Annotated in this window: 55 protein-coding genes and 3 pseudogenes (2 of these 58 only partly in view); 34 read left to right on the top strand and 24 right to left on the bottom strand. The window is 71.5% G+C overall.

What is annotated here, in order from left to right; genetic code table 11:
- A protein-coding gene (locus AB0N27_RS10525; protein WP_364366532.1) for an aminotransferase class I/II-fold pyridoxal phosphate-dependent enzyme crosses the window boundary here: on the top strand, positions 1-676 show its 3' portion. The gene continues 665 nt to the left of window position 1, outside the view; the window shows 676 of its 1,341 coding nt (coding positions 666-1,341); its start codon lies off the left edge, out of view; its stop codon occupies positions 674-676.
- Between the two features lie 238 nt (positions 677-914).
- Complete coding sequence (locus AB0N27_RS10520; RefSeq protein ID WP_364366529.1) at positions 915-1,613, top strand: UdgX family uracil-DNA binding protein; 699 nt, start codon at positions 915-917, stop codon at positions 1,611-1,613.
- Positions 1,614-1,721: 108 nt separating this feature from the next.
- On the opposite strand, the gene AB0N27_RS10515 is transcribed toward AB0N27_RS10520, so the two are convergent.
- From AB0N27_RS10515 to AB0N27_RS10505, 3 genes are all read right to left on the bottom strand, one after another.
- A complete protein-coding gene (locus tag AB0N27_RS10515; RefSeq protein ID WP_364366526.1) occupies positions 1,722-3,134 on the bottom strand; it encodes a VCBS repeat-containing protein in 1,413 nt (470 codons plus the stop codon).
- A gap of 104 nt (positions 3,135-3,238) precedes the next feature.
- Positions 3,239-3,499, bottom strand: a complete 261-nt coding sequence (locus AB0N27_RS10510) for a hypothetical protein (RefSeq protein ID WP_364366523.1) — start codon at positions 3,497-3,499, stop codon at positions 3,239-3,241.
- Complete coding sequence (locus AB0N27_RS10505) at positions 3,499-3,678, bottom strand: hypothetical protein (protein WP_364366520.1); 180 nt, start codon at positions 3,676-3,678, stop codon at positions 3,499-3,501. The genes AB0N27_RS10510 and AB0N27_RS10505 overlap by 1 nt, the downstream gene beginning before the upstream one ends.
- 264 nt (positions 3,679-3,942) lie before the next feature.
- Here AB0N27_RS10505 and AB0N27_RS10500 point away from each other — a divergent pair, with 264 nt between their 5' ends.
- The 7 genes from AB0N27_RS10500 to rny all read left to right on the top strand — a co-directional run bounded on the left by AB0N27_RS10500 (position 3,943) and on the right by rny (position 11,617).
- Positions 3,943-4,914: a helix-turn-helix transcriptional regulator gene (locus AB0N27_RS10500; protein WP_364366517.1), complete on the top strand. Its 972-nt coding sequence runs from the start codon at positions 3,943-3,945 to the stop codon at positions 4,912-4,914.
- A gap of 119 nt (positions 4,915-5,033) precedes the next feature.
- Positions 5,034-6,350: an MFS transporter gene (locus AB0N27_RS10495; RefSeq protein WP_364366514.1), complete on the top strand. Its 1,317-nt coding sequence runs from the start codon at positions 5,034-5,036 to the stop codon at positions 6,348-6,350.
- Positions 6,351-6,354: 4 nt separating this feature from the next.
- A complete protein-coding gene (locus AB0N27_RS10490; RefSeq protein WP_139583060.1) occupies positions 6,355-6,555 on the top strand; it encodes a DUF3046 domain-containing protein in 201 nt (66 codons plus the stop codon).
- Between the two features lie 184 nt (positions 6,556-6,739).
- Positions 6,740-7,786 carry a recombinase RecA gene (gene recA, locus AB0N27_RS10485; protein ID WP_139583061.1) on the top strand — a complete coding sequence of 349 codons (1,047 nt, stop codon included), beginning with the start codon at positions 6,740-6,742 and terminating at the stop codon, positions 7,784-7,786.
- Positions 7,787-7,800: 14 nt separating this feature from the next.
- Entirely contained in the window at positions 7,801-8,499 is a 699-nt protein-coding gene (locus AB0N27_RS10480) for a regulatory protein RecX (RefSeq protein WP_364366509.1), read from the top strand.
- Between the two features lie 34 nt (positions 8,500-8,533).
- Positions 8,534-9,238, top strand: a complete 705-nt coding sequence (locus AB0N27_RS10475; RefSeq protein WP_364366506.1) for a 3-keto-5-aminohexanoate cleavage protein — start codon at positions 8,534-8,536, stop codon at positions 9,236-9,238.
- A gap of 612 nt (positions 9,239-9,850) precedes the next feature.
- Complete coding sequence (rny, locus tag AB0N27_RS10470) at positions 9,851-11,617, top strand: ribonuclease Y (RefSeq protein WP_364366503.1); 1,767 nt, start codon at positions 9,851-9,853, stop codon at positions 11,615-11,617.
- A gap of 55 nt (positions 11,618-11,672) precedes the next feature.
- Here the strand turns inward: rny and AB0N27_RS10465 are convergent, their stop codons facing one another.
- The 4 genes from AB0N27_RS10465 to AB0N27_RS10450 all read right to left on the bottom strand — a co-directional run bounded on the left by AB0N27_RS10465 (position 11,673) and on the right by AB0N27_RS10450 (position 15,073).
- Entirely contained in the window at positions 11,673-12,554 is an 882-nt protein-coding gene (locus AB0N27_RS10465; RefSeq protein ID WP_364366500.1) for an amino acid ABC transporter permease, read from the bottom strand.
- 34 nt (positions 12,555-12,588) lie between these two features.
- On the bottom strand, positions 12,589-13,245 hold the full coding sequence (locus AB0N27_RS10460) for an amino acid ABC transporter permease (protein ID WP_354823526.1): 657 nt from the start codon (positions 13,243-13,245) through the stop codon (positions 12,589-12,591).
- Positions 13,246-13,325: 80 nt separating this feature from the next.
- Positions 13,326-14,261 (bottom strand): glutamate ABC transporter substrate-binding protein, encoded by a 936-nt coding sequence (locus tag AB0N27_RS10455; protein WP_364366496.1) that lies wholly within the window; start codon positions 14,259-14,261, stop codon positions 13,326-13,328.
- Between the two features lie 56 nt (positions 14,262-14,317).
- Positions 14,318-15,073 (bottom strand): amino acid ABC transporter ATP-binding protein, encoded by a 756-nt coding sequence (locus AB0N27_RS10450; RefSeq protein ID WP_364366493.1) that lies wholly within the window; start codon positions 15,071-15,073, stop codon positions 14,318-14,320.
- 194 nt (positions 15,074-15,267) lie between these two features.
- On the opposite strand from AB0N27_RS10450, the gene selD reads away from it, so the two are divergent.
- Both selD and AB0N27_RS10440 read left to right on the top strand, forming a co-directional pair.
- Complete coding sequence (gene selD, locus AB0N27_RS10445; protein ID WP_364366490.1) at positions 15,268-16,257, top strand: selenide, water dikinase SelD; 990 nt, start codon at positions 15,268-15,270, stop codon at positions 16,255-16,257.
- Positions 16,258-16,483: 226 nt separating this feature from the next.
- On the top strand, positions 16,484-16,963 hold the full coding sequence (locus AB0N27_RS10440) for a hypothetical protein (protein WP_139583071.1): 480 nt from the start codon (positions 16,484-16,486) through the stop codon (positions 16,961-16,963).
- A 39-nt stretch (positions 16,964-17,002) separates the two neighbouring features.
- On the opposite strand, the gene AB0N27_RS10435 is transcribed toward AB0N27_RS10440, so the two are convergent.
- Entirely contained in the window at positions 17,003-17,257 is a 255-nt protein-coding gene (locus AB0N27_RS10435) for a DUF2277 family protein (RefSeq protein WP_364366486.1), read from the bottom strand.
- Between the two features lie 139 nt (positions 17,258-17,396).
- Between AB0N27_RS10435 and AB0N27_RS10430 the strand changes: the two genes are divergently transcribed.
- The 3 genes from AB0N27_RS10430 to miaB all read left to right on the top strand — a co-directional run bounded on the left by AB0N27_RS10430 (position 17,397) and on the right by miaB (position 19,478).
- A complete protein-coding gene (locus AB0N27_RS10430; RefSeq protein ID WP_364366484.1) occupies positions 17,397-17,588 on the top strand; it encodes a hypothetical protein in 192 nt (63 codons plus the stop codon).
- 78 nt (positions 17,589-17,666) lie between these two features.
- Positions 17,667-17,897, top strand: a complete 231-nt coding sequence (locus tag AB0N27_RS10425) for a hypothetical protein (protein ID WP_364366481.1) — start codon at positions 17,667-17,669, stop codon at positions 17,895-17,897.
- 102 nt (positions 17,898-17,999) lie between these two features.
- Entirely contained in the window at positions 18,000-19,478 is a 1,479-nt protein-coding gene (gene miaB / locus AB0N27_RS10420; protein WP_364366478.1) for a tRNA (N6-isopentenyl adenosine(37)-C2)-methylthiotransferase MiaB, read from the top strand.
- Between the two features lie 45 nt (positions 19,479-19,523).
- Here miaB and AB0N27_RS10415 read toward each other — a convergent pair whose 3' ends face one another.
- Complete coding sequence (locus AB0N27_RS10415) at positions 19,524-20,885, bottom strand: cellulose binding domain-containing protein (protein ID WP_364366474.1); 1,362 nt, start codon at positions 20,883-20,885, stop codon at positions 19,524-19,526.
- Positions 20,886-21,122: 237 nt separating this feature from the next.
- Positions 21,123-21,410, bottom strand: a pseudogene (locus AB0N27_RS10410) (cellulose binding domain-containing protein); the annotation flags it as partial.
- A gap of 56 nt (positions 21,411-21,466) precedes the next feature.
- Between AB0N27_RS10410 and AB0N27_RS10405 the strand changes: the two are divergent.
- Positions 21,467-21,571, top strand: a pseudogene (locus AB0N27_RS10405) (hypothetical protein); the annotation flags it as partial.
- Between the two features lie 52 nt (positions 21,572-21,623).
- On the opposite strand, the pseudogene AB0N27_RS10400 reads toward AB0N27_RS10405, so the two are convergent.
- A pseudogene (locus tag AB0N27_RS10400) lies at positions 21,624-22,748 on the bottom strand (glycoside hydrolase family 5 protein); the annotation flags it as partial.
- Positions 22,749-23,382: 634 nt separating this feature from the next.
- Complete coding sequence (locus AB0N27_RS10395; RefSeq protein ID WP_364366471.1) at positions 23,383-24,591, bottom strand: DUF349 domain-containing protein; 1,209 nt, start codon at positions 24,589-24,591, stop codon at positions 23,383-23,385.
- A 151-nt stretch (positions 24,592-24,742) separates the two neighbouring features.
- On the opposite strand from AB0N27_RS10395, the gene AB0N27_RS10390 reads away from it, so the two are divergent.
- The 3 genes from AB0N27_RS10390 to dapF are packed head-to-tail and all read left to right on the top strand — an operon-like array spanning position 24,743 to position 27,277.
- Positions 24,743-25,510 carry a class III extradiol dioxygenase subunit B-like domain-containing protein gene (locus AB0N27_RS10390; protein ID WP_364366469.1) on the top strand — a complete coding sequence of 256 codons (768 nt, stop codon included), beginning with the start codon at positions 24,743-24,745 and terminating at the stop codon, positions 25,508-25,510.
- On the top strand, positions 25,507-26,418 hold the full coding sequence (gene miaA / locus AB0N27_RS10385; protein WP_364366466.1) for a tRNA (adenosine(37)-N6)-dimethylallyltransferase MiaA: 912 nt from the start codon (positions 25,507-25,509) through the stop codon (positions 26,416-26,418). Before AB0N27_RS10390 ends, miaA begins: the two co-directional genes overlap by 4 nt.
- Positions 26,419-26,425: 7 nt before the next feature.
- Positions 26,426-27,277, top strand: coding sequence for a diaminopimelate epimerase (dapF, locus tag AB0N27_RS10380; RefSeq protein WP_364366463.1), 852 nt, complete (start codon positions 26,426-26,428; stop codon positions 27,275-27,277).
- A gap of 189 nt (positions 27,278-27,466) precedes the next feature.
- Here dapF and AB0N27_RS10375 read toward each other — a convergent pair whose 3' ends face one another.
- Positions 27,467-28,933: an NAD-dependent malic enzyme gene (locus AB0N27_RS10375; RefSeq protein WP_357987281.1), complete on the bottom strand. Its 1,467-nt coding sequence runs from the start codon at positions 28,931-28,933 to the stop codon at positions 27,467-27,469.
- A 183-nt stretch (positions 28,934-29,116) separates the two neighbouring features.
- Between AB0N27_RS10375 and hflX the strand changes: the two genes are divergently transcribed.
- Positions 29,117-30,571, top strand: coding sequence for a GTPase HflX (gene hflX / locus AB0N27_RS10370; RefSeq protein WP_364366459.1), 1,455 nt, complete (start codon positions 29,117-29,119; stop codon positions 30,569-30,571).
- Positions 30,572-30,621: 50 nt separating this feature from the next.
- The gene (locus tag AB0N27_RS10365) at positions 30,622-32,310 is read left to right on the top strand and encodes a hypothetical protein (protein ID WP_364366456.1); all 1,689 of its coding nucleotides are present in this window, start codon (positions 30,622-30,624) and stop codon (positions 32,308-32,310) included.
- Between the two features lie 64 nt (positions 32,311-32,374).
- Here AB0N27_RS10365 and lexA read toward each other — a convergent pair whose 3' ends face one another.
- Positions 32,375-33,160: a transcriptional repressor LexA gene (gene lexA, locus AB0N27_RS10360; protein WP_357987272.1), complete on the bottom strand. Its 786-nt coding sequence runs from the start codon at positions 33,158-33,160 to the stop codon at positions 32,375-32,377.
- Between the two features lie 539 nt (positions 33,161-33,699).
- Here lexA and nrdR point away from each other — a divergent pair.
- Together nrdR and AB0N27_RS10350 are read left to right on the top strand one after the other, a co-directional pair.
- Positions 33,700-34,200 (top strand): transcriptional regulator NrdR, encoded by a 501-nt coding sequence (gene nrdR / locus AB0N27_RS10355; RefSeq protein WP_139586161.1) that lies wholly within the window; start codon positions 33,700-33,702, stop codon positions 34,198-34,200.
- Between the two features lie 34 nt (positions 34,201-34,234).
- Complete coding sequence (locus tag AB0N27_RS10350) at positions 34,235-37,141, top strand: vitamin B12-dependent ribonucleotide reductase (protein WP_364366451.1); 2,907 nt, start codon at positions 34,235-34,237, stop codon at positions 37,139-37,141.
- A gap of 100 nt (positions 37,142-37,241) precedes the next feature.
- Here AB0N27_RS10350 and AB0N27_RS10345 read toward each other — a convergent pair whose 3' ends face one another.
- Positions 37,242-37,469, bottom strand: coding sequence for a hypothetical protein (locus tag AB0N27_RS10345; RefSeq protein WP_364366448.1), 228 nt, complete (start codon positions 37,467-37,469; stop codon positions 37,242-37,244).
- A 10-nt stretch (positions 37,470-37,479) separates the two neighbouring features.
- Positions 37,480-37,689, bottom strand: coding sequence for a DNA-binding protein (locus AB0N27_RS10340; protein ID WP_357987253.1), 210 nt, complete (start codon positions 37,687-37,689; stop codon positions 37,480-37,482).
- A 299-nt stretch (positions 37,690-37,988) separates the two neighbouring features.
- Here AB0N27_RS10340 and AB0N27_RS10335 point away from each other — a divergent pair, with 299 nt between their 5' ends.
- From AB0N27_RS10335 to AB0N27_RS10315, 5 genes are all read left to right on the top strand, one after another.
- The gene (locus AB0N27_RS10335; RefSeq protein ID WP_364366445.1) at positions 37,989-38,168 is read left to right on the top strand and encodes a hypothetical protein; all 180 of its coding nucleotides are present in this window, start codon (positions 37,989-37,991) and stop codon (positions 38,166-38,168) included.
- Positions 38,165-38,383: a hypothetical protein gene (locus AB0N27_RS10330; RefSeq protein WP_364366442.1), complete on the top strand. Its 219-nt coding sequence runs from the start codon at positions 38,165-38,167 to the stop codon at positions 38,381-38,383. The genes AB0N27_RS10335 and AB0N27_RS10330 overlap by 4 nt, the downstream gene beginning before the upstream one ends.
- Positions 38,380-38,559 (top strand): hypothetical protein, encoded by a 180-nt coding sequence (locus AB0N27_RS10325; RefSeq protein WP_364366439.1) that lies wholly within the window; start codon positions 38,380-38,382, stop codon positions 38,557-38,559. Before AB0N27_RS10330 ends, AB0N27_RS10325 begins: the two co-directional genes overlap by 4 nt.
- A 187-nt stretch (positions 38,560-38,746) precedes the next feature.
- On the top strand, positions 38,747-39,316 hold the full coding sequence (locus AB0N27_RS10320) for a sigma-70 family RNA polymerase sigma factor (RefSeq protein WP_364366436.1): 570 nt from the start codon (positions 38,747-38,749) through the stop codon (positions 39,314-39,316).
- Positions 39,317-39,333: 17 nt separating this feature from the next.
- Positions 39,334-40,299, top strand: coding sequence for a CU044_5270 family protein (locus AB0N27_RS10315; protein ID WP_364366433.1), 966 nt, complete (start codon positions 39,334-39,336; stop codon positions 40,297-40,299).
- Between the two features lie 115 nt (positions 40,300-40,414).
- Here AB0N27_RS10315 and AB0N27_RS10310 read toward each other — a convergent pair whose 3' ends face one another.
- The 3 genes from AB0N27_RS10310 to AB0N27_RS10300 all read right to left on the bottom strand — a co-directional run bounded on the left by AB0N27_RS10310 (position 40,415) and on the right by AB0N27_RS10300 (position 42,974).
- On the bottom strand, positions 40,415-40,822 hold the full coding sequence (locus tag AB0N27_RS10310; RefSeq protein WP_364366430.1) for a nitroreductase family deazaflavin-dependent oxidoreductase: 408 nt from the start codon (positions 40,820-40,822) through the stop codon (positions 40,415-40,417).
- Between the two features lie 80 nt (positions 40,823-40,902).
- A complete protein-coding gene (locus AB0N27_RS10305; protein ID WP_364366427.1) occupies positions 40,903-41,991 on the bottom strand; it encodes a winged helix DNA-binding domain-containing protein in 1,089 nt (362 codons plus the stop codon).
- Entirely contained in the window at positions 41,988-42,974 is a 987-nt protein-coding gene (locus tag AB0N27_RS10300) for an NADP-dependent oxidoreductase (RefSeq protein WP_364366424.1), read from the bottom strand. Before AB0N27_RS10300 ends, AB0N27_RS10305 begins: the two co-directional genes overlap by 4 nt.
- A gap of 62 nt (positions 42,975-43,036) precedes the next feature.
- Between AB0N27_RS10300 and AB0N27_RS10295 the strand changes: the two genes are divergently transcribed.
- Together AB0N27_RS10295 and AB0N27_RS10290 are read left to right on the top strand one after the other, a co-directional pair.
- On the top strand, positions 43,037-44,050 hold the full coding sequence (locus tag AB0N27_RS10295) for a YafY family protein (RefSeq protein WP_364366421.1): 1,014 nt from the start codon (positions 43,037-43,039) through the stop codon (positions 44,048-44,050).
- A gap of 52 nt (positions 44,051-44,102) precedes the next feature.
- On the top strand, positions 44,103-45,038 hold the full coding sequence (locus AB0N27_RS10290; protein ID WP_364366418.1) for a DUF2332 domain-containing protein: 936 nt from the start codon (positions 44,103-44,105) through the stop codon (positions 45,036-45,038).
- Between the two features lie 26 nt (positions 45,039-45,064).
- Here the strand turns inward: AB0N27_RS10290 and AB0N27_RS10285 are convergent, their stop codons facing one another.
- On the bottom strand, positions 45,065-46,006 hold the full coding sequence (locus AB0N27_RS10285; RefSeq protein WP_364366415.1) for a MerR family transcriptional regulator: 942 nt from the start codon (positions 46,004-46,006) through the stop codon (positions 45,065-45,067).
- 129 nt (positions 46,007-46,135) lie between these two features.
- Here AB0N27_RS10285 and AB0N27_RS10280 point away from each other — a divergent pair, with 129 nt between their 5' ends.
- Together AB0N27_RS10280 and AB0N27_RS10275 are read left to right on the top strand one after the other, a co-directional pair.
- The gene (locus AB0N27_RS10280; protein WP_364366412.1) at positions 46,136-46,390 is read left to right on the top strand and encodes a DUF5522 domain-containing protein; all 255 of its coding nucleotides are present in this window, start codon (positions 46,136-46,138) and stop codon (positions 46,388-46,390) included.
- Between the two features lie 101 nt (positions 46,391-46,491).
- Positions 46,492-47,040: a hypothetical protein gene (locus tag AB0N27_RS10275; RefSeq protein WP_364366409.1), complete on the top strand. Its 549-nt coding sequence runs from the start codon at positions 46,492-46,494 to the stop codon at positions 47,038-47,040.
- 11 nt (positions 47,041-47,051) lie between these two features.
- On the opposite strand, the gene AB0N27_RS10270 is transcribed toward AB0N27_RS10275, so the two are convergent.
- The gene (locus AB0N27_RS10270; protein ID WP_364366406.1) at positions 47,052-47,741 is read right to left on the bottom strand and encodes a metal-dependent transcriptional regulator; all 690 of its coding nucleotides are present in this window, start codon (positions 47,739-47,741) and stop codon (positions 47,052-47,054) included.
- 100 nt (positions 47,742-47,841) lie between these two features.
- On the opposite strand from AB0N27_RS10270, the gene AB0N27_RS10265 reads away from it, so the two are divergent.
- The 3 genes from AB0N27_RS10265 to AB0N27_RS10255 are packed head-to-tail and all read left to right on the top strand — an operon-like array spanning position 47,842 to position 52,503.
- Positions 47,842-48,702 (top strand): sulfurtransferase, encoded by an 861-nt coding sequence (locus tag AB0N27_RS10265; protein ID WP_364366403.1) that lies wholly within the window; start codon positions 47,842-47,844, stop codon positions 48,700-48,702.
- Between the two features lie 38 nt (positions 48,703-48,740).
- Positions 48,741-49,922 (top strand): acetoin utilization protein AcuC, encoded by a 1,182-nt coding sequence (locus tag AB0N27_RS10260; RefSeq protein ID WP_364366400.1) that lies wholly within the window; start codon positions 48,741-48,743, stop codon positions 49,920-49,922.
- Positions 49,923-49,947: 25 nt separating this feature from the next.
- Entirely contained in the window at positions 49,948-52,503 is a 2,556-nt protein-coding gene (locus AB0N27_RS10255; RefSeq protein WP_364366397.1) for a GNAT family N-acetyltransferase, read from the top strand.
- Positions 52,504-52,555: 52 nt separating this feature from the next.
- On the opposite strand, the gene sigB is transcribed toward AB0N27_RS10255, so the two are convergent.
- The 3 genes from sigB to AB0N27_RS10240 all read right to left on the bottom strand — a co-directional run.
- Entirely contained in the window at positions 52,556-53,560 is a 1,005-nt protein-coding gene (gene sigB, locus AB0N27_RS10250; protein ID WP_364370602.1) for an RNA polymerase sigma factor SigB, read from the bottom strand.
- A 168-nt stretch (positions 53,561-53,728) separates the two neighbouring features.
- Positions 53,729-54,151, bottom strand: coding sequence for a D-aminoacyl-tRNA deacylase (gene dtd / locus AB0N27_RS10245; protein WP_364366394.1), 423 nt, complete (start codon positions 54,149-54,151; stop codon positions 53,729-53,731).
- Positions 54,151-55,621, bottom strand: the 3' portion of a protein-coding gene (locus AB0N27_RS10240; RefSeq protein ID WP_364366391.1) for a methyltransferase. Its footprint extends 14 nt past the window's final position; only the last 1,471 of its 1,485 coding nucleotides appear in the window; the start codon falls outside the window, past its right edge; the stop codon is at positions 54,151-54,153. The genes dtd and AB0N27_RS10240 overlap by 1 nt, the downstream gene beginning before the upstream one ends.

The following is a 55,621-nucleotide window of genomic DNA, read 5'->3' as shown; positions in this document are numbered from 1 at the left end:
GGCGCGGGCGCTTGTGGTCACCAGTCGCGCCCAGAATCCGACCGGCGCGGCCGTCTCCGCGCAGCGTGCCGATGCGCTGCGGGCGCTGCTCGGCGGTCGCCGGGACCTTCTGTTGATCGAGGACGACCACGCCGCCGAACTGGCCCGCGTGCCACTGCACCCACTGGCCGGGGCGACCGTCAGCTGGGCCTTCCTGCGCTCGGTGAGCAAACCCTTCGGCCCGGACCTGCGGCTCGCGGTGCTGGTCGGCGACGACACCACTGTGGCCCGGGTGGCCGGGCGGACACGGGTCGGCGCGGGCTGGGTCTCCACGGTGCTGCAACGGCTGGTCCTCGCCCTCTGGCGGGATCCGGCGGTCGACGAGCTGGTGCGACGGGCGGGGGAGAGCTACGACCGGCGACGCGAGGGCCTGCTGGCGGCGCTGGCGGAGCACGGCCTGACCGCACACGGCCGCAGTGGCATCAACGTCTGGCTGCCGGTGGCGGACGAGACCAGCGCCGTGACCGCGCTGCGCGACGCCGGCTGGGCGGTGGCCCCCGGCGCGCTCTACCGGATCGCCGCCGCGCCGGCCCTGCGCGTCACCATCAGCTCCCTGACCAGCGCAGACCTGCCCGACCTGGCCGCCGCGCTGGCCGGCGCGACCCGCCCGACGCCGCCGCCCGGCTTCGCCGCCTGACCCACCCCTACCAGCGATTTCGTGCGATTCGGACCGGCCGGGACGGGTATGCCGGCGCCCGGAGGTGTGGGGACATGGCCAATGGTGGAAGTCGCAAGGGGATCTGGATCGCGGTGGCGGCCGTGATCGTCATCATCGTCATCGTGTTGATCGCGGTGGCGTCCGGTGGGGACGGAGGCGGCAACGGGTACTGACCCGTATCCGGCAGCGGACCCGAAACGGGTATATAACAGTCGGCATGGCCGAGCAGACCGCCCCGGGCGCCCAGCGGTTCATCCCGCCGGACGCGGACACCATCGACGAGCTACGCGCCGCGGCCGGTGGCTGCCGGGGGTGTGAGCTGTACCGGGACGCCTCGCAGACGGTCTTCGGCCGGGGCGACGAGAGCGCCCGGGTGGTGCTCGTCGGTGAGCAGCCCGGCGACATGGAGGACCAGAAGGGCCTGCCCTTCGTCGGCCCCGCCGGACGGTTGCTGCGCCGCGCCGTCGACGACGCGAAGCTGGACCCCAAGCAGCTCTACCTGACCAACGCCGTCAAGCACTTCCGCTTCGAGCTGCGCGGCAAGCGGCGGATCCACCAGACCCCGGACCAGGTGCACATCACGGCATGCCGGCCCTGGCTGGTGGCCGAGTTCGCCCGGCTGCGCCCGGACGTCGTGGTGGTGCTCGGCGCCACCGCCGCCAAGGCTCTGCTCGGCCCGTCGTTCCGGGTCAGCAGGCAGCGGGGCGAGCTGCTGCCCTGGCCCGCGTCGGCCCAGCATCCCGAGGACTTCCAGCGGGTGCCGGTGGACAACGCCGGAGAGGTGGCCGACGCGCCCCCGACCCGGCTGCTGGCCACCATCCACCCGTCGGCAGTGCTCCGCGCCGACGACCAGGACAAGGCGTACGACGGTCTGGTCGCCGACCTCACCGTCGCCGCCCGCGCGCTCGCCGGCTGAACCCGGAGGCTCCGCGCGTCTCCCTGCCCGACGGCTGGTGACCCGACAGCGCGGACAGCAACGGCGACGCGCCCGGCCAGCAGGGGCCGGGCGCGTCACCTGACGATGTCAGACGATGCTGTCGAAGCCGTTCCAGTTGGTGCCGATCTGCTTGCTGGTCGAGTAGGGGACGCCGTTGTCGCGGACGATGTTGTTGGCGTAGAGCAGCAGGGTGCCGTCGGTGGTGCGGGCGACCAGGTCGGTGAAGCCGTCCCCGGTCACGTCGGCGCCGACGAGCGTGTCGAAGCCGTTCCAGCCACTACCGATCTGCTTGCTGGCCGAGTAGGGGACGCCGTTGTCGCGGACGATGTTGTTGGCGTACAGCCAGAGGGTGCCGTCGGTCTTGCGGGCGACCAGGTCGGTGAAGCCGTCTCCGGTCACGTCAGCGCCGACGAGCGTGTCGAAGCCGTTCCAGTTGGTGCCGATCTGCCGGGCCGAGGCGCTGCTGTACGGCACGCCGTTGTCGCGGACGATGTTGTTCGGGTACAGCCAGAGGGTGCCGTCGGTCCTGCGGGCGACCAGGTCGGTGAAGCCGTCTCCGGTCACGTCGGCGCCGACGATGCGGTCGACGTTGCCCCAGCCGCTGCCGATCTGCCGGGCCGAGGCGCTGCTGTACGGGACGCCGTTGTCGCGGACGATGTTGTTCGGGTAGAGGAACATGGTGCCGTCCGACTTGACCAGGATCAGGTCGGTGAAGCCGTCACCGGTGGCGTCGGCGTTGACGATCCGGTCGGAGGTACCCCAGCCGCTGCCGATCTGCCGAGCCGAGGCACTGCCGTACGGCACGCCGTTGTCGCGCTCGATGTTGTTCGCGTACAGCCAGAGGGTGCCGTCGGTCTTGCGGGCCACCAGATCGTGGTAACTGTCGCCGGTCACGTCGGCCACTCCGGGGTCCTTCTCGGGAGCCTGGCCGCTGGTGGTGATGTTCTTGTAGCGCCGCGCGACGTAGTTGCCCGCCGGGTGGGAGTCGATGAGACCGTCCCCGCCCCCCGTGAGTGTTTCGGTGGCCATCTTCACAGGTGTGGAGCCGAAGGCGTAGTACTCGAAGGCGCCCGCCGACTTGTCGGTCCAGCGCTTGAAGAGGATGACGTGTTCGCTCGCGGAGTTCAGGATGTCGCCTGGCTGGAGGTCGCTCTTACTGATCTGCGTCGACACCGTGTACATGTTGTAGGTCGTCTTCGAGGTCGAGAGGTGCCAGGCCATCGAGACGAACCCCGAGCAGTCCCTGCGGTAGTCCTTGCCGTTCTCGTCGGGATGGTAGCCACTCTGGCTGTAATTGATACTGCTGCGATTGTCGTACCAGTACTTCGCCCGGCTGAGGACCTCGGTCGGCGTGATCGCCCCACCGACGCTCGACGCGGCGAAGGCCGCCTCGGGCGTGCTTGCCAGTACCGTGGCGACACCTCCGCCGAGGCCGGCGCCGGCGGCCAGTGCCACCCCGAGCGCCATGGTGGTCAGCCGGCGAATCGCATTGTTCCGCATGATTCTTCCTCTCTGGTTCGGATGTTTTCGGGCAGGTCTGTTCGGCCACCGATCCGCGATCGGTGGCAGAATTGGCGGGAATTGAGGACGACTGGTCGTGGGAGTCAGAGAACCCGCCACGGAGCGAGGAGGGGAGTGTCGGCGATCGTCGTGTCGACGATTTGGCGCAGTACGTGGGCAGCCCTCTCCGGATCATCGGTGTCGACGAATGCCAGGATGTCCGCGCCGTGCGGGCCGGCCCGCACTCGAAGGTGCTCCACGCCGCTTCCGGCAAGGGTGTGCAGGTACAGCAGATCCCGTAGTTCCGCAGGGTCGATGGCGTCGGCCGAGGTCAGTGGGGCGATACGGATGTGCGCGGCGACCATCACCGCATCTCCGCCGGGTTGACCGGTGGCGTGCCCCAGCCGAATCCGTCGCCCACGAACTGGGTCGCCGTGATGTCGGCCGCGGGGCTGCCCCAGCCGAAGCCGTCGGCGAGCCCCACCATGGGCGCCGACCCCGCGGTCAGGATGATCGCGAGACCGGCGATGATGAGAGCGGCCATCGCCAGACGGTACGGAGAAATGGCATGCAGGATCACTTCGACCAACCTCTTTCTGCGGATTGATTGACTGCCGTGGCATTCCTCCGGGCTTTTTGGCCCAGCTCGCTGCCGTGAATTAAGCATCGCGAATCCATCCCGCCGTGTCACCGGATGCGGCCTGGCGTGACCCCGCCCGGCGGGATTCCGCCAGGTGCGCGAGCGGGTCCACAGGAGCGATCGGGGGCCGGCACAATGGCGGCAGATGTCCTGCTCGGGGGAGGCGTTATGTTTGATTTGCTTGGGTTGTCTGCACAACACGAGGTCGTCTACCGGACCATGCTGGAGCGTCCTGATCTGAACGTCGCCGGCCTCTCCACCCACCTCGATGTCCCGCCTGACGAGGTGCGCGCGGCACTGGACGTGCTGGCCGACCTCGCACTCATCCGGCTCGATTCCGAAGGCGATCGCGCTCGGCCAGTACGACCGCAGGCCGGGTTGACAGCACTTCTGAGCAAGGTGGAGGCGGAGGTCGCGGTCCGGCAGAAGCACGTCGAGGCAACCAAAGCGGCGATCGCCGCCATCGCCGCCGCCCACGACGACCACCACCAGGCCCTGGAAGGCCGGTTGCTCGAAGGAATCGACAGTGTGCGGGACCGGCTGGCCGAGTTGGCCCACACGGCGCGCGTGGAGTGTCTCTCCTTCAATACCGGCGGCGCACAGAGCCCGGACACCCTGGAGGCGGAAGCCCCACTCGACCAGCAGGCGCTGCAACGGGGGGTCCAGATCCGCAACGTCTATCAGGACAGCTTCCGCAACGACCCCGGCACCCTCGCGCACGCCCGTTGGCTGGCGGGCCTCGGCGGCCAGTCACGCACCACTCCGACGCTACCGATGCGCATGGTCATCGTTGACCGGGTCATCGCGCTCGTGCCCATCGACCCGGCCAACCCGCGGCAGGGCGCACTGGAACTGCACAGCCACGGCATCGTCGCCGGACTGACCGCTCTCTTCGAGCAGGTGTGGCACACCTCGGCGCCGTTCGACGACCAGTCGACGGCCGATGCGCAGGGTCTCACCCGGCAGGAGCGCGAGTTGCTGCGGCTGCTCGGCACCGGGCATACCGACGAGTCGGCGGCCCGCAAACTCGCGATCTCCCTGCGTAGTGTGCAGCGCATGATGACGTCCTTGACCGAGCGGCTCGGCGCGGCCAGCCGCTTCCAGGCCGGCGTGCAGGCGGCCAGGAACGGCTGGGTGTAGCTGATCCGGGCCGGCGACGACGGCCGCAGGGACGAGCGGTAGATCAGCCGGCGAAACCGGGTGCCGTCGGTGGACCCGGGTGCGCGAGGATGGGTCATCCCCGTCCTGAGGAGCGCACGATGGCCACCAACCTGACCGCGCCGCAGATCATCGTCCGGTCCGACGTCGCGCCGATCCAGCGGCGCACCATGCGACTGCTCTTCGGCACCCAGATCATCGGCGGCATCGGCGTCACCATCGGTATCTCCGTCGGCGCGCTGCTCGCCGCCCGGGTCGCCGGCACCGCGATGGCGGGTGTCGCGCAGAGCGCCGGGGTGGTCGGCGCGGCGCTGCTGGCCGTCCCGGTCACCCGGATCATGGCGCGGCACGGCCGCCGACCGGGCCTGGTGCTGGCGTACGCCCTGGGCGCCGTCGGTGGTGTCCTGGTGGTGCTGGCGGCGGCCACCCGCTCGGTGCCGCTGCTCTTCCTCGGCATGCTGCTCTTCGGCGGGGGCACCGCCGCGAACCTCCAGGCCCGCTACACGGCGGTGGACCTCGCCGAGCCGGCCCGACGGGGGCGGCAGCTCTCCCTGATCGTCTGGGCGACGACCATCGGCGCGGTGGCCGCCCCGAACTTCGCCGCGCTGGCCGACCGGATCACCACCGGCTGGGGACTGCCTCCGCTGGCCGGCCCGTTCGCGTTCAGCTCGGCCGCCTTCGTGCTCGCTGCGGTCGTACTCCTCGGGTTGCTCCGGCCCGACCCGCTGCTCACCGCGCGGCGGCTCGCGGCGGCCGACACGCCCGTGCCGCCGGCCGCCGCGCCGGTCGGCGTGCGCGCGCCGCGCGGCGCCGGGATGCGGCTGGCCTGGTCGGTGGTACGCGGGCGGCCCGCCGCCCGCCTCGGCATCGCCGCGGTGGCGGTGGGGCACCTGGTGATGGTGGCGGTGATGTCGATGACCCCGGTCCGGCTCGGTGAGTCGCACGCCGACGCCGACGTGCTGCGGCTGGTCGGCATCGTGTTGAGTCTGCACATCGCCGGCATGTACGCGTTCTCCCCGGTGGTGGGCTGGCTCACCGACCGGCTCGGCCGGCGGGCGGTGATCCTCGGCGGCGTCGGGACGCTGCTGGCCGCCTGCGCGGTCGCCGGCACCGCCGGGCACCACACGCCCCGGCTCTCGGTCGGCCTGGTCCTGCTCGGGCTGGGCTGGTCGGGGACCATGGTGGCCGGCTCGACGCTGCTCTCCGAGTCGGTGCCGGCCGGTGTGCGGCCGAGTGTCCAGGGTTTCTCGGACCTGGTCATGGGGCTGGCGGGGGCCGGCGCCGCGGTGCTCAGCGGGTTTGTCATGCAGATCGCCGGTTATCCGGTGCTCGCCCTGCTCGCGGCGGTCGCGACAGTGCCCCTGGTGGCGCTAGCGTTGCGCCCGGTGCCGACCGGGGCGCCGGACGAGGAGGGCTGATCACGTGCGCTTGACCGACTTCTGGGCGCGGTTGGAGGAGGCGTTCGGGCCGGGGTACGCGGCCAGCATCGCCCGCGACCAGGTCCTGTCCCAGCTCGGTGGGCGGACCGTCGAGCAGGCGCTGGCGTCGGGTGAGCAGACCCACGTGGTCTGGCGTGCGGTGTGCGCCGCGTACCCCGACCGGGTGCCCGCGCGACTACGCTGAGCAGCCTTTTCGTCGCTTCCGCGTGTCGCTTGCCGAGTCGTACACCTGTTCGGCTATTGTCCACAGCTGGGTGCTCGTCCACAGCTCGCGGCCCGTCGGCTGGTTTTCTGTCGGACCCAGCGCCTAGCGTGTCCGCGTGACGCGAAGCTCAGCAAAGACGCCGGCGAAGGCAGGGGTGGCAACCATGGCAGCAGGGCCTGACCGGGAGAAGGCACTCGACCTTGCTCTCGCTCAGATCGACAAGCAATTCGGCAAGGGCTCGGTGATGCGGCTGGGGGAGCGGCCGGTCATCCAGACCGCCGTGATCCCGACCGGCTCCATCGCGCTCGACGTGGCGCTCGGCGTGGGTGGCCTGCCACGGGGCCGGGTGGTCGAGGTCTACGGTCCCGAGTCCAGCGGTAAGACAACTGTGGCTCTGCACGCGGTGGCCAACGCCCAGCGGGCCGGTGGCATCGCGGCCTTCATCGACGCCGAGCACGCGCTCGACCCGGAGTACGCGAAGGCCCTCGGTGTCGACACCGACGCGATGCTGGTCTCCCAGCCGGACACCGGCGAGCAGGCGCTGGAGATCGCGGACATGCTGATCCGCTCCGGCGCACTGGACATCATCGTGATCGACTCGGTGGCGGCCCTGGTGCCGCGCGCCGAGATCGAGGGTGAGATGGGCGACAGCCACGTGGGTCTCCAGGCCCGGCTGATGAGCCAGGCGCTGCGGAAGATCACCGGTGTGCTCAGCAACACCGGCACCACGGCGATCTTCATCAACCAGCTGCGGGAAAAGATCGGCGTGATGTTCGGCAGCCCGGAGACCACGACCGGTGGTCGGGCTCTGAAGTTCTACGCCTCGGTCCGGCTCGACGTGCGACGCATCGAGAGCCTCAAGGACGGCACCGACGTGGTCGGTAACCGCACCCGGGTCAAGGTCGTGAAGAACAAGGTGGCCGCGCCGTTCAAGCAGGCCGAGTTCGACATCATGTACGGCAAGGGCATCTCGCGTGAGGGCTCGCTGATCGACGTCGGCGTGGAGCAGGCGATCATCCGCAAGTCCGGAGCGTGGTACACCTACGACGGCGACCAGCTCGGCCAGGGCAAGGAGAAGGCCCGGGAGTTCCTGAAGGAAAACCCGGACGTGGCCGCCGAGATCGAGAAGAAGATCCTGGAGAAGCTCGGCGTCGGGGTCGGCGCGAGCGACGCCGCCGGTGGCCCCGAGCTGCCGCCTGTCGACTTCTGACAGGTCGCTCACCGATGGCAGGACGACGCGCCCGTACGGGGCGGGGCTGGGATGCCAGCCCACCCCGTACGGGCGACGCCGCCGATCCGCCGCGCCCCCGGCGGGGTCGCCGTGACCGCTCCGACGAGGGTGAGGCCGCCGCGCCTGCGGCGCCGCCGCGCGACGAGTCGGAGGTGGCCCGCGAGATCTGTCTGCGCCAGCTCGCCGTCCGACCGCGTACCCGCGCCGAGCTGGCCGGTGCGCTGGCCAGGAAGGGCATCTCCGAGCAGGTCTCGGCCGAGGTGCTCGACAGGTACGACGAGGTCGGCATCGTCGACGACGCCGCGTTCGCCCGCGCCTGGGTGTCCAGCCGGCACTCCGGGCGTGGTCTGGCCCGCCGCGCGCTCGCCAACGAGTTGCGCCGCAAGGGCGTCGACGGCGAGGTGGCCACCGAGGCGCTCGGCGAGTTGGACGAGGAGACCGAGGCGGAGACCGCCCGTGCCCTGGTGGACCGCAAGCTGCGTACCGCCCGGGGTGAGCCCGACGCGGTCTTCCGTCGGCTGGTGGGCATGCTGGCCCGCAAGGGTTATCCGCCCGGCGTGGCGATCCGGGCGGTGAAGGACGCGCTGGCGGCGCAGAGCGCCGAGGCGGCCGAGTTCGCCGAGCAGATCGACGCGGACGCGCTGGCCGACGCCGAAGGCGACCTGGACCGCGACAACCGCCCGACCGAGTGAGTGGTCCGGGGCGTCCGCTGGAGGTGTGCACCGGATGTTGAAGGCCTGTCTGAACGGCCAGCGCAGCCGAGCTGCCCATCAGGCCGTGCCTGTCACCCCGGCGGAGCTGGCCGCCGACGCCGCCCGGTGCGCGGCGCTCGGCGTCGTGGCGGTGCACGTCCACCCGCGCGACGCGTCGGGCGTCGAGTCGCTGCACGCGGCGGTGATCGCCGACGCGCTCACCGCGATCCGTACCGCCCGGCCGGGCCTGCCGGTCGGGGTGAGCACCGGCGCCTGGATGGAACCGGACGTGGCCGCCCGGGTGGCCGCCGTCCGGGCCTGGTCGGTGCTGCCCGACTTCGCCTCCGTCAACGCGCACGAGCCCGGCGCCGAGGCGGTCGCCGCGGCCCTGCACGACCGCGGCGTGCTCGTCGAGGTGGGGCTCTGGACGCTCGACGCGGTCGAGGCGTACCAGGGCTGGCGGGTCCCGGTCGGTCGGATTCTCGTGGAGTGCATGGCGGAGGAGGTGCCTGTGGCGTTGGCGGACGCGGCGCGGATCCTCGCCGCCCTGCCGCAGGAGGGTCCACCGGTGCTGCTGCACGCCGAAGGTCCGGCCACCTGGGCGGTGCTCGCCGAGGCGGTCGACCGCGGCCTGCACACCCGGATCGGCCTGGAGGACACCCTCCTGCTGCCCGACGGGGCACCGACTCCGGACAACGCCGCGCTGGTCACCGCCGCGCTGGCGGCCGGGGCCCGCTGACCGGCCGGCGCACCTGACGGCCGCGCTCCAAGATCGCGATCCGGGTCCGAGGAGGAGCCTGGCGCGTGTGAAGGGGTCGTTGGCGTCACACGTCGGCTCCCTGCGAGACTCCACTGCGGCGCTGAACAGGCACGACATCCCTGCCGAAGCCACCGCGTCGCCGTGTTTGTCCCCCCGTGTCCGACCCGGTATCAGCGTGGAGTGACGCCACAACTTCGCTCCGTTCGGGGGGTTTGATCATGAGTCCTTGACCTGAGCACCCCCGGCGACCTAGCCTCGCCATACAGGCTCACATTGCCCGACCAGCGCAGGCTAAGCGCACAACATAGATCGCGTAACAGAACAGCATCACTTTGGCCGACTCCACGGCCTTTGGCGGCAGTCCGGACAGGCCGGTCCGGTACTCCGCGACAACTGCACCCGGTCGCCGACGATGCCCGAGGGCACCGCCGGCGGAGAGAGCTACCCACGGCCAGCCGCTCCGGTCGGGCGTCCACAGCCGCAGGAGTGTGCCCGCCGGGCACGGTCGCTGCGGTCGGCGAACGTTTCAGGGGAGGCGGCCATGGCGGGGCGGCGGCACAGGTTCACCGGTAGACCCCACGGGGTTCCGGCATGAACGCCTTCGACGTCGTGCTCCTCGCGGCAGTCCTCATCCTCGCGGCGGTGGTGATCGGGGCCGTGCTCGTCGGCGTCCGGACGCTGCGCCGGATGGGTTCGGCGCCGGCCCCCGAGGATCCGGCGTTCATCGCCGAGAAGGACCGGCAGGAGCAGTCCCTGGCCGCCCTGCGCAACGCGGCCGACCAGGCGAACAGCACCATCGACGTGGCGAAGTCCGCGGCGGCCGCGGCGCGTGCCGAGGCGGCGGCGGCGAAGGCCGAGGCGAAGGCGGCCCGGGCCGAGGCCCGGCGGGTGCTCGACGACGCCCGCGCCGAGGCGGACACGGTGCTGGAACGCGCGCACAAGCAGGCCGAGGCGGACGCCGAGCAGCTCCGCGCCACGGCCCGGCGCAGCGGCGAGCGGGAGGTCGCGGTGCTCGCCGCCACCACCCGGGAGCAGGCGGCCGAGGTGGAGCGGCGTGCCGCCCGGATGGACGAGCGGGAACGGCTGCACACCGAGGAGGTGGAGCGCTTCGCCGAACGGGAGCGGCAGCTCACCGAGGCGCGGGCCGCACTCGCCGCCCGGGAGTCCGCGCTCGCCCAGCGGGAGGCCGAGCTGGCCGAGGTGGAGGAGTTGCGCCGCCGGGAGCTGGAACGGGTCGCCGGTCTCACCGCCGACGCGGCCCGGCTGGAGCTGGTCGAGGCGATCGAGACGCAGGCCAAGCGGGAGGCCGCGCTCCTGGTGCGCGACATCGAGGCCGACGCGCGGGGCACCGCCGAGCAGAGGGCCCGGCACATCGTAGTGGACGCGATCCAGCGGGTTGCCAGCGAGCAGACCGCCGAGAGTGTGGTCAGCGTCCTGCACCTGCCCGGGGACGAGATGAAGGGCCGGATCATCGGCCGGGAGGGGCGCAACATCCGCGCCTTCGAGTCGGTGACCGGGGTCAACCTGATCATCGACGACACCCCCGAGGCGGTGCTGCTCTCCTGCTTCGACCCGGTCCGCCGGGAGGTCGGCCGGCTCACCCTGGAGAAGCTGGTGCTGGACGGGCGGATCCACCCGCACCGCATCGAGGAAGTCTACGACCTGGCCCGCCAGGAGGTCGAGCAGCTCTGCCTGCGCGCCGCCGAGGACGCCTTGGTCGAGGTCGGCATCACCGAGATCCACCCGGAGTTGATCACCCTGCTGGGCCGGCTGCGCTACCGCACGTCGTACGGGCAGAACGTGCTCAAGCACCTCGTCGAGACCGCGCACATCGCCGGCATCATGGCTGCCGAGCTGCGGTTGGACGTACCCCTCATCAAGCGGTCGGCGTTCCTGCACGACATCGGCAAGGCCCTCACCCACGAGGTGGAGGGCAGCCACGCCATCATCGGCGCCGACCTGGCCCGCAAGTACGGCGAGCACGAGGACGTGGTGCACGCCATCGAGGCGCACCACAACGAGGTGCCGCCGCAGACCATCGAGGCCGTGCTCACCCAGGCGTCCGACGCCTGCTCCGGCGGCCGGCCGGGCGCGCGGCGCGAGAGCCTGGAGGCGTACGTCAAGCGGCTGGAGCGGATCGAGGAGATCGCGGCCGGCAAGCTCGGCGTGGACAAGGTCTTCGCCATGCAGGCCGGCCGGGAGATCCGGGTGATGGTCAAGCCCGACGACGTGGACGACATAGGGGCGGCCGTGCTGGCCCGCGACGTGGCCAAGCAGATCGAGGAGGAGCTGACCTACCCGGGTCAGATCCGGGTGACGGTGGTCCGCGAGTCCCGGGTCACCGAGATCGCCCGCTGACCCACGAACAGACGACGGGCGGGTGGCCTGGCCACCCGCCCGTCGCTCGTTCCCGTCAGATCATCCGCGCGGCGTCGTCGCCGGCGTCCTGGGCGGGCAGCACCTTCGCGGCGGTTCGCGGGGTGCGGCCCATCCGCTTCTGCAACCACCAGGCCAGCACCGACAGCGCACCGCAGATGGCGATGTAGATCGCCGCCACGATCAGGTACGTCGGCACGTACGGCAGGCCGAACGGCAGCCGGCCGCCGATCTGCTTACCGACGAACAGCAGCTCGGGGTACGTGATGATGAAGCCCAGCGCGGTGTCCTTGAGCAGCACGACGAGCTGGCTGACGATCGCCGGGAGCATCGACCGCACGGCCTGCGGCAGCAGGATCAGCCGCAGCACCTGGTTCTTGCGCATACCTATCGCGTACGCGCCCTCGGTCTGCCCGTACGGCACCGCGTTGATGCCGGCCCGGAAGATCTCCGCGAGCACCGAGCCGTTGTAGAGCATCAGCCCGATGACAAGCGCCCAGAGCTTGTCGATCGACCAGCCGTACTGCAACGGCACGTAGTAGCCGAAGAAAATCAGGATCAGCAGGGGGATGGCCCGGAACAGCTCGACCACGAATGTCGCAGGGGTCCGCAGGATCCACTTGTCGCTCAGTCGGGCGCTGGCGAACACCGCGCCGAACAGCAGCGCGAGGACCGCGGCGATGCCTGCGGCCTTCAGCGTCGCCCACAGGCCGCCGAGCAGTTCGCGTTGCACCGAGGCGTACTGGAACTGCTCCCACTTGCGGGCCTCGAACTGCCCGGTGTCGGCGAACTTGTAGCCGATGTAGGCGAGCAGGGCGATGATGCCGGCAGTGGAGACGACGCCCAGGATCGCGTTGCGCCGCTTGGCGCGGGGACCGGGGAGGTCGTAGAGGATCGACGCCTGGCTCAACTCAGCCACCCTTCGTTCGCGGCCGTGCGGCTCGCCAGCTCGCTCATCGGGCCACTCTCCACTTGCGCTCCAGGAACCGCTGCAACGCCACCAGCGGCAGGATGAGGATCAGGAAGCCGATGGTGATCCAGAGCAGGACGGCGAACTGCGGCTCGCCCCGCTCGGCCATGTACGCGGGGATCGCGCCGGCCTCCAGCACCGAGAAACCGGCGGCGATAGTGGTGTTCTTCAGCATCGCGATGAACACGCTCATCATCGGCGGGACCATCGCCCGCAGCGCCTGCGGCAGCACGATGAGCGTGAGCACCTGGCCGAAGGTCATGCCCAGCGCGCGGGCCGCCTCGGCCTGCCCGGCGGCGACAGTGTTGACGCCGGAGCGGATCACCTCGCAGACGAAGGCCGAGGTGTAGACAGTGAGCGCGATGGCGGCGCTGGCGAAGTAGTCGATGTTGACGTCGAGCTTCGGCACCGCGAACACGAGGAACGCGAAGACCAACGTCAGGGGGGTGTTGCGCACCAGGTTGACGTACGTGGCGCCGAACGCCCGCAGCGCCGGTACGGGGGAGACCCGCATCGCGCCGAGCAGCGTGCCGAGGACGAGGCTGCCGACCGCGGCGATCAGGAAAAGTTTGACGGTGTTGGTGAACCCGTCAACGAACAGTTGCCCGTTGTCCGTCAGTACGCGGAAGAACTCGCCCATGCCTCGCTCTCAGTCCTCTGCACGGGCGCCGGACGGGGACCAACCCCGCCCGGCGCCGCAACTCGTGTCGAGCCGGTCGGTCAGTACCGCTCGAGGGTGGGCGGGGTGCCCGCCGAGCCGGACAGGCCGAGCGTGCCGTCGTAGATCTTCTGCCAGGTGCCGTTGGTGAACGACGCCTCGATCTGGTTGTTGACGTAGTCGCGCAGCGCCTTGTCGTCCTTGGGCAGGCCGATGCCGTACTTCTCGGTGCTGAACGGCTGGCCGACCACCTTGAGCTCGGTCGGGCTCTGCGCCGCGTAGCCCTTGAGGATCGCGTCGTCGGTGGTGACGGCGTCGACCTTCTTGTCGAGCAGCTGCGAGACGCACTCCGAGTAGGTCTTGAACTCGACGATGTTGTTCGGCTCGGTCAGGCCCTCGTCGCGGACCTTCTGGATCGGCGTCGAGCCGGTGGCCGAGCACACCTTCTTGCCCTTGAGGGTGTCCTTGCCGGTGATCGACGACTCGTCCTTGCGGACCAGCAGGTCCTGGCCGGCGACGAAGTACGGGCCGGCGAAGGAGATGTCGTTCTTGCGCTTGTCGGTGATCGAGTAGGTGCCGACGTAGTAGTCGACCTCACCACCCTTGATCGCGGTCTCCCGGTTGGCCGACGCGATCTCCTTGTACTCGATCTTCGCCGGGTCGATGCCGAGCGTGCTGGCAACGTACTGGGCGATCTCGATGTCGAAGCCGCACCGCTTGCCCTGGGCGTCCTTGTAGCCGAGGTTCGGCTGGTCGAACTTGACCCCGACGGAGACCTTGCCGGCCGTCTTGATCTTCTCGAAGGTCGGGCTGCCGGCGATGGCCGCGTCCGTCTTCGGGGTGAAGGTCGCGCCGGAGCTCTTGCAGGTGTCGGACTGGGCGGCACCGGAGGCGCTGCCGCCCGCGCTCGGGGTCGGCTCACCCTCCTTGCCGCAGGCCGCGGCCGACAGGGCGAGGGACGCCATCATGGCGACCGCCGCCACGCGCTTCATACGCATACTCTTCTCCTTCTTCGACGAGCCCGCCGGTGGTCGGCGCGCTCCACTACGGACGCCTAGTGCGTGAGGATTTTGGAGAGGAAGTCCTTCGCCCGGTCGCTTCGCGGGTTCTCGAAGAACTCCGCCGGGGAGGCGTCCTCGACGAGCTTGCCGTCGGCCATGAAGATGACCCGGTTGGCGGCGTGCCGGGCGAAGCCCATCTCGTGGGTGACCACGACCATCGTCATGCCGTCGCGGGCCAGCGCGGTCATCACGTCCAGCACCTCGCCGACCATCTCCGGGTCCAGGGCGCTCGTGGGCTCGTCGAAGAGCATGGCCTTGGGCTGCATGGCAAGCGCGCGGGCGATGGCCGCCCGCTGCTGCTGGCCGCCGGAGAGCTGGGCGGGGAACTTGTCCGCCTGGTTGGCGATGCCGACCCGGTCGAGCAGGGCCAGGCCTCGCTCGCGGGCGGCGGCCGGCTTCTCCCTGCGGACCTTCACCGGCCCGAGGGTGACGTTCTCCAGGATCGTCTTGTGCGCGAAGAGGTTGAAGGACTGGAAGACCATGCCCACCTCGCTGCGCAGTTTCGCGAGCGGCTTGCCCTCGGCCGGCAGTGGCTGCCCGTCGAAGGTGATGGTGCCGGAGTTGATCGGTTCCAGTCGGTTGATGGCGCGGCACAGCGTCGACTTGCCGGAGCCGGACGGGCCGATCACCACGACCACCTCGCCCCGACCCACCGACAGTGAGACGTCGTCCAGCACGTGCAGCGGCCCGAACCACTTGTTGACCGCGTCCAGCACGATGAGCGGTTCGCCCGTCGTCACGTCGTTCACCGTCCCTGTCGTCTACCGGAGCGGGGTCGGTTGACCCCCGGTGCGGCCACTGTAGGCGGCGTGATGTGGCAGAACGCAACCCAGCGGGTCACGGAGCGGTAACACCGGTCACGATCGTTGTCGGTCGTCCGATTCCGCACACCCTGCGACGCGCAACGGTGGCGGGACGCCCCTGTTGCCGAGATCATGGGGGGATGACCGAACCGGTACGGCTGACCGCGTACGCCCGTGGTGGCGGGTGCGCCTGCAAGATCCCACCGGGTGAGTTGGAGATCATGGTGGCGGGTCTCGGCCCGGCGACCGGGACGGCCGAGCTGCTGGTCGGGTTGGACCACGGCGACGACGCGGCGGTGGTGCGCCTGGACGAGCGGACCGGCATCGTCAGCACCGCCGACTTCTTCACCCCGGTGGTCGACGACGCGTACGACTGGGGCCGGATCGCCGCGGCCAACGCGCTCTCCGACGTGTACGCGATGGGCGGCACCCCGCTGGTGGCGCTCAACCTGCTCTGCTGGCCGCGTGACGTCCTGCCGCTGGAGCTGGCCCGCGAGGTGCTGCGTGGCGGTCAGGACGTGGCCCGGGAGGCCGGTTGCCACCTGGCCGGCGGGCACAGCGTGGACGACGAGGGTCCCAAGTACGGGCTGGCGGTGACCGGCACCGTCCGCCCGGAGGAACTGATCACTCTCGACGCGGGCCGGGCCGGGCTGCCGCTGTCGTTGACGAAGCCGCTCGGCGTGGGCGTGCTGAACACCAGGCACAAGAACACCGGGGAGAGCTTCCCGGAGGCGGTCGCCACGATGAGTGCGCTCAACCGGGACGCCGCCCGCGCGGCGGTCGCCGCCGGCATCAGGTGCGGCACCGACGTGACCGGGTTCGGGCTGCTCGGGCACGCGTCGAAGCTGGCCCGGGCCAGCCAGCTCACGGTGGCCATCGACACCGCACGGGTGCCCTATCTGGCGGGCGCGCGGGAGGCGCTGCGCGACGGGTACGTCAGCGGCGGCAGCCGGCGCAACCTGGACTGGGTGACCCCGTGGACCGACTTCGGCGCGGCGGACGAGGCCGAGCGGCTGCTGCTGGCCGACGCCCAGACCTCGGGTGGCCTGCTGGTCGCCGGTGAGCTGCCTGGCGCTCCCGTGGTGGGCGAGCTGCTGCCCCGCGGCGAGCACCTCGTCGTCCTGCGCTGACCCACCGGCGCACGGGCGTCGGACACGCGGTGGCGGTGGTGGGGATCGCACACCGTACCCGATAAACTGTCACCTTCCAGCTACTCCGAGCAATGCGGCTCAGGGAAATTTTGCCCGGAATGGTCACAGACCGGTAACTTGCCCCCGGCTGGGGTCAAATGCCCCCCACCATCGTCAGTAAGGCCCGATCCGGAGGCCGGTGGGACGAACGCAGCGAGGAGGCGGAATGACCGAGCTGTGGAACTGGAGAATCGACCGGGTACGACCCGTTGAGGTCTACCCGGCACTGGCCGAGGCGCTCGGTCGGGTGGTGATGCCGCTGGCGGCGGCAGATCCGGCCCGACTGCCGGCGTACGCGGTCGTCTGTGACGTCTGGCAGGCGCCGGGCGAGTTCTCGACGGTGGTGGACTGCTACGGGGTGCCCGAGCGGCTCCCCGAGCACGCCAGCATCGCCGCGCTGGCCCGGCTGCTGGGCCGCAACTGTCTACTGCGTGACGACACGCTGGACGCCACGCGGCACCTGCTCGTCGTCCCGGACGGGACGGTCCGCCCGGTGCACTTCGACGTACGGGACACCGACGACGGCGAGGTGCTCAGCCGGCAACGGCTCTGCACGCTCGGCGACCCCGGCTGTCGGGGCTGGTCGCAGTGTCACCGTTCGCGGTGGGCACCGGACACCGTCGCGCCGGCGCTCGCCGCGGCCTGACCCACAGCGGTCAGGCCCCGGCCGACGCCGCGCCGACGGTCAGCCGCGGCCCTGGGCGGCGGCCGGCCGGTCCGCGGCGCCCGCCCCGGCACCCCGGACCACGAGCTGGTCGAGCAGGGTGCGGGTGGCCTCCGCCACGGCGGCCACCGCGGCGTCGAAGGCGGCGGCGTTGTGCGCGGCGGGCGCCCGGAAGCCAGAGATCTTCCGGACGTACTGCAACGCCGCCGCCTCGATGTCGGTGTCCGTCACCTGCGGGGTGAACGGCTCACGCAGCGTCTTGATGCTCCGGCACATGGGCGTTTCTCCTCGTCTCGTGCGCTACTCGACCAACGATGACATCGTTGGGGCTGTTGCCTGTTCTGGTGGCGCGTCAGGGCCGTCGGGCCGTCCATCACACCTCCCGTGGGGCTCCCACGGGACCCGGAGACTCACTGTGGACCAGAAGCCCGCACCGCCCGCCGGTCGGAGTCCCGACCCGATCGCGTCGATCCTGAGGACTCGGCTCGACCAGGTCGCGACCGAGCGCCCCGAGACGGTCGACGTGCTCCTGCGCCGCGTCCTCCCCCCGATCACCGGTCCGGCGGAGACGGTCGTACCCGTCACCTCCTTCAATTCGGCCATCTGACCCTATGACGGCTTGGCGATCCGTGCCGGCCCCGCCGGGCGCCCCGATCGGCCAGTACGTCCTGAAGGTGCACAGCCGATGCGACCTGAGTTGCGACCACGACAGGCACCGCCGCGCCACCCGGACGCCCTGCGCTGCCTGGCGAACCTGGCGCTCGTCCTGCGCGGGAGCGACGGCGATCAGCCCTCCGCGACCATCACCACGCCCGTGGTGGAGCTGAGCGAGGTGGTCGCGGCGGACCATCCGAGCGTACGGGCGCTGCGGGAGGGGAGGTTCGTCGCCCGGATCATCGACCCTCACCCGTTCTGACACCCGGGCCCGCTCGCGCCCTGTCCCGGGTCAATGCCACTCTCCGTGCCCTGTCGGGCGGGCCGCTACCCTGGTAGCCCGAGGGGAAGGGGCGCCAACAGGGTGGCTAGGACCTACAACGTCGTCACGTACGGCTGCCAGATGAACGTGCACGACTCCGAACGCATCTCCGGCCTGCTGGAGCAGGCGGGGTACGTGCGCGCGCCCGCCGGCGACGACACCCCGGACGTGGTCATCTTCAACACCTGCGCGGTGCGGGAGAACGCCGACAACCGGCTCTACGGCAACCTCGGTCGGCTGCGCCCGGTGAAGGACAAGCACCGGGACATGCAGATCGCGGTCGGCGGCTGCCTCGCCCAGAAGGACCGTGGCGAGATCGTCCGCAAGGCACCCTGGGTGGATGTCGTCTTCGGCACGCACAACATCGGCTCGTTGCCGGTGCTGCTGGAGCGGGCCCGGCACAACTCCGCCGCCGAGGTGGAGATCCTCGAGTCGCTTGACGTGTTCCCCTCCACGCTGCCGACCCGCCGCGAGTCGACGTACGCCGGCTGGGTGTCGATCTCGGTGGGCTGCAACAACACCTGCACGTTCTGCATCGTGCCGTCGCTGCGCGGCAAGGAGCGGGACCGCCGCCCCGGCGACATCCTCTCCGAGGTGCGCGCCCTGGTCGACGAGGGTGTGCTGGAGGTGACGCTGCTCGGGCAGAACGTCAACTCCTACGGCGTGGAGTTCGGCGACCGGTACGCGTTCGGCAAGCTGCTGCGCGCCTGCGGCGACATCGACGGCCTGGAGCGGGTCCGGTTCACCAGCCCGCACCCGAAGGACTTCACCGACGACGTGATCGCCGCGATGGCCGAGACGCCCAACGTCTGCCACTCGCTGCACATGCCGTTGCAGTCCGGCTCCGACGACGTGCTCCGGGCGATGCGGCGGTCCTACCGCTCGGAGCGGTACCTGGGCATCATCGAGAAGGTCCGGGCGGCCATGCCGGACGCGGCGATCACCACCGACATCATCGTCGGGTTCCCCGGCGAGACGGAGGCGGACTTCCAGCGCACCCTTGACGTGGTGCGCGAGGCCCGCTTCTCCTCGGCCTTCACGTTCCAGTATTCGAAGCGCCCCGGCACTCCTGCCGCGACGATGGACGGCCAGCTGCCCAAGCCTGTCGTGCAGGAGCGCTACGAGCGGCTGATCGCCACCGTCGAGGAGATCACCTGGGCGGAGAACAAGCGCCTGGTGGGGGAGACCGTCGAGGTGCTGGTCGCGGTCGGCGAGGGCCGCAAGGACGAGCGGACCGGGCGGATGTCCGGCCGGGCGCGCGACGGTCGGCTTGTGCACTTCGACGCCGGCAGCTTCGCGGGGTCGATCCGGCCCGGTGACATCGTGCACACGGCCATCACGTACGCAGCGCCGCACCACCTCAACGCCGACGGGGCGCCCCTGTCGCACCGCCGCACCCGGGCCGGCGACGCCGCCGAGGCCGGCCGCTCCCCGCGTACCCCTGGGGTGTTGCTCGGTCTGCCGACGATCGGCGCGCCGCCGGTCGTGCCCGCGCCCACCGCCGGCTGCGCCGCGCAGTGACGTCGAGGAAGGGCCCCGGGCGGGGCCCTTCCTCGAACCGCCGGGTCAGACGGTGATCCGGCCGGCGCCCGCGCCGGCAGTCACGACGGACTTGACGTTGCTCGCGGTGTCCAGCTGGTAGGAGTACGGGATGCCTGCCACGCTGCCGCCGGCCTGGCCGGCGGGTGAGTTGACGAAGTGGTTGTTCCGGGCCACCAGGCTGCCCGGCCCGGAGTCGCCCTCGCCGAGGTGGTACGTGTCGGGGACGTTCTCGAAGTAGTTGCCCTCGACGAGGACGCCGGCGTTCTCGGTGGACGCGACGCCGTAGCCGCCGTTGGCCCGGTAGTAGTTGTTGAACACGTGCACCGGGTTGCCGAAGCGCACCCGGGGGTTGCGCTGGTTGCTGCCGTCGAACCAGTTGTGGTGGTAGCTCACCCGCAGGTGACCGATGTCCTGGCTGCCGTTGTCGTCGCTGTGGCCGAGCAGCATCGTCTTGTCGTGGTTGAACACCCGGTTCCAGGACACGGTGACGAAGTCCGATCCGCGTTTGATGTCGACGGCGCCGTCGTACCCGTTGCTGAAGCTGTTGTGGTCGATCCAGATGTTGGTGGCCGACTCCTGCACGTTTATCGCGTCGTCGTTCCAGTCCCGGAAGGTCAGGTTCCGGATGATGACGTTGCGGTCACCGCTGATGTTGAGTCCGCAGCCGGCGATTGTCGCGCCGGAGTTGCCGAGGATGGTCTTGTTGGACCGGACCCGCAGCATTCCCGAGCAGGAGATGGTCCCGGACACCCGGATCACCGCAGCGCCTGTGGCGTTCAGCGCGCTGGTCAGCGCCGAGGCGTTGGTGACGGTGGTCGTGGCTGCGGTGCCGCCACCGGTGGTGCCGCCGTTCTGGGTGGCCCAGCCGACAAGGCCGGTCTGCGGCGGGCTCGTGGGCGGGGGCGTCGTGGGTGGAGGGGTGGTCGGCGGGGGTGTGGTGGGCGGCGGGGTGGTCGGGGTGGTGCCGCCGGTGCAGGCGACGTTGTTGAGGGTGAAGCCGGTCGGAGCCGGGTTGCCTGAGTTGTTCCAGCTCGCGTTGAAGCCGAACGAGGTGCTGCCGTTGGTCGCCAGGTTGGCGTTGTAGTCGACGTTCGTCGCGGAGACCTGGCCGCCGCTCTGCGTGACTGTCGCGCCCCACGCCTGGCTGACCTGCTGGCCGGCCCCGTACGACCAGCGCAGCGCCCACCCGGCGACGGGATCGCCGAGGTTGGTGACAGTGACGTTGCCGGTGAATCCGCCAGGCCACTGGCTGGCGACCGAGTACGCCACCTGGCAGCCGGCCGCCGCCTGGGCGGTGACGGCGCTCAGCAGGCTGGCGGTGACGAGGGTGGCGGTGGCTGCGGCGGTGCTGGCGATCAGCGTCATCCGACGCCGTCCTGTGCGCATGCTGCTTCCTTTCGGTGAGACGGTGACCGTCGCGACGCCCATGCCCGTGGGCGGCGAGGTCGACCGGAACCTGTGGTCCCGGGCCCGCCGGTGCAGGTTCGTGAAGGAAAGCGGCTCCCGCGCTGGCGCTGGCCACCCGAGGGCAAGCGCTTTCCCGATGAGAACATAGAAGCATCTGAATGTAAATGGCCGGGGGCGGCCGGCACCCGTACCTCGGTGCCGGCCGCCCCCGGTGGCTCAGCAGCCGGTGCCGTTGAGTTTCACGGTCGCCGGAGCGCTGGCGGTGCCGTTGGCGGTGAAGCCCACGGTGACCGACCCGCCCGCCGCCAGGGAGGGGGTGTGGCCCGGCGCGGCTGCGGTGACAGTCGTACCGGACTGCGTGACCGTGGCGTTCCAACCACTGCCCAACGTCACCCCGGACGGCCAGCTCCAGGTGACCGACCACGGGTTCACCGCCGCCGAGCCCGTGTTCTTCACTGTCAACTCACCCTGGAAGCCGCCCTGCCAGGCGTTGACCTGCCGGTAGGTGGCGGTGCAGGCGCCCGTCGGAGGGTCCGTCGGGCCGCCCGTCGGCCCGCCCGTCGGCCCGCCCGTCGGCCCGCCCGTCGGCCCGCCCGTCGGCCCGCCCGTTCCGCCGGACGGCGCGATCAGGTACGGCTGGAGGATCGCCTGCTTGGTCGTGTTGATGTTCGTCCAGTCGTCGAGCGCGATGCCGCCGGTGTCACCCGAGTTCGGGTTCCACGACCAGTAGGTGAAGGACATCCCGGTCACCCCGGTGCCGGTGTACGCCATCAGCTTCTCCAGCCACACCCGGTCCTTCGGGTCGGCCAGTGTGCTGCCGAACTCACCCATCATGATCGGCGCGATGTTCTGCTTGTAGAGGTAACCCCAGTACTTGTCCCAGATCGCCGGCATGTTCGCCGGGTAGTCCGGGGCGTCGAACCAGGTCTGCCGGTACACCGACGTCGCGTACTCGTGCGGCGAGTAGACCAACCGGTTCGCCACGTTCAGCCGTACCGGGAACTGGCCGGCCTTGGACAGGTTGCCACCCCACCAGCCGCAGTCCTCGTCGTTGCTCGGGTCGTTGTCCCACACGTTGGAGAGGCCACCACTCGGGCAGCTCACCCCCTCAACGAAGATCAACCAGTTGGGCTGGACACCGAGGACGGCGTTGCCGGCCCGCTCGGCGGCCAGCCGCCAGTCCCGGGCGGTGTCACCACAACCCCAGCACGCGCCGGTCGCCGCCGGGTTGGTGCCCTCGGCATGCGGCTCGTTGTGCAGGTCCGCGCCGATCACCGTGGGGTTGCCCGCGTACCGCTGCGCGAGCATCTTCCAGTCGTTGATCCAGGTCGCCTCGGAGACCGTCGACGTGTACCACAGCGGCGACTGCCCGGCCGACGTCGGCCGGTGTCGGTCGAGGATGATCCGCATCCCCTTGCTGCCGGCGTAGTCGATCACCTTGTCCAGGATCTGCAACGGCGACAACCCGACCAGGTCCGGGTTGACGAAGTCGTTGATCCCGGTGGCAGTCGCGCCCGGCTTCAGCGCGTCGTTCGAGTACGGCACCCGCAACGTGTTGTAACCAAGGCTGGCCATCTTGTCGAGCTGCCCCCGCCACGGGTTGCTCGACCACAACCCGTGGAAGGTCTTGTTGTCGGTCTCCATGCCGAACCAGTTGATACCCGTCAACCGGACCGTGGCGCCGGTGCTGTCCACGATCTGATTGCCGTTCGTGTGCAGGTACCCGGTACCGGTGCCAGCGGCGACGGCCGGGCTGGTGCTGACGGTGGCGGCGATGAACACGCCGGCCGCGACTGTGGCGAGCGCGGTCAACGCGCCGCCGAGAGCGGTGGGACGGAACATTCGAGCTCCACTTCGGAGGTCCGACGCCGTCGATGAACGACGCCGGCGGGCGGCCGTCCGCACGTCACGCCCCCAAGGGGTACGCGGACAGTGCGCGACGGCCCATGTCACGCGGACGTGGACACTCGCGAACGCTCACCGGCGACCCTCCGACGGCGGTGTCCCGCAGTCGTCGCCCTCGTGCCGGTGGCCCTACCTGGCTCCGCCGCTCATTCTGATCAGCCCACCTCAATGCGTCAACCAGCCATCCGGCCGGTCGGACGATCCCTCGCCCCCGCCCCCGCGCCGCGCCCCCGCCCCCGCCCCCCGCAAGATCGCGCTCGATCCTGGAAGTAGTGGCCTTGAGACGCCGGGATACCACTACTTCCAGGATCGAGCGCGATCATGACCCGCGAGGGCGTCCGACGCCCCGCCTGCCGGCGACCCGCGCCACCGCACCCCTTCAAGATCCCCACAACTTCAGGGAAGTTGCTGCCTCCGGCGCGTCCGAGGCAGCAACTTCCGGGATGTTGTGAGGATCTTGGCGCGGGGCGCGGGGCGCGGGGCGCGGGGCGCGGGGCGCGGGGCGCGGGGCGCGGGGCGCGGGAGCCCCCGGTCCCGTCAGGGGACCGGGGGCTCCCGGTGACGCGTCGACTCAGCCGGCCTGCTCGGCGAGCTGGAGGAACTGCCGCTTGGCGGTGAGGGCCTGCTCGGCCTCCTTGATCCGGCGGGCGTCGCCGGCGCTCTGCGCCCGGGCCAGCCGGTCCTCGGCCTCCGCCACCTGTGCCCGCATCTGGGCGAGCAGCGGGTTGTCTTCCTTGGTGGTGCGGCGCCACGCGGAGTCCATCACTTCGCGGACCTTGTCGTCGATGACACGCAGTCGGCGCTCCAGCCCGGCGGCGGCCTCGCGGGGCACCCGCCCGGCCTCGTGCCACTGGGCCTGGATCTCCCGCAGCTTGGCCTGGGCGCCCTTCGGGTCGGCGTCGATGTCGAGGGCTTCCGCCTCGGCCAGGAGGGCCTGCTTGCGCTCCAGGTTGCCGCGCTGCTCGTTGTCGCGGGCCGAGAAGACCTCACTGCGCCGGCTGAAGAAGGCGTCCTGCGCGCCGCGGAACCGTTCCCACAGCTTCTGCTCGGCCTCCTTGGAGGCGCGCGGAGCGGCCTTCCACTGCGTCATCAGTTCCTTGAGCTGGTTGGCGGTGGCCGCCCACTCGGTGGAGTCCTTGAGCTTCTCGGCTTCGGCGACCAGCTCCTCCTTGACGGTCTGCGCCTGCTTGCGCTGCGCGTCGAGGGAGGCGAAATGGGCGCCCCGGCGGCGGGTGAAGCCGTCCCGGGCGGCGGCGAACCGCTTCCACAGCTCACCGTCGGCCTTCTTGTCGACCCCGCGGATGGTCTTCCACTCGTCGAGGATCTCCTTGAGCCGGTCGCCGGCGGTCTTCCAGCCGGTGGATTCGGCGGCGAGCTTCTCGGCCTCCTCGACCAGCGCGGTCTTGCGTGCCAGGGCTTCGACGCGCGCGGCGTCGCGGGCGGCCCGGGCCTCACCTGCCTTCTCCTCGGCGAGGGTGGCCAGCTTGTCCAGTCGCGCGGCCAGCGCGTCGATGTCGCCGACCACGTGCGCCTCGGGGAGCGTGGCGCGGATCCGCCGGATCGTGCTCAGCGAATGCCCGGCGTCCGCCGCACCCGAGTTGAGCCGCGCTTCGGTCAGATCCACCTCGGTCACCAGGTCGGCGAAGCGGCGGGCGAAGTGGGCCAGCCCCTCCTCCGGTGCTCCCGCCTGCCAGGATCCGACCACCCGCTCGCCCTCGGCGGTCTTGACGTACACGGTGCCGTCCGCGTCCACCCGTCCGAAGGCAGTCCAGTCGCTCATGTGCCCATCCTCGATCTCCCGGCGTCGAAGGAACGAGTCCCCCGTCGCCGCCACGGCGCAGTCAACTTGCTTCCGGCATTGTCACAGGTCCAACCCGGTCCGCGTCGAGCGCCTATCGCCGACCGTGACCATACGGTGTCCTAGTGACCGAATGACCGGATCGGCGCGGAGACGCACCGGGGATTCCCGCTACGGTGGGCGGGTGCCACTGGTCGCCGCCGTTGTCTGCCCGCATCCGCCCCTGCTCGTGCCCGAGGTGGCCGGCACCGCCGCGCCCGAGCTGGACGATCTGCGGGCGGCGTGTGACACCGCCGTCCGTCGGTTGTTGGCCGTCGACCCGGACGCGGTGGTCCTGCTCGGCGCCGGCCCGACGACGGGCCCGATCTTCGCCCCGGCCACCGGTTCGTTGCAGCCCTGGGGCGTGGATCTGGACGTACCCCTGGTGCCCGGCCAGCCCGACCGGGGCGCCGTGCTGCCCCTGAGCCTGACCGTCGGCGCGTGGCTGCTCGCCCGCCAGGACGTGCGCGCGCAGGTGGCGGCCGTGCAGGTGGCCGCCGACGCCGGCGCAGCCGAGGTGGAGGCCCTCGCCGAGTCGATCGCCGGTTCGGCTGTGCGGGTGGCGCTGCTGGTGCTCGGCGACGGGTCGGCGTGCCGGGGGCAGAAGTCCCCGGGGTACGACGATCCGCGCGCCGAGGCGTACGACAGGCGGGTTGCCACGGCCCTGGCCGGGGCGGACCTGGACGTGCTGCTCGACCTCGACCCGGTGGTGTCGACGGAGCTGAAGGCCGCCGGCCGGGCGTCCTGGCAGGTGCTGGCCGGCGCGGCCCGGTCGAGCGGCGGCGGGTGGCGCGGTGAGCTGCTGCACGACGCGGCGCCCTACGGTGTGGCCTACTTCGTGGCGTCCTGGGAGCGGATGTGAGCGGCACCGTGGTCGCGGTCGTCGGCCCGACGGCGGCGGGCAAGTCGGCGTTGAGTATCGCGTTGGCGCACGCGCTGGACGGTGAGGTGGTCAACGCCGATTCGATGCAGCTCTACCGGGGCCTGGACATCGGCACCGCCAAGCTGACCCCGGCCGAGCGGGACGGGGTGCCGCACCATCTGCTGGACATCTGGGAGGTCAGCGAGCCGGCGAGCGTCGCGGAGTACCAGCGGCTGGCCCGGGCGGCGGTGGACGACATCCTGTCCCGGGGGCGGGTGCCGCTGCTGGTCGGCGGGTCCGGGTTGTACGTGCGGGCGGTGCTTGAGCGTTTCGAGTTCCCCGGCACCGACCCGGCGCTGCGGGAGCGGCTGGAGCGGGAGTTGGCCGAGGTCGGCCCGCCGCCGCTGTACGCGCGGCTGCGCGAGGCCGATCCGGTCGCCGCCCAGGGCATCCTGCCGGGCAATGGTCGGCGGATCGTGCGGGCCCTGGAGGTGATCGAGTTGACCGGCGCGCCGTTCACTGCCTCGCTGCCGCAGCCGACGCCGTACTACCCGTCGGTGCAGCTCGGCGTCGACCTGGACACCGGCCTGCTGGACGAGCGGATCGCGGCGCGGGTGGACCGGATGTGGGCCGACGGCCTGGTGGCCGAGACCCGCGAGCTGCTGGGCCGGGGGCTGGCCGAGGGGCGGACGGCGAGTCGGGCGCTGGGCTACCAGCAGGTGTTGCGGCAGCTCGCGGGTGAGCTGACCGAGGCGCAGGCGCGCGACGAGACGGTCCGGGCGACGCGGCGGTTCGTCCGCAGGCAGCGCTCCTGGTTCCGGCGTGACCCCCGGATCCGCTGGCTGGACTCGGCGGCACCGGACCTGTTCGAGGCCGCCCTGCGTCTGGTGCCGGCCGCTGCGCGATGATGGGGGTGTGGAGTTCACCAAGGGCCACGGCACCGGCAACGACTTCGTCCTCCTTCCCGACCCGGACGGTCAGCTCGACCTGACTCCGGAGCTGGTCGCGGCGCTCTGCGACAGGCGGCGGGGCATCGGTGCGGACGGGGTGCTGCGGGTGGTCCGCGCGGCCAAGCATCCCGACGGCGCCGGGCTGGCCGGTGAGGCCGAGTGGTTCATGGACTACTGGAACGCCGACGGCTCGTTCGCCGAGATGTGTGGCAACGGCGCCCGGGTCTTCGTCCGGTACCTGCTCGACGCCGGCCTGGCGACCCCCGCCGGCGCGGCGCTGCCGGTGGCCACCCGGGCCGGCGTCGTGCGCGCGCTCGTCGAGGGCGGCGCGGTCTCCGTCGAGATGCGCCGACCCCGGGTGTACGACGAGTCGGCCGCCACCCTCGGCGGATTGACCCTGGCCGGTACGGCTGTGGACGTGGGCAACCCGCACCTGGTGTGTGTGCTGCCGGCGGGGGTCGAGTTGGCCGCGCTGGATCTGACCCGCGCTCCGGGGTTCGACCCGGAGGTGTTCCCGGCGGGCGTGAACGTGGAGTTCATCGTGGCCGGCGACCCGGTGCACGGCACCGACGGGCACAGCCTCATGCGCGTGTACGAGCGCGGCAGCGCCGAGACCCTGTCCTGCGGCACGGGCGCCTGCGCGGTGGGCGCGGTGGCCCTGCGCGACGTCGGTCGGGACACCGGCGTGGTCGCGGTCGACGTCCCCGGCGGCCGCCTCACGGTAACGGTCACCGAGAGCTCCTGCTGGCTGTCCGGACCCGCCGTTCTGGTGGCAACGGGTGAGGTCGACCTCTCCACCCTGCCCACCGCCGTCTGACACCGAGCGGATCCGCGCGCCGGGCTGCGCCGGTCGGTGGGGCCCTTTGCTCTGCTTCACCCCGCGCAACGCCCGGTGTCCGATTACCGGACACGCGCCGTTGCGTGGGTTGAAGCAGAGCAAAGCGGGGGAGACGACCCAGCCGAGGGCTCCGTGCCTGCTTCCGGCGTCACGCCGCCGGACTGCTCGTCAGGGCGTCGCGCTGGCGTTGGCCGCGATCTCCGGAAGGTCGGACGGGCCGGGGTCGGCCGCCGGCAGCGGGCTGGGGTTGTGCGCGGCGGCGCGGACGGCGGCGGCGACCGCCGGGGCGACCCGGGAGTCGAAGACGCTCGGCACGATCACCGTCGGGTTGATCTTGTCCTCGCCGACCACATCGGCGATGGCCCGGGCGGCCGCGATGGCCATCTCCTCGGTGAACTCCTCGGCGTGCGCGTCGAGCATGCCGCGGAACACCCCGGGGAACGCGAGCACGTTGTTGATCTGGTTCGGCTGGTCGGAGCGGCCGGTGGCGACCACTGCGGCGTGCTTGCGCGCCTCGCGCGGGTCGACCTCCGGGTCGGGGTTGGCCAGCGCGAAGACGATCGAGTCCTTCGCCATCTGGGCGATGTCGTCGCCGGTGAGCAGATTCGGCGCGCTGACCCCGATGAACACGTCCGCGCCCCGGATGGCGCCGGGCAGGTCGCCCGAGTAGTTCTCCTTGTTGGTGTTCTCCGCCAGCCACTGCCAGGCCGGGTTCAGCCCGGTCAAGCCGCGGTGCAGGGCGCCCTCGCGGTCGTACGCGATGATGTCGCCGACGCCCTGACGCAGCAGCAGCTTCATGATCGCGGTCCCGGCCGCGCCCGCTCCAGAGACGACCACCCGGACGTCCGCGAGCTGCTTGCCCACGACGCGCAGCGCGTTGGTGAGCGCGGCCAGCACGCAGATCGCGGTGCCGTGCTGGTCGTCGTGGAAGACCGGGATGTCCAGCGCCTCGCGCAGCCGGGCCTCGATCTCGAAGCAGCGCGGCGCGGCGATGTCCTCCAGGTTGATCCCGCCGTACGCCGGCGCGATCGCCTTGACGATCTGCACGATCTCGTCGGTGTCCTGGGTGTCCAGCACCACCGGCCAGGCGTCCACCCCTCCGAAGCGCTTGAACAGCGCCGCCTTGCCCTCCATCACCGGCAGTGACGCGGCCGGGCCGAGGTTGCCCAGGCCGAGGACCGCCGAACCGTCGCTGACCACGGCGACGGTGTTGCGCTTGATGGTGAGCCGCCGGGCGTCCGCCGGGTTCTCGGCGATGGCCATGCAGACCCGGGCCACCCCCGGGGTGTACGCCCGGGACAGCTCGTCACGGTTGCGCAGCGCGACCTTCGAGGTCACCTCGATCTTGCCGCCGAGGTGCAGCAGGAACGTCCGGTCCGACACCTTGCGCACGTCCACGCCGTCGAGCGCGGTCAACGCGTCGACCACCTGGTCGGCGTGGCCGGCGTCGGCGGTGTCGCAGGTCAGGTCGACGATCACGTGGGTCGGGTCGGAGTCCACCACGTCCAACGCCGTGACGATCGCCCCGGCCTCGCCGACCGAGGTGGTGAGGCGGCCGATCGAGGAGGCATCAGCGGTCACGGCGATTCGGATGGTGATCGAAAAGCCGGCGCTCGGCAGTCGGGTGATGGCCACGGGATCCCTCCGTCACGGCTGTGCGGCCGGTCGACCGCCGCCCGCATTTCTACCGGGTTGTCGTGGCCGACCAGCATTCGCCCCCACTTTTGGCGACCTTCAGCATGGGCATATAGCAGGTGCGTTCGGTGTTGTCTCATGTCAGGATTACGTTCTACTTATCAAAACGGACAGGAGAACCGCTTGCGAGACCAGGAGAGCTTTGTCCCCGTCGAGGACGAGCTCGACGACGTCACCACCGGCGAGATGGAGCTGTCGGAGCGACAGTCCCTGCGACGCGTACCAGGCCTGTCGACCGAGCTCACCGACGTCACCGAGGTGGAATACCGCCAGCTGCGGCTGGAGCGGGTCGTCCTGGTGGGCGTCTGGACCGAGGGTTCGGTGACCGACGCGGAGAATTCCCTGACCGAGCTGGCCGCGCTCGCCGAGACCGCCGGTTCGCAGGTGCTCGAAGGGCTCATCCAGCGCCGTACGCGCCCCGACCCGGCCACCTACATCGGCCGTGGCAAGGTCGACGACCTCGGCGCGGTGGTGCTCTCCACGGGCGCCGACACGGTCATCTGCGACGGCGAGTTGTCCCCGTCGCAGCTGCGTAACCTGGAGCAGCGCACCAAGGTCAAGGTCGTCGACCGGACGGCGCTGATCCTCGACATCTTCGCCCAGCACGCCAAGAGCAAGGAAGGTAAGGCGCAGGTCGAGCTGGCCCAACTCGAATACCTGCTGCCGCGGCTCCGCGGTTGGGGTGAGACGCTCTCCCGCCAGACGGGTGGTTCCGGTCGGGGTGGCGGCGCCGGCGGCGGCGTGGGTGTGCGTGGTCCCGGTGAGACCAAGCTGGAGACCGATCGGCGGCGGATCCGCCACCGCATCTCCCGGCTGCGTCGCGAGATCAAGAGCATGCGCACGGTACGCGTCACCAAGCGTGCCCGACGCACCCGCAACTCGGTGCCCGCCGTGGCCATCGCCGGCTACACGAACGCCGGCAAGTCCAGCCTGCTCAACCGGTTGACCGGCGCGGGCGTGCTGGTGGAGAACGCGCTCTTCGCGACATTGGACCCGACCACCCGCAAGGCAACCGCCTCGGACGGGCGGCTCTACACGCTCTCCGACACGGTCGGCTTCGTCCGCCACCTTCCGCACCAGATCGTCGAGGCGTTCCGCTCGACGCTGGAGGAGGTCGCGGAGGCGGACCTGGTGGTGCACGTCGTCGACGGCACCCACCCGGATCCGGAGGAGCAGGTCCGGGCGGTGCACGAGGTGCTCGCCGAGGTGGGCGCGGACCGGCTGCCCGAGCTGCTGGTGGTCAACAAGACCGACGCCACCGACGAGGACACGCTGCTGCGACTCAAGCGGCTCTGGCCGGACGCGATCTTCGTTTCGGCGCACTCCGGCCGAGGCGTCGATGGGCTGCGCGCCGCCATCGAGGACCGGCTGCCGCAGCCGGCCGTCGAGGTCCGGGCGGTCCTGCCGTACGAGCGCGGTGACCTGGTGTCCCGGGTGCACCGCACGGGCGAGGTGCTCAGCACCGCGCACCTGCCCGAGGGCACTCTGCTGCACGTTCGGGTCAGCGCCGAGCTCGCGGCCGAGTTGGCGCAGTTCGACGTGGAACGGCAGGGTCAGGCGGCCGGCAGCCGCGCCTGAGCGGCCACGGCGTCATCCACAGGAAACGCGTGGCATGCGACACTGGCCGAATGCGCCGCGTTGTTTCCTCGGTCACGGTTGCCCTAGGCCTGTTCGGGGCAACCGTGGCGCTCGCCGGAGTCGCCGCGGCGGCTCCCGCCCCTGGAGCGTCCGAGCCGCCCGCCGCCAAGCCCGGCAAGAAGCAGTGCACGATCGCCGACGAGCGGTTGCGCGAGCTGTCCGGCCTGGTGGCCACCAAGAGCGGCTTCATCGTGATCAACGACGGCACCGAGAACGAGGCACGCAAGCGTGTCTTCTTCCTCGACACCAAGTGCAAGATCTCGAAGGAGCCGGTCCGGTACTCGGGGCAGGGCCCGTTCGACACCGAGGACCTGGCGCTCTCCCCGAACGGCGCGACGCTCTGGATCGGCGACATCGGCGACAACGTCTCCTCGAAGGAACGCCGTAAGAGGGTCGCGCTCTGGTCGATGCCGGTCAGCGGCGGCAAGCAGCCGGTGCTGCACCGACTCTCGTACCCGGAGGGCAAGCCGCACGACGCCGAGGCGCTGCTCATCGGCAACGACAACAAGCCGCTGATCATCACCAAGGTGACAAGCGGCAAGGCGGAGATCTTCACCCCGTCGGCGGCGCTCAAGACCGGTGACACCGAACCGGTGCCGATGCGCAAGGTCGGCGACATCACGTTGCCCAAGACGCAGACGGACAACCCGCTCAACACGTTCGGGCGGGTGGCGATCACCGGCGCGGCCCGGTCCCCGGACGGCAACCGGGTGGTCCTGCGCACCTACGCGGACGCCTTCGAGTTCGACGTGACAGGTGGGGACATCGTCACCGCGCTCACCACCGGGAAGCCTCGGGTGACGCCGCTGACGGACCCGTTCGGAGAGGCGATCAGCTACTCACCGGACGGCAAGAGCTTCCTCACCGTCTCCGACGGCGGCCAGTTGGGCCCCGAGGACCCGATCGACATCCTCAGCTACGCCCCGTCCAGCTCGACCTCGGTGCCGCTGGCAGCCGAGGGGGGCGCCAAACCGTCCGCCGCCAAGTCATGGACCTCCGGGCTGAGCTTCGACGACATCACCTACCTGGTCGGCGCGGTAGGTCTGCTGGGTCTGCTGCTGGTCGGTGCCGGCATCATCGGCATCGTCCGGGCGCGTCGCCGGCCGCCGTCCGAGCCGTCCGACCGCTCGGATCCCGACGGCGAGCCCCTCGGTGGCCCGCGTGGTGGGCGTACCGAGTCGGGCGGGGACCGTCCGGCAGGCGTCTACGGTGGCGGCAAGGCTGCGGGGGGCGCGGTCTACGGTGCGGGCGGTGGCGCGGGTCGCGGTGGCGCGGGTCGTGGCGGCGCCGCCCCGGCTGCGGGTGCGGTGTACGGCGGTGGCCGTCCTGCGGCCCCTGACGGCGGCTACGGCGGAGCCCGGCCGGGCGGCGCCGGTGGTGGCGTCTACGGCGGCGCGCGTCCCCCGGCGGGCGGCGGTGGCCGTCCCTCGGGTGGTGGCGGCGGTCGGCCCGCGGGCGGTGGCGGGGGTCGACCCCCGGCCGGCGGTGGGGGTCGTCCCGGCGGTGGTGTGTACGGCGGTGCCGGTCAGCCCGGCGGGGGCCGGGCTGAGCCGCCCCGGCGTGGTGGGCCGGAGCCCGACTACCGGGGTCAGCGACCCGGCCGGCGACGCGATGAGGATGCGCCCGGCGACCCGTACCGGCAGCAGCCGGGGCGCGGCCCCCGGGGCGACCGTTACTAGCTCAACGGCCAGGCCGGAAGGCGGGCGCGGGTGAGCGCTGGGGGCACCCACCCGTTGCCCGCTCTCAGATGCGGCGCAGCACCGCCACGACCCGGCCCATGATGGTGGCGTCGTCACCGGGGATCGGGTCGAAGGCAGGGTTCTGTGGCATCAGCCAGACGTGCCCGTCGCGGTGCCGGTAGGTCTTGACCGTCGCCTCGCCGTCGAGCATCGCGGCCACGATCTCGCCGGAGTCGGCGGTCGGCTGCTGGCGGACGACGACCCAGTCGCCGTCGCAGATCGCCGCGTCGAGCATCGAGTCGCCCTTGACCTGGAGCATGAAGACCTCGCCCTCGCCCACCAGCTCGCGGGGCAGCGGGAAGATGTCCTCCACGGCCTGCTCGGCGAGGATCGGCCCACCGGCGGCGATCCGGCCGAGCATCGGCACGTACGCCGGGGTCGGCCGCTGCGCGCGGGTCAGCTCGTCGTCGATGGCCTCGCTGGGGGCGCGGACGTCCACCGCGCGCGGCCGGTTGGGGTCGCGGCGCAGGAAGCCCTTCTTCTCCAGCTCCTTGAGCTGGTAGGCGACGCTGGACGGCGACACCAGGCCGACCGCCTCGCCGATCTCGCGCACGCTCGGCGGGTAGCCGTGCCGCTCCACCCAGGTGCGGATGAACTCCAGGATGCGGCGCTGGCGGGCGGTCAGGTCGACAGTCGCCGGGTCGGGGAAGGCGCTGACCACAGGGGTTACCTGGCGCACGGCGGGCTGGCCCGTCCGGCTGCGCGCGGCGCTGCGGCGTCGGGTGGCCGGGGGGCCTGCCTCGGTGATGTGCTGCGGCGTCTTCGGCCGGCTGGCCCGGTCCTCGGTCACGTCCGTCCTCCCTGGTCGGCGCTGGGTGCCTCGTCGGCTCGTGGTGCGTGCGGTGGTGCCACGTTGTTCCTGACCGTATAGGTGAGATCGGTCATTTTCAAACATCTGTACGACCTCCCGCCGGCGTGTCGGCATGAAAAACGACGCCGGTCGTACGGATGTTCTGATAAATGGTACGTCGGCTGGTACACGTGTTCGATCTTCGGGCCGTTTTCCGGGTCGGTTCGGTCCGGTCGGCCGGTAACCCGGGCGGGGTGTCGGCGTTGGGTTTTCGGCGGAGGGAGGGGCTCGATTGCCCGGATGGTCCGTGACGCGCCGGACACGCCGGCCAACTTGACCCGGGTTGCCAAGCGACATACGGTCAACCCCTAGATGTAGTAGTGACACGGGCGTAAGTTGCCTACAGGTTGGGTCCGACTACCGACCGCACTCCCGTAACGTTGATCACGGTGGGGGCCATGAGCGCATGGCACCACCGTGGTGGGTCGTGCCCGGGTGCGTCCGGTACGACGTGGTTGATCATGATTAGGAGGGGCGCGATGCGGTGTCCGTACTGCCGGCACGCTGACTCCCGGGTGGTCGACTCGCGGGAGGCCGACGACGGCCAGCTCATCCGACGGCGACGTTCCTGCCCGGAGTGCGGCAAGCGGTTCACGACCGTCGAGGAGGCGGTCCTCGCCGTGGTCAAGCGCAGCGGCGTGACCGAGCCGTTCAGCCGCACAAAGATCATCGGCGGGGTGCGCAAGGCGTGCCAGGGCCGGCCGGTGGACGACGACTCGCTCGCGCTGCTCGCGCAGCGCGTGGAGGAGACCGTCCGGGCCAAGGGGGCCGCCGAGATCCCCAGTCACGAGGTGGGCCTGGCGATCCTGGGTCCACTGCGCGACCTGGACGAGATCGCCTACCTGCGGTTCGCCAGCGTGTACCGCTCCTTCGACTCGCTCGCCGATTTCGAGCGCGAGATCGAGACGTTGCGGGACGCGGCGCGCGCCCGGGAGCAGGGCCGGGCCGATGCGGTCGAGGCCGCCGGCCGTACCAGCTGAGTCTTCACAGTTTTTCGAGAGATCAGGACGCGCGGTGGGGCACCGCGCAGACGAGGGGGGCGACGGCGTGACAACGAGCCGTTCACGGAACAAGACAGGCGCGGGGCTGAAGATCGAGCGGGTGTGGACGACCGAGGGGGTCCACCCGTACGACGAGGTCGCCTGGGAGCGCCGCGACGTCGTGATGACGAACTGGCGGGACGGCTCGATCAACTTCGAGCAGCGCGGCGTGGAGTTCCCGGAGTCGTGGAGCGTCAACGCGGCGAACATCGTGACCACCAAGTACTTCCGGGGCGCGGTGGGGACCCCGGAGCGGGAGTGGTCGCTCCGGCAGCTGATCGACCGGGTGGTCACCACCTACCGCACCGCAGGTGAGGAATACGGCTACTTCGCCAGCCCGGCCGACGCCGAGGTCTTCGCGCACGAGCTGACCTGGATGCTGCTGCACCAGGTGTTCAGCTTCAACTCGCCGGTCTGGTTCAACGTCGGCACGCCGTCGCCGCAGCAGGTCAGCGCCTGCTTCATCCTGGCCGTGGACGACTCGATGGACTCGATCCTCGACTGGTACAAGGAGGAGGGGCTGATCTTCAAGGGCGGCTCCGGCTCCGGCGTCAACCTGTCGCGGATCCGCTCGTCGAAGGAGCTGCTCTCCTCCGGTGGCACCGCCTCCGGCCCGGTCAGCTTCATGCGCGGCGCGGACGCCTCCGCAGGCACCATCAAGTCCGGTGGCGCGACCCGCCGCGCGGCCAAGATGGTCATCCTCGACGTGGACCACCCGGACATCGAGGAGTTCGTGGTCACGAAGGCGCGCGAGGAGGACAAGATCCGCGCGCTGCGCGACGCCGGGTTCGACATGGACCTGGGCGGCTCGGACATCGTCAGCGTGCAGTACCAGAACGCCAACAACTCGGTCCGGGTCTCCGACGAGTTCATGTCGGCTGTGGAGAACGGCGGCGGGTTCGACCTGCGCAGCCGCCTGGACGGCTCGACGATCGACACCGTCGACGCCAAGAAGCTGTTCCGCACCATCTCCCAGGCGGCCTGGGAGTGCGCCGACCCCGGCCTGCAGTACGACGACACGATCAACGACTGGCACACCTGCCCGGAGACCGGCCGGATCACCGCGTCGAACCCGTGCTCGGAGTACCTGCACCTGGACAACTCCTCGTGCAACCTGGCCTCGCTCAACCTGATGAAGTTCCTCCGCGCCGACGGTGGCTTCGAGGTGGAGAAGTTCGTCAAGTCCGTCGAGTTCGTCATCACCGCGATGGACATCTCGATCTGCTTCGCCGACTTCCCGACCGAGAAGATCGGTGAGACGTCCCGCGCGTACCGGCAGCTCGGCATCGGGTACGCCAACCTGGGTGCCCTGCTGATGGCCACCGGCCAGCCGTACGACTCGGAGCAGGGCCGCTCGGTCGCCGCGGCGATCACCTCGCTGATGACCGGCACCGCGTACCGCCGCTCCGCAGAGCTGGCCGGCGTCGTCGGCCCGTACGACGGCTACGCCCGCAACGCCGAGCCGCACAAGCGGGTCATGCGCAAGCACGCCGCCGCGAACGACGAGATCAAGCCGACCAGCCCGGTGGCCACGGCGATCGTCCGTGAGGCGACGAAGCAGTGGACCCAGGGCAACAAGATCGGCGACCGGAACGGCTGGCGGAACTCGCAGGCCAGCGTCCTCGCGCCGACCGGCACCATCGGTTTCATGATGGACTGCGACACGACTGGCGTGGAGCCGGACCTGGCGCTCGTCAAGTTCAAGAAGCTCGTCGGTGGCGGCTCGATGCAGATCGTCAACCAGACGGTGCCGCGTGCCCTGCGCAGCCTCGGCTACCCCGAGGAGCAGGTCGAGGCGATCGTCGAGCACATCGCCGACAACGGCCACGTGGTGGACGCCCCCGGCCTCAAGCCGGAGCACTACGCGGTCTTCGACTGCGCGATGGGTGAGCGGTCGATCGCCCCGATGGGCCACGTGCGGATGATGGCGGCGATCCAGCCGTTCGTGTCCGGCGCCATCTCCAAGACCGTCAACATGCCGGAGGCGGCCACGGTCGAGGACGTCGAGAAGATCTACTTCGAGGGCTGGAAGCTCGGCCTCAAGGCGCTGGCGATCTACCGGGACAACTGCAAGGTCGGCCAGCCGCTCTCGGTTGCCAAGAACAACAAGGCCACCGCGCCGGCGGCCGTCGAGACCACCGAGGCCGCGCCGGCCGCGGTGGAGAAGGTCATCGAGTACCGGCCGGTGCGCAAGCGCCTGCCGAAGAAGCGCCCGTCCGAGACGGTCAGCTTCTCCGTCGGTGGCGCCGAGGGTTACCTCACCGCGTCGTCGTACCCGGACGACGGCCTCGGCGAGGTCTTCCTCAAGATGTCCAAGCAGGGCTCGACCCTGGCCGGCGTGATGGACGCCTTCTCGGTGGCCATCAGCATCGGTCTGCAGTACGGCGTGCCGTTGGAGACGTTCGTCAGCAAGTTCACGAACATGCGCTTCGAGCCGGCCGGCATGACCGACGACCCGGACGTGCGCATGGCGGCCTCGGTGATGGACTACATCTTCCGTCGCCTGGCACTGGACTTCCTGCCCTACGAGCGCCGCGCCGAGCTGGGCATCTTCACCGCCAGCGAGCGGGCTGCCCAGTTGCGGGCCGAGGCCGACGCGGAGGCCGCAGCCGTCACCGGAGCCGAGCTCACCGCGATGGCGTCCTCGGCGCCGGTGGAGGCTCCGGCCAAGCCGGAGGCCGTCGCTCAGCCTGCCCAGGAGATGGCCGAGGTGGCCGCCGCCAAGCCGGCTCCGAACGTGGGTTCCAGCACCGAACTGCTGGAGGCCGTGATCGGCAAGGCCGCCGACGCGCCGCTCTGCTTCACCTGCGGTACGAAGATGCGCCCCGCCGGTAGCTGCTACGTCTGCGAGGGCTGCGGCTCCACAAGCGGCTGCAGCTGACGTACGCCCCAGCGCTGCCCCGGCTTCCCTCATGGGAGGTCGGGGCAGCGCTGTTCTGCGGCTCTTTCCGATTCGGGATGTCCGCGAAGTCGAGCGGGTGTCAGCCGAATTCGATCTCCAATAGAGGGCTTCCGACGATCCAGCTTTCCAAGATTCCGGCCCAGTCCAAGGTCGGGACGATCTCGCCGAACACGAGTGCCCGCTCGTCCTCGTCGGTTACGGGACGCCCTCGCACCTGGAGATCCAGGCCAGCCACGTGCAGCGTGAACTCGGGATGCGCGAGCACGTTGGCGTACCAGTCACGCGAACCAGGGCTCCCGGTGAGCAATGCCGTCGAGTCAGCGGTCTTCGGTGCCGTCGGTCGGACGTGGCGGGCGATTGTGTCGCGCCCACTCGTCGACCTCGTCGGCGTCCCAGATCGTCGTCCCGATCAGGCGGGCCACCGGCTCGGGGAAGCCGGGTCGGCGGGTGATCTGTAGGACCCGCTGCCGCGACACGTTGAACAGGGCGGCCAACTCGCCAGGCCCGTACAAGCGCGGTCGCTTCACCGGCTGAAGGTAAGCTCGACTTGTGCTTTACTATCGTCACTTACCAATCGTCAACCCAGCCGTGTGCAGTGTTCTCGTAGCGACCACGCCCGGCAGCGGACGCCGGGAGGGTCGATGCCGAAGCGGGTGCCGTACGACGCCTACCTGCTGGCGGTGGCGATGACTCTGGCTCGGCGGCATCGGCCGGTCTGGTCGTGGCAACGGTGGCGGTGGATCTGCCGATGTGGGGCCGACCTGCCGTGCCGAGCCCGTCACCGCATCCCGATCCGGCGAGGCCACTGGCCAGGGGAGGAGCAGGAGTGACCGAGGATCCGGTCGGACGAATCTTGTCCGTGCACCTGCCCGGCGTCGACGGGCTCTGCGCGGGCTGTCGCTGGTGGTGGGCGCGGCTGTCCCCGTACCCCTGCTATCAGGCGGAATGGGCGGCCCGCTGGCACGCCCGGGTGACCACCCGGCGTTTCTTGGATGGTCTGCCGTGACCACCCACGGCCCGGTCCTTCCGGTGTGGACCTGCGGCGGCTGCGACGCCCCTTGGCCCTGCCGGACCCGGCGCACCGAGCTGCGTGCCGAGTTCGACGGCGCACCCGTGTCGTTGAGCCTCTACATGGGGTCCTACCTGGTCTGGGCTGCCGAGGACCTGACCTGGGTGCCCGCCGGGCTGCTGCACCGGCGCTTTCTGGGATGGGTCCGGTGAGCCTGATCCGGCGGGGAGACGAGCGGTTCCACTACAGCGACAACTCGCACCGGTGGATCCCGCCCGATCCGGACTACGACCAGGAGGTCTGGGACGAGATGGTGCGCCAACACCAGCGTCAGCATCTGGAGGAGATGTCCCGGCGGAGGAAGGCAACCAGATTTGATGAGAAGTAGCTGCCGGGACCGCGTCTCGGCGCGGGCTCAATCAGTGGGCAGGAAGTAGCAGTGGCGCACACCATCGTTCAGCGGCCACCAGCCGCATCCACGCTCGGGCGACGGCCGGTGCTCGTGCCAGACGGTCCGGTAACGCCGGTGCTCCGCCGTACGAAGAAGGGGTGTAACGGCTACGAGAGGACGGCCCGTGAATGAGCCCAACCGAGTGGACGGTGACATCTCCGGCATCGGAGCTGATCCGTTGGCCTTCGAGGTCTTCTACCGCCGACACGTGGAGGCGGTGGGCCGGTTCGTGGCGCGACGGGTCGACGACCCGCACCTCGCCGCCGACCTGACCGCCGACGTGTTCCTCGCGGTGATCGAATCGGCGGCCGGCTACCGGCAGGACCGCGGTAGCCAGATCGGCTGGCTGTACGGGGTGGCCCGCAACGTCATCGGCGACGAGCGGCGTCGGGCGGCCCAACGGCTGCGGGTGAACGGCCGCCTGGCGGGACGACGGGACCTGGGCCCGGACGACATCGCCCGCATCGAGGAGCGGATCGACGCCGAGTCGGCGGCCCGCCGTACCCACCGGGCGTTGAGCGAGCTACCCGAGGACACCCGCGCGCTCGTCGAACTCGTCGCCGTGGACGGTCTCACCATCGCGGAGGCGGCGGCCGCGCTGGGCGTGTCGCCGGTGGCCGCGCGGGTGCGTCTGCATCGTGCCCGTCGTGTCGTCCGCGCCACGCTCGCCCGCCCGGCCATCACCCCCGCCTGATCACAAGGAGCTGACACATGAACAAGACCGAAGAGTCGCCGCAGGGTTTCGAGGCGCAGCTCCTCAGCGATCTGACGGCACACGTCGCCCGGCGGGCCGAGGGGGTGCCGGTGGCCAGTCCGGTCGGACGCCGTGTCCGGTCCCTGCGCGGGTGGCGCCTCGCCGGAGCGTTCGGGCTGGCAGTCGCACTGACCGCGGGTGGGTTGGCGGTCCAGACGATGAGGCTGGGCGATCAGTCACCGCCCACGGCGAGCGCGTCGGAGATCCTCCGGATGGCGGCCGACGCCGCCCGGCAGCAGCCCGCGCTGACCGCCCGACCCGATCAGTACGTCTTCACGGAAATCCTGGTGACCTCGCGGGAGGCGCCGGGCAGTGGCCCCTACCGGACCGTGCGTACGCAACTGTGGCAGTCGGCCGGGGGAGTCGCATACACGCAGGCACGTAGTCGGCCGGAGAGCGACCCGAACGGGTGGGGCGAGCTGAGGGTGCTCCGCATGGACGATCCCGCCGACCCCGACAAGGAACTCGACGCGTTCCCGCCGCCCGCGTACCACGGCGACCTGCCCACCGAGCCGGACGCGCTGCTTCGATACCTCCGGGAACACCCGGTCGACCTGCACCTTCCCGAAGCAGCCGACGAGGCGGCCGTTTACGGGGACGCGAGCATGCCGTACACCACTGCCCGGTCGATGCTCGACGACTACGTGCCACCCCTGGCACTGGCGGCGCTGTACGAACTGTTGGCACGCGAGCCCGGAGCGACTGTCATCTCCGGCAACGTGGCGGACGCCGCCGGCCGAAGCGGGGTGGCCATCCGGATGCCCGGCGTCACCGGTGCGAACGTCGACTTCGTCTTCGACCGGGACACCCACGTCTTCCTCGGCAACCGTGACTCCGTGGTGCGCGACGGCAAGGAGTCGCTGTTCTGGGCTGCCGCGCGCCTGCGGACCGCAATCGTCGACCGGCCGGGCCAGTTGCCCTGAGCAGTGGTGCGAGACGTACGCCCCAGCGCGCTGCCCCGACCTCCTGCTCGGAGGTCGGGGCAGCGTCGTTCCAGGTGCTCCCTGACTCGTGACGAGTGTGCGGGGCCGGCTCCGCCTAGGGCGTACGTTCCAGCACGACGACGGGGATCTGCCGGGTGGTCTTGCGCTCGTACTCGGCGAAGCCCGGGTACGCGGCCTTCTGCGCGCTCCAGATCCGTTCCCGCTCGTCCCCCGTGGCAACCCGGGCGACCAGGTCGACCTTGTCCGTACCGATCTCCGCCTGAGCATGCGGATTGGCGAGCAGGTTGTGGTACCAGTCGGGATTGGTGGGCGCACCGGCCTTGGAGGCGAACACGGCGTAGCCGCCGTCCACCTCCTGGTACATCATCGGGTTCACCCGAGGCTGGCCGCTCTTGGCGCCGACCGTGTGCAACAGCAGCAGTGGCGCGCCGGCGAACTGGCCGCCCACCTGCCCGCCGTTGGCGCGAAACTCAGCGATGATCTTCTCGTTCCAGTCGCTCATGACGTCCTTTCGCTTGCACCCGCCGATTTACTGATCACGATTCTGGCAGTCCGGCCGGTACCCGGCACTGTGACGTTGGATCAGCGGGCCGGCGGCGACAACGGGCGCCGTTCAGGATCGCGGTACCTGAGGAAGGGCAGCATCCGGTTCGCTTCGTCGTCGACGGCTTGCTGTTCGGCCTTGGCAAGAGGCCGGAACGGGGCCAGTCGAATGTCGTCCCCGGTGAAGGTCCAGGTGCCACGGACGAAGCCGTCGACGAGGATTGTGCTGTGTACCAGGGCCCTGCCGGGCATCACCTGCTTGCGGTCCTCGTCGCTGATGATGCGGGTGCGGTCGGCGTGGCCCAGCAGGGCGTTGTCGTACACGGGCAGTAGTCGTACGGGCGCCGGGCTGTGCGGGTCGGGGAGGTGCGCGCCGGGCAGGTCGAGCAGCGTCCGGCCGTCGGGTCCGGGATAGCGGCGTAGTCCGGTGCCCATGTCCGCGACGACGTCGTTCAGTCGGGTCAGTCCACTCCACGCCTGAACGTCGGCCACTGTGGCCGGTCCGAAGGCGGCGAGGTAGCGGCGGATCAGGTTCTGGATCGCCACGGGTTCGACAGCGTCGGCCGGCAGGGCGGTGACGATGATGGACGATCGGTTGCCCCAGGCTCCCCAGGACGCGGTGGCGGGATCGTGGATGAGCGGGGTGCGGAGTTCGAACTCGCTGGCGAGGATCCGGCCGTCGCGACCCGGATGGCGGGCGGCGAGGCGGTGGGCGAGTTCCTTACGGGCGAGCGGCCCGGCGTCCAGCAGCGCGTGTCCGTCGGCCATGAGCGCCCTGGTGGGCAGCCGTTCGCCGTTGCGCCGGAAGTACGGCGAGTTCGCGGTGCGGTCGAGGACGGGTTGCAGCAGCGGCCGCAGCCGACGGAAATCGTCGGCCGTGGCGAGGTGCTGGGTGCTGCGCAGGAGGCTGGAGCGCACGACCTGCCCATCGGCCAGCAGGGTGGTCAGGTCGGCGTGCGAGAACCCGCGGATCCGGCTCCACAGCCCGAGGTAGGGCCAGTTCGGTTCCTGTGCCTGCATGGCGACCAGACGCCGGATCACGTCAAGCGGCGACTGGTCGGTGCGTTCCAGGAGGAACTGACGGTGCAGCAGTGCCCGGTTGAGGGCGCGACGCGACAGCAGTGTCATGCCAGCCGCACCGAGACGTTGCCACGGTAGGCGCCTCCCAACAGAGACAGGAAGGCATCGGGCACAGCGTCGATGCCGGCCTCGACGACCGTCTGCGGGAAGACGAACCTGTCCTGGTCGAGCCAGGCCCGGAAGTGGGCGTGCCATGTGGCGATCTGCTCGGGGGTGTGGTGGCAGGAGAAGGGCAGCAGTTGGATCCCCTTGGCTGCGGCGGCGGCCCGGTCGGGCTCGGGGAATCGCTGGGGCGCCGCGCCCAGTTGGGTGGACAGCGATCCGCACAACGCGAACCGCGCACCGGGCGCGGCCACCTCGATCGCGGCCTCGTACAGCGTGCCTCCGACGGTGTCGAAGAAGACGGTGATTCCCTCGGGTGCCAGTTCCTTCAGGGCTGCGACGGGGTCCTGGTGGTAGTCGAACGCGGCGTCAATACCGAGGTCGCGGACGAGGTAGTCCGCCTTGGCCTGGCTGCCCGCACTGCCGATGACCAGCGAGGCGCCCAGGTTGCGGGCGATCTGGGCCGCCAGGGAGCCGACGCCGCCGGCCGCGCCGGAGACGAACACGACATCGCCAGCGCCGACCTTGGCCACGCCCGCCGTGCCGTGGTAGGCGGTCGGTCCCTGTGCGAGGTGGTAGCTCGGATCCGGGTACGCGTCGCGGTCCAGCCTGACGTACGAGGCGGCCGGCCCGGCGGAGTGCGTACTCCAGCCGCTCATCGACTGGACCAGGTCGCCCTCTCGTAGGTCCGGGCTGGTCGAGCGCAGCACCGTGCCGATGGCCATGACGCCGATGCGCTGGCCCGGCTGCCACGCCGGGATCGGCAGCTGGCAGTCGGTCCGCATCAGCTCGAGGTAGGTGGCGGCCAGCCCCAGGTGCTCGGTGCGGACGACGACCTCGCCGTCGATCTCGGTGTCGACGACTGTGAAGTGCTCCAGACCGGGTACGCCGGCGATCTGAGTGGTCAGCTGAATCTCGCGAGTGATCATGAGAACGACGCTATGCCTCCTTCCGGTCACTTCCTGGCCGGAAGTGCTGCGAAGATCGCGCCATGGCCAACCCCAGTTCCCGAACACTGCGGCTGCTGGCGTTGCTGCAGACCCACCGCCACTGGTCCGGCACCGATCTGGCCGACCGCCTGGGAATCTCGGAACGCACCCTGCGCCGCGACGTCGACAGGCTGCGGGAACTCGGCTACCCGGTGTCCGCCTCCCGAGGCACCGACGGCGGATACCAGTTGGCACCCGGTGCGGTCCTGCCTCCGCTGCTGCTCGATGACGAGGAAGGCGTCGCGCTGGCGGTCGGCATGGGTGACGCCGCGCAGAGCGGCATCGCCGGGATCGAGGACGCGGCGGTGCGCGCGTTGACCAAAGTGGTGCAGGTCCTCCCGCCGCGTCTGCGTGCCCGGGTGAACGCGTTACGTGCGATGACCGTTTCTCCCACGGCCGCGGGACCGGTCGTGCCGGCCGACGTGCTCACGGTGATCGCCCAGGCCTGCCGGGACGAGGAACGGCTGCGATTCCGTTACACAGCGCGCGGCGGCGCCGACACCGAACGAGACGTCGAACCACACCGCCTTGTCGCACTCGGCGGCCGCTGGTACCTGGCAGCGTACGACCTGACCCGACACGACTGGCGCAGCTTCCGCCTCGATCGGCTGACCGACCCGCGCAGACTCGGAGCGAGGTTCCGTCCACGCCCCCTCCCCGCCGGGGACGCCGCCCAGTTCGTGCGCGCCTCCACAGGCGTCCCCCCTGCGTACAGCGTGCAGACCCTGGTGCACGCACCCGCCGAACACGTCCGCCGGATCGTCGGGCAGTGGGGCACTATCGAAGCCGTCGACGGCCGGCGCTGCCGTCTCACAATGGTGTCCACAAGCCTGGACTGGCCGACCCAGGCACTGGGCAACATCGGCGCTGACTTCGAGGTGCTCAGCCCTCGGGAGTTCACCGACCATCTCCGGGACTGGGGGAGCCGATTCCTCCATGCCGCACAAGGATCAGCCGTCGTGGACCAACCTCCGACCGACAGCGCGGCCGGCGCGGTGCGCAATGTCGCGCCCTGAACCGGCGGGAAGGGGGGCCCTGTCGTCAGGGCAGGGCTGCGACGATCAGGGCATGACGACGGCTGAGGCGTACGACAGATTCGCCAACCGCGAGGTGCGCGGGATCTCGCCCGCGTACGAGCGGCTGTCTCGGGCGGTGTCCCGCGACGACCAGCTGCTGGCGCTGCTCGACGGGCTCCCGCCTGCCAAGCGGCAGCCGAACCTGCTGTTCGGTGTGGTCCGGTGGCTCGGTGGCCCGGTCGAGGATCCAGGCGCGTTCCACGACTTCACTGTGGAGAACTGGCAGGCCATCGAGGCGGAGATCCGGACCCGGGCCACCCAGACGAACGAGGCAGGCCGGTGCGCGGTCCTGCTGCCCGTGCTTGCCGCGCTGCCGCAGCCCCTCGCGCTGCTGGAGGTCGGGGCATCCGCCGGGCTCTGCCTCTACCCCGACCGGTACGCGTACCGGTACGGGGAGCATCGGGTGGGCTCCGGAGAGCCGGTGCTGGAGTGCGCGGCCGACGGGTTCGCGCCGCCCGAGCGCGTACCCGAGGTGGTGTGGCGGGCCGGCCTCGACCTCAACCCGCTCGACGTGACCGACCCCGACGATGTGTCCTGGTTGGACGCCCTGATCTGGCCGGAGCACGCGCACCGGCGGGCCCGGCTGCGCGCGGCGGCGGCGGTCGCCGCGGCCGACCCGCCGCTGCTGGTCCGCGGCGACCTGGTGGACGATCTGCCGGCGCTTGCCGCGCGGGCGCCGGCCGACGCGACGCTCGTGGTGTTCCACACCTCCGTGCTGTACCAGGTGCCGGCCGCGCGCCGGGAGGCGTTCGTCCGGCTGGTCCGTGGCCTGCCCGGGCACTGGGTCGCCATCGAGGCCCCGGAGGTGCTGCCCCACGACGGGTTGCCCGACCCGCCGGGGGAAGGGCTGTTCAACGTCGTCGCGCGGGACGGCACACCACTGGCGTGGGCGCGCGGGCACGGCCAGGCGATGACCTGGTTCGGCTGACGCCGCCCGGCCGATCCGATCCGATCTCAGCGGGCCGGCGAGGGCATCCGGGCGCGCAGCGCACGGCTGAACCAGTCCACGGCCGGTGCCACACCGCCGCCTGTCGACCAGCCGTTGATCACGGACAGCAGGTCGAGGTACCGGTCCCGGCGGCTGTCGTTCGCGGCGTCCAGCCGAGTCAGCAGCCGCTGGCGCAGGTCGGCGTCGTCGGGGCGTCCGGTGAGGTGCGCGTACCGGCCGGTGACGGCCGCCACCACCGGATCGGCTTCGGGCGCGGTCGGATCGAGACCGGCTGCCAGGGCGGAGGCCACCCCGTCGCGGACCACCGCGACGGCGTCCGGGCGGGGCAGCCCCGGGACGTCGTGATCGGCGGCGTACCCGCGCACCAGACGCCGCATGCCGGCCCGGAAGTCCGGGTCCTGGGCCAGCTCGGCCAGCTCCACCCAGGCCCGCACCTGCTCGATGTCGGGCTCGTCGGGCAGCTCAGGGGTCAGCGACCGCATGACCCCCGGGTACGCGGGTGTGGCGGCCAGGCCGTCGAAGACGGCGTCGAGGAAGTCCGCGACCAGACGGCGGCGCTCCTGGCCGGAGAGCCGGGCCAGCCGATGCAGCAGGTCCAGCTCCTCCGGCCCGGCGCCGCGCCGGCTGACCGTGGCGAGCACCGCCTGGCGCTGCCGGAGCACCCGGATCTGCACCGCCAGCGCCTCGGCGTGCGCGGCGGCCACCTCGTGCAGCGGCACCTCGCGGTCCACCACCCGCCGGATACTGGCGAGGTCCACCCCCAGGTCGCGCAACGTCCGGACCAGCTCCAGCCGGGCGACCGCGTCCGGGCCGAAGCGGCGGTAACCGGCCGGGCTCCGGTCGGTCGGCGGCACGATGCCCTGATCGGCGTAGTAGCGGAGGGTCTTGACGCTCAGGCCGGTACGCCGGGCCAGCTCGCCGATCGTGTAACGCTCCTCGCCGCTCATGCCCCCACCCTGCTGTCTCCCCCCGCTGGAGACTCAACCAGCCCTCGTCGACGCCGCAGTGGCCGGCCGCGGCGAGGTGGCGGCCGTGCTGGCAGGGCACCGATGAGCGTCCGTCCCTAGACTGCTGCGGTGACCGGAGAGCGCAAACCCCTGGCCGACCGGCCGCTCACCGAGCCGCACCCGTCCCGGCTGCCGCCGGAGCACCCCGACCGGGCCCGGATCATCGCCGCGCACACCGCCGCACTGGCTGCCGGTGAGGCCGGCTACCTCGACCCGTCGAGCGGGCTGTTCGTGCTCAGCGCCGGCTTCCTGGCCGGACGCGGCACCTGCTGCGGACGCGGCTGCCGACACTGCCCGTACGTGGACGATCCACAGTCGGAATAGGCGTCAGCGGGGGGCTTTCGCCCGACCCGGACACGCCGTACGGTGTCCGACGGAGATGCGGCGGACACCCCTGTGCCCGTCGGTCGGCGAGAGGGTGGGGCGTGCGCGGGCGGATCGTGGTCGCGGGGCTGGCCGGGCTGCTGGTGAGCGGCTGCGCCGCCGAGGCCGAGCCGGTGGCGGTGCCGCCACCCGTGCCGAGCACTGTGGACGTGGCGGCGGCCTCCTCGGGCGGTGCCTGCCGGCTGCTCGACTTCACGCTTATCGAGCAGGCGGTGAAGGTGCGCTTCGACGTGGCGGCGGCCAGCGAACGCGACGACACCCACACCTGCGTGGTGCGCTCCGAGGCGGCGACGTTGCCCGAGCTGACGCTGAGCGTGACCGAGACCACTATCGACAGGACCACCTTCGGCGCAGACGTGGTGCCGGACAGAGCGGCGAAGGTCACCGGGCTGGGTCAGCAGGCGTACCGGCGGACCACCGCCGCGACGGGCGGGCACGGGCCGGTGGCCGAGGTGGGCTGGCTGGCCAGCGACGGACGGTTGGCCTCGCTGAGCTGGACGGGCACCCGGGACAGCGAGCGGGCGGCTGCCGAGAAGCTGACAGGTGGTCTGGTCACGCTGGCCAAGAAGGTCGACACCCGGGCGTTGTGATGCCCGCTCGGTCAGTTGGCGGCGACGAAGACCCGGGAGGCGACCTCGCGGGGCAGCCGGACCCGGTCGCCGGAGCGGTCGATCGACACCCCGTCGCGTTCCTGAGCCACGGTCACCGTGGCACCCGGGTCGACACCGGCGGCGTGCAACTGGCGCAGCACGTCGGCGTCGGTCTGCACGCTCTCGCAGATCCGGCGGACGACGACCGGCCCGGACAGGCCGGGGAACGCCAGGTTGCGCTCACCGTCGACGGCCTCGGTGGGCTCCGCCTCGGGGGAGCCCAGCTCCTCCAGCCCTGGGATGGGGTTGCCGTACGGGGAGCGGGTCGGCCGGTTGAGCAGGTCGTACACCCGCTTCTCCACGGCGTCGCTCATCACGTGCTCCCAGCGGCAGGCCTCCTCGTGGGCCTCCTCGTAGGGCATGCCGATGACGTTCACCAGGAGCAACTCGGCGAGGCGGTGCTTGCGCATCACCGACACGGCGCTGCCGCGACCCAGCGCGGTGAGCGTGAGATGGCGGTCACCTTCGACGGTGAGCAGGCCGTCGCGTTCCATCCGGGCGACCGTCTGGCTCACGGTGGGGCCGCTCTGCCGCAGGCGCTCGGCGATGCGGGCACGTAGCGGCGGCACCCCCTCCTCTTCCAACTCGAGGATGGTGCGCAGGTACATCTCGGTCGTGTCGACCAGGTCGTGAGACTTCATAAGGTCAGCGGCCCTCCGGTGCAGAATGCTACCTCGGCTCGTGGGCGACGACCGCCGCCGAGCCGTGTGCCGTTGACGCGAATGGTGTTGGATGGTCGCCATGTCCGGTACCCAGGAGCCGCTGGTCGAGGTCGATCGGCTCGCCGACGAGCTCGACCGCGACGATCCGCCCACCCTGCTCGACGTCCGCTGGCGGCTCACCGGGCCGCCCGGCCGCGACGACTACCTCGTCGGTCACCTGCCCGGCGCGGTCTTCGTCGACCTGGACACCGCGCTGTGCGGCCCACCCGGGGCCGGCGGCCGGCACCCGCTGCCCGACCCGGCCGCGTTGCAGGCCGCGCTGCGGGCCGCCGGGGTCCGCGCCGGTCACCCCGTCGTCGTGTACGACGGCGGCGACGGCCTGGCCGCCGCGCGGGCCTGGTGGACGCTGCGCTGGGCGGGGCACCGTCCGGTCCGCCTGCTGCACGGTGGGTGGCCGGCCTGGGTGGCCGCCGGCCGGCCCGTCTCGACCACGGCGCCCGATCCGGCCCCCGGTGACGTCGACGTACGCCCCGGTGACCTGCCGGTGCTCGACGCGGCGCAGGCCGCGAGGCTGGCCGCCGCGGACGACGCCGTTCTGCTCGACGTGCGGGCCGCGCCCCGCTACGCCGGTGAGACCGAGCCGATCGACCCGGTCGCCGGTCACGTGCCGGGGGCGGCGAACCTGCCCGCCGGGGAGTACGTCGGCCCGGACGGGCGCTTCGCGGCGGCCGACGTGCTGCGGGAGCGGTTCGCCGCGGCGGGCGTCACCGAGGGCCGGTCCGTCGGGGCGTACTGCGGCTCCGGGGTGACCGCCGCGCAGGCGGTGCTGGCGCTGCACCTGGCGGGCCGACCGGACGCGGCGCTCTACGTCGGGTCGTGGAGCAACTGGGTGGCAGACCCGGCCCGGCCGGTCGCCACCGGTCCGACACCCGGTCACTGACCTGCGTGCGCGGACGGTCCTCGTGCGACGATGGGCTCATGTCCGACGACACGGTGGTGGTGTGGGACGAGTCGCTGCTCGCCTACGACATGGGTGACCATCCGCTCGACCCGGTCCGGGTGGAGTTGACCGTCGCGCTCGCCCGGGAGCTGGGCATCCTCGAACGACAGGGGGTGCGCATGGTCAAGCCGGAGCCCGCCGACGACGCCCTGCTCACCCGCGTGCACCACCCGGCCTACCTGGCCGCGGTGCGCGCGGCCCCCCGCGACCCGCTCTTCGCCGGGTACGGGCTGGGCACCTCCGACAACCCCGTCTTCGAGGGCATGCACGAGTCCAGCGCGCTGATCGCCGGCGCGACGGTGGCCGCCGCCGAGGCGGTCTGGCGTGGCGACGCCCGCCGGGCGGTGAACGTGGCCGGCGGCCTGCACCATGCGATGCCCGCCCGGGCGTCCGGCTTCTGCGTCTACAACGACCCGGCCGTGGCCATCGCCCGACTGCTCGACCTGGGCGCGGAGCGCGTCGCGTACGTGGACGTCGACGTGCACCACGGCGACGGGGTGCAGCAGATCTTCTGGGACGACCCCCGGGTGCTCACGGTGAGCCTGCACGAGACCCCGCTGGCGCTGTTCCCGGGCACCGGCTTCCCCGACGAGACCGGCGGGCCCGGCGCACAGGGCACCTCCGTGAACATGCCGTTGCCGCCGGGCGTCGACGACACCGGCTGGCAGCGGGCGTTCCACGCGATCGTGCCGTCGGTGCTGCGCGCGTTCCGGCCGCAGGTGCTTGTCACGCAGTGCGGCGCGGACGGGCACCGACTGGATCCGCTCGCCGACCTCAACCTCACGGTGGACGGTCAGCGGGCCACCTACCTGGCGTTGCGGGCGCTCGCCGACGAGCTGTGCGACGGCCGCTGGGTGGCCACCGGCGGCGGCGGGTACGCGCTTGTCGAGGTGGTGCCCCGGGCCTGGAGCCACCTGCTGGCCGTAGCCACCGGCGACCCGGTCGACCCGGCGACGCTCACCCCGCCCGCCTGGCGGGAGTTGGCCGCCGCCCGTCGTCCGGGCCGGGAGATTCCGCTGCGGATGACCGACGACGCCGACCCGTCGTACTCGCCGTGGCAGCCGACCGGCGAGCCGAACGCCGTGGACCGGGCCATCGCGGCCACCCGCAAGACGGTTTTCCCGCTGCTCGGGCTCGACCCGCACGACCCGCGGGACTGAGCCGGGCCGGGGGAGGACCACGCCGGTGACGACGGTGGACCAGCCGGTGGACGTGCTGCTCAGGGATGGCAGCACCGTCCAGTTGCGACAGATCAGCCCGGCCGACGCGCCGGGCATCGTGGCGATGCACAGCAGGTTCTCCGAGCGCACCCGCTACCTGCGCTACTTCTCGCCGTATCCGCGCATCCCGGAACGGGACCTGATCCGGTTCGTCACGGTCGACCACCGCGACCGGGAGGCGTTCGTCGTGTTGGCCGGCGACCAGATCGTCGCGGTCGGCCGGTACGAGCGGCTCGGCCCGCAGGCCCCGGAGGCGGAGGTGGCCTTCGTGGTGGAGGACGCCCACCAGGGCCGGGGCATCGGCTCGGTGCTGATGGAGCACCTGGCCGACGCGGCCCGACGCAACGGCATCATGAGTTTCGTGGCCGAGGTGCTGCCGACCAACGGGACGATGCTGCGGGTCTTCGCCGACTTCGGCTACCAGGTCCAGCGCGAGTACGCCGACGGCGTGGTGCACCTCAGCTTCCCGATCGCGCCCACCGAGGCGACGCTTGAGGTGCAGCGGGGCCGGGAGCACCGCACCGAGGCCCGGTCGATCGCCCGGCTGCTCGCCCCGCGGGGCATCGCCGTCTACGGTGCCAGCGCCACCGGTCAGGGCGTCGGAGCGGCGGTGCTCGGGCATCTGCGCGACGGCGGTTTCACCGGCGCGGTGGTGCCGGTGCACCCGAGCGCGTCGACAGTGGCGGGTCTGCCCGCGTACCCGTCGGCGGTCGACGCCGGTGTCCCGGTGGACCTGGCGGTGGTGGCGGTTCCGCCGGAGGCGGCGACCACCGTGGTGGCCGACGCGGCAGCCGCGGGGGTGCACGGCCTGGTGGTCATCTCGGCCGGCTTCGCCGAGGCCGGCGCGGAGGGCGCGGCCAGGCAGCGGGCGCTGGTCCGCGCGGCGCACGCCGCGGGCATGCGGGTGATCGGCCCGAACTGTCTGGGCGTGGCAAACACCGACCCGACGGTACGCCTCAACGCCACCCTCTCGCCGGCACTACCGCCGGCCGGTCGGGTGGGCATCTTCAGCCAGTCCGGCGCGTTCGGGGTGGCGTTGCTCGCCGAGGCGGACAGGCGTGGCCTCGGGCTGTCCAGCTTCGTGTCGGCAGGTAACCGGGCCGACGTCTCCGGCAACGACCTGCTCCAGTACTGGCAGGACGACCCCGGCACCGACGTGATCATGCTGTATCTGGAGACCTTCGGTAACCCCCGCAAGTTCGCCCGGCTGGCCCGTCGGATCGGTCGGTCCAAGCCAGTGGTCGCGCTCGCCTCGCCGGCCCGCCCGGCCGGGGTGGGTGACACCGACGGCCCGGACGAGGTCGCGGTGGCGGCGCTGTTCGCCCAGTCCGGGGTGATCCGGGTGGACACCGTGTCGGAGTTGCTCGACGTGGGGGTGCTGCTGGCCAACCAGCCGCTGCCGGCCGGTGGTCGGGTCGGCGTGGTCGGCAACTCCTCGGCGTTGACCGGGCTGGCCGCCACGGCCTGCGCCGGGCAGGGCCTCACCGTCGCCGACGGCTACCCCCGCGACGTCGGGCCGAGCGCCGGCGCCGCCGAGTTCGCCGCCGCCCTCGCCGAGACGGCCGGCGACGAGGGGGTGGACGCCCTGGTGGTGGTGTTCGCGCCCCCGCTGCCCGGCCAGCTCAGCAATGTGGACGCCGACGTCACCGCCGTGCTGCCGGCCGCGCTGGCGTTGGGCAAGCCGACGGTGGCGACGTTCCTGGTCGGCCGGCTGCCCGCCGGGGTGCCGGCGTACGGCGGTGTGGAGGAGGCGGTTCGTGCTCTCGCCCGCGTGCACAGGTACGCCGAGTGGCTGCGCCGGCCGCCCGGCGTGACACCCGAGCTGCCCCGGGTGGACGCGAACGCGGCGCAGGCCGCCCTGCACGCCGACACCATCGACCCGGGTGCGCTGCTGGCCGCGTACGGCATCGAGACGGTGGCGTCGCTCTCCGCCGACTCGGCCGACGCGGTGGTGGAGGCCGCGTCGCGGCTGGGTTTCCCGGTGGCTCTCAAGGCGGCCGCGCCGGGGCTGCGGCACCGGCTCGATCTCGGCGCCGTCCGGCTCGGCCTGCCCGACGAACCGGCACTGCGCCGGGCGTACGGCGAGGTGGCTGCGCTGTTCGGCGCGGACGTCCTGGTCCAGCCGATGGTCCCGCCCGGCGTGGCCTGTGTCGTGGAGCTGGTGGAGGATCCGGCGTTCGGGCCGGTGGTCGGTTTCGGTCTCGGCGGGGTCGCCACCGAGTTGCTCGGCGACCGGGCGTGGCGGGCGGTGCCGCTGACCGACACCGACGCCGCCGAACTGGTCGACGAGCCCCGGGCGGCACCGCTGCTGCGCGGGCACCGGGGCGCGGCGCCTGTCGACCGGGCGGCGCTGGCCGACCTGCTGCTGCGGGTGGGTCGGCTCGCCGACGAGCAGCCCCGGGTACGCTCGCTGACCCTCAACCCGGTGCTCGCCCGCCCGGACGGCATCTCCGTCCTGCACGCCGAGGTACGCGTCGGCGGGTTGATCGCCCGCCCCGACACCGGTCCCCGCCGGCTCTGAACGCGCGACAGGCCCCGGCGAACCGCCAGGGCCTGTCGCGGAGCGACACGTGTCAGCAGGCGTACGCCTCCAGGCGCTGGGCCCGCTCCGGCGCGCGCAGCTTGAGCAGCGTCACCTTCTCGATCTGCCGGATCCGCTCCCGGGACAGGCCGAACTCCCGGCCGACCTCGTCCAGGGTGCGCTGCCGGCCGTCGTCGAGACCGAACCGGAGCCGGATGACCGCCTGCTCCCGCTGGGACAGGGTGGCCAGCACGATGCTCACCTCGTTGCGCAGTTCGCCCTGCGCGGCCGCGTCACCCGGCTCGGTACGCGGGTCCACCGCGGCCACGAAGTCACCGAGCGCGCTCTCGCCGTCGTCACCGACGGCCTGGTCCAGGCTGACCGGCTCCCGGTCGTAGGAGATCAGCTCGATGACCTGGATCTCGGGGATCTCCAGCGCCCGGGCGACCTCGGCGACAGTGGGTTCGCGGCCCAGCGTCACCGCAAGCTCGCGGCGGGCCCGCACCATTCGGTTGACCTGCTCGACCATGTGCACCGGGATGCGGATGGTGCGGGCCTGGTCGGCCATGGCGCGGGTGATCGCCTGCCGGATCCACCAGGTGGCGTACGTGGAGAACTTGTAACCCTTGGCGTAGTCGAACTTCTCCACCGCCCGGATCAGGCCCAGGTTGCCCTCCTGGATGAGGTCGAGGAAGGCCATGCCGCGTCCGGTGTAGCGCTTGGCGATGCTGACCACCAGCCGCAGGTTCGCCTCCAGCAGGTGGTCCTTGGCCGCGCGGCCCTCCGCGACGATCAGCTCCAGATCGGCCCGCAGCTCCTCGGAGACCGGGGTGCAGGTGGCCAGCTTCTCGTCGGCGAACAGGCCGGCTTCGACGCGGCGGGCCAGGTCGACCTCCTGCGCGGCGGTCAGCAGCTTCGTCCGACCGATCCCGTTGAGGTACGCCCGAACCAGGTCGGTGGAGATGCCACGCTCGTCGGTGGCGTCCAGGTCGGCGAGAGCCTCGACGGCCCCGTCGGTGTCGGTGCTGGTGCTCGGGCGGGTCCGGTGTTCCGTCATCTGCAGGGCCATCTCTGTCTCTCCCCGTATCCACGTCTGTGCCGTGTCTTCCGGCCCAGTGGTGCCGGTGTGACACACAGCTTGGCGGGCGGGACGTGAAACGGGAGTGAGGCGATCGGGCACCCGACAGGATCCGGTCGGATCGCCGTCACCGGCGGGTTCCGCCGGTCAGAGGTCCAGGACGAGCGTCCGGGGGCCGACGTTGACGCTCTCGACGAGCATGTGGGTGCGGAAGCGACCGGTCTCGACAGTGGCGCCGCGCTGGCGTAGCGCGTCGACGACCGCCGTCACCAGCGGCTCGGCCACCTCGGCGGGGGCGGCGGCGAGCCAGCTCGGCCGGCGGCCCTTGCGGGCGTCGCCGTAGAGAGTGAACTGGCTGACCACCAGGATCGGCGCGCCGGTGTCGGCGGCGGACACCTCGTCGTCAAGGATGCGCAGCTCGTGCACCTTCCGGGCCATCGTCTCGGCGGTCTGCCCAGTGTCGGTGTGGGTCACCCCGAGCAGCACCATCAGTCCGTTCTCGATCGCGCCGACCACCTCGCCGTCCACCGTCACGCTGGCCCGCCCGACGGTCTGCACCACCGCCCGCATCAGACGCTCACCGGCTCGATGAAGCCCCGCTCCACCAGGTGCGCCACGATCGGGCCGGCCGCCTCGGCCATCTCGTCCGGCTCGACGTCGTGTGCCGCCGCGAGCAGGGCGAGCTGGTCACGCAGCGGCAGCCGGCCGTCGGCCCCGCCGACGAGCGCCAGCACCAGCGGGTCGATCTCCTCGGTCCAGCGCAGGCCGTGCGGCATCGCGAGGACCTGCCGGTCCACCGCCCAGCCCTCGTCGCCCATGGTGGCCTCCTGCCGCAGCTGGAGGCCGTCGGCGGCCCGGTAGCGCTCGGCGAGCAACGCCTCGGTGCCGCGTACCCGCAGGAAGTCCTGTCGGTCGAACCAGGCGGCGATCTGGTCGCCCAGCGGCGGCTGCACCCGCTGGCGCAGGTCCTCGACCCGGACCACCGGGTCGGCGTGCCCACCGCGGCGCAGCGACACGATGCCGAAGCCGATCCCCTCCACCTTGTGCGCGTCGAACCAGTCCAGCCAGGCGGCCATCCGCTGCGGGTCGGCGGTCTCGCCGACGTCGGTGAGCCACAGGTCGACGTACGCCATCGGGTCGGCCACCTCGCGCTGGATCACCCAGGCGTCCAGCCCGGTCCCGGCGAACCAGCCAGCCACCCGCTCGTCCCACTCCTCGCCGGCGACGTGCACCCAGTTCGCCAGGTACTGCATGGTGCCGCCCTCGGTGAGCAGGCCGGGAGCGGCGGCGGCCAGCTCGGCGCCGATCGCGTCGCCGACCCGGCCGGAGTCGCGGTAGACGTGCGTGGTGGTGCCCGGGCCGACCACGAACGGCGGGTTGCTCACCACCAGGTCGAAGCGTCGGCCGGCCACCGGTGCGACCAGGTCGCCACGCAGCAGCTCCCAGTCCTGACCGTTGAGGGCGGCGGTGGTCGCGGCGAAGCGCAGGGCCCGCTCGGACAGGTCGGTGGCGGTCACCGAGTTGGCGTGGGTGGCCAGGTGCAGAGCCTGTACGCCGGAGCCGGTGCCCAGGTCCAGTGCGGTGTCGACCGGGCGGCGCATCGTCGCGCCGATCAGGGTCTGGGTGGCCCCGCCGATGCCGAGCACGTGCTCGGCGTGCAGCGGCCGGCCCGGTCGGGCGCTGGCCGGCACGTCGGCGAGCACCCACCAGTCGTCGCCGTACGGCTCGAGGTCGACGCCGGCGCGCAGACCGTCGCCGTACCGCTCGACAAGCCCGCCGGTGAGCGCCTCCTCGAGGCTCAACGGCGCCAGCGCGGCGGCCACCGCCGTCTCCGACTCAATCTGGTCGCAGATGAACACCCGGATCAGGGTGGCGAGCGGATCGAGGTCCTCGGTGGCGCGCAGCGCGGCCCGGTAATCGTTGCGGGCCACCGACGCGGTGGCCTGCGGGCCGAGGCGCTCGGCGATGCCCGCGCTGGTGAACCCGGCCCCGGTCAGCGCGGTGCGCAGTGCGTCGACACCGGCGGGGGAGAGCAGCATG

It is taken from the genome of Micromonospora sp. NPDC093244 (assembly GCF_040683695.1).
Classification (GTDB): domain Bacteria; phylum Actinomycetota; class Actinomycetes; order Mycobacteriales; family Micromonosporaceae; genus Micromonospora.
The sequence above is the reverse complement of the archived record's forward strand: the minus strand, read 5'-3'. Positions and strand labels throughout refer to the sequence as shown.

Bases quoted from the DNA above. Each gene is read 5' to 3' on its own strand.
- AB0N27_RS10260 (WP_364366400.1), top strand. From the start codon at position 48,741: ATGTCCGACGACACGGTGGTGGTGTGGGACGAGTCGCTGCTCGCCTAC.
- recA (WP_139583061.1), top strand. From the start codon at position 6,740: ATGGCAGCAGGGCCTGACCGGGAGAAGGCACTCGACCTTGCTCTCGCT.
- AB0N27_RS10425 (WP_364366481.1), top strand. From the start codon at position 17,667: ATGCGACCTGAGTTGCGACCACGACAGGCACCGCCGCGCCACCCGGAC.
- AB0N27_RS10265 (WP_364366403.1), top strand. From the start codon at position 47,842: ATGTCCGGTACCCAGGAGCCGCTGGTCGAGGTCGATCGGCTCGCCGAC.
- AB0N27_RS10285 (WP_364366415.1), bottom strand. From the start codon at position 46,006: ATGAGCGGCGAGGAGCGTTACACGATCGGCGAGCTGGCCCGGCGTACC.
- AB0N27_RS10310 (WP_364366430.1), bottom strand. From the start codon at position 40,822: ATGAGCGACTGGAACGAGAAGATCATCGCTGAGTTTCGCGCCAACGGC.
- dtd (WP_364366394.1), bottom strand. From the start codon at position 54,151: ATGCGGGCGGTGGTGCAGACCGTCGGGCGGGCCAGCGTGACGGTGGAC.
- AB0N27_RS10520 (WP_364366529.1), top strand. From the start codon at position 915: ATGGCCGAGCAGACCGCCCCGGGCGCCCAGCGGTTCATCCCGCCGGAC.
- AB0N27_RS10515 (WP_364366526.1), bottom strand. From the start codon at position 3,134: ATGCGGAACAATGCGATTCGCCGGCTGACCACCATGGCGCTCGGGGTG.
- AB0N27_RS10395 (WP_364366471.1), bottom strand. From the start codon at position 24,591: ATGAGCGACTGGACTGCCTTCGGACGGGTGGACGCGGACGGCACCGTG.
- AB0N27_RS10305 (WP_364366427.1), bottom strand. From the start codon at position 41,991: ATGACACTGCTGTCGCGTCGCGCCCTCAACCGGGCACTGCTGCACCGT.
- AB0N27_RS10415 (WP_364366474.1), bottom strand. From the start codon at position 20,885: ATGCGCACAGGACGGCGTCGGATGACGCTGATCGCCAGCACCGCCGCA.
- AB0N27_RS10315 (WP_364366433.1), top strand. From the start codon at position 39,334: ATGAACAAGACCGAAGAGTCGCCGCAGGGTTTCGAGGCGCAGCTCCTC.
- sigB (WP_364370602.1), bottom strand. From the start codon at position 53,560: ATGACGGAACACCGGACCCGCCCGAGCACCAGCACCGACACCGACGGG.
- AB0N27_RS10270 (WP_364366406.1), bottom strand. From the start codon at position 47,741: ATGAAGTCTCACGACCTGGTCGACACGACCGAGATGTACCTGCGCACC.
- AB0N27_RS10475 (WP_364366506.1), top strand. From the start codon at position 8,534: ATGTTGAAGGCCTGTCTGAACGGCCAGCGCAGCCGAGCTGCCCATCAG.
- rny (WP_364366503.1), top strand. From the start codon at position 9,851: ATGAACGCCTTCGACGTCGTGCTCCTCGCGGCAGTCCTCATCCTCGCG.
- AB0N27_RS10460 (WP_354823526.1), bottom strand. From the start codon at position 13,245: ATGGGCGAGTTCTTCCGCGTACTGACGGACAACGGGCAACTGTTCGTT.
- selD (WP_364366490.1), top strand. From the start codon at position 15,268: ATGACCGAACCGGTACGGCTGACCGCGTACGCCCGTGGTGGCGGGTGC.
- AB0N27_RS10365 (WP_364366456.1), top strand. From the start codon at position 30,622: ATGCGCCGCGTTGTTTCCTCGGTCACGGTTGCCCTAGGCCTGTTCGGG.
- AB0N27_RS10290 (WP_364366418.1), top strand. From the start codon at position 44,103: ATGACGACGGCTGAGGCGTACGACAGATTCGCCAACCGCGAGGTGCGC.
- AB0N27_RS10455 (WP_364366496.1), bottom strand. From the start codon at position 14,261: ATGCGTATGAAGCGCGTGGCGGCGGTCGCCATGATGGCGTCCCTCGCC.
- AB0N27_RS10440 (WP_139583071.1), top strand. From the start codon at position 16,484: ATGACCGAGCTGTGGAACTGGAGAATCGACCGGGTACGACCCGTTGAG.
- AB0N27_RS10510 (WP_364366523.1), bottom strand. From the start codon at position 3,499: ATGGTCGCCGCGCACATCCGTATCGCCCCACTGACCTCGGCCGACGCC.
- AB0N27_RS10390 (WP_364366469.1), top strand. From the start codon at position 24,743: ATGACCGGATCGGCGCGGAGACGCACCGGGGATTCCCGCTACGGTGGG.
- AB0N27_RS10300 (WP_364366424.1), bottom strand. From the start codon at position 42,974: ATGATCACTCGCGAGATTCAGCTGACCACTCAGATCGCCGGCGTACCC.
- AB0N27_RS10495 (WP_364366514.1), top strand. From the start codon at position 5,034: ATGGCCACCAACCTGACCGCGCCGCAGATCATCGTCCGGTCCGACGTC.
- AB0N27_RS10295 (WP_364366421.1), top strand. From the start codon at position 43,037: ATGGCCAACCCCAGTTCCCGAACACTGCGGCTGCTGGCGTTGCTGCAG.
- AB0N27_RS10500 (WP_364366517.1), top strand. From the start codon at position 3,943: ATGTTTGATTTGCTTGGGTTGTCTGCACAACACGAGGTCGTCTACCGG.
- AB0N27_RS10480 (WP_364366509.1), top strand. From the start codon at position 7,801: ATGGCAGGACGACGCGCCCGTACGGGGCGGGGCTGGGATGCCAGCCCA.
- AB0N27_RS10435 (WP_364366486.1), bottom strand. From the start codon at position 17,257: ATGTGCCGGAGCATCAAGACGCTGCGTGAGCCGTTCACCCCGCAGGTG.
- AB0N27_RS10505 (WP_364366520.1), bottom strand. From the start codon at position 3,678: ATGGCCGCTCTCATCATCGCCGGTCTCGCGATCATCCTGACCGCGGGG.
- nrdR (WP_139586161.1), top strand. From the start codon at position 33,700: ATGCGGTGTCCGTACTGCCGGCACGCTGACTCCCGGGTGGTCGACTCG.